45 protein-coding genes and 1 other RNA gene are annotated in these 45,587 nt (G+C 68.6%); 33 read left to right on the plus strand and 13 right to left on the minus strand.

The annotated features are described in order from the left end of the window. Nucleotides 1-276 precede the first annotated feature (276 nt). The 7 genes from rimP to pnp all read left to right on the plus strand — a co-directional run bounded on the left by rimP (nucleotide 277) and on the right by pnp (nucleotide 8,932). Nucleotides 277-723, plus strand: a complete 447-nt coding sequence (gene rimP / locus KAH28_RS15865) for a ribosome maturation factor RimP (RefSeq protein WP_290578388.1) — start codon at nucleotides 277-279, stop codon at nucleotides 721-723. Nucleotides 724-747: 24 nt separating this feature from the next. Further along, nucleotides 748-2,232, plus strand: coding sequence for a transcription termination factor NusA (gene nusA, locus KAH28_RS15870; RefSeq protein ID WP_290578304.1), 1,485 nt, complete (start codon nucleotides 748-750; stop codon nucleotides 2,230-2,232). A 65-nt stretch (nucleotides 2,233-2,297) separates the two neighbouring features. Beyond that, nucleotides 2,298-5,090 carry a translation initiation factor IF-2 gene (infB, locus tag KAH28_RS15875; protein ID WP_290578305.1) on the plus strand — a complete coding sequence of 931 codons (2,793 nt, stop codon included), beginning with the start codon at nucleotides 2,298-2,300 and terminating at the stop codon, nucleotides 5,088-5,090. Between the two features lie 27 nt (nucleotides 5,091-5,117). After that, complete coding sequence (rbfA, locus tag KAH28_RS15880; RefSeq protein WP_290578307.1) at nucleotides 5,118-5,489, plus strand: 30S ribosome-binding factor RbfA; 372 nt, start codon at nucleotides 5,118-5,120, stop codon at nucleotides 5,487-5,489. Then, the gene (gene truB / locus KAH28_RS15885; protein ID WP_290578309.1) at nucleotides 5,486-6,409 is read left to right on the plus strand and encodes a tRNA pseudouridine(55) synthase TruB; all 924 of its coding nucleotides are present in this window, start codon (nucleotides 5,486-5,488) and stop codon (nucleotides 6,407-6,409) included. The genes rbfA and truB overlap by 4 nt, the downstream gene beginning before the upstream one ends. Before the next feature lie 108 nt (nucleotides 6,410-6,517). Next, nucleotides 6,518-6,787: a 30S ribosomal protein S15 gene (gene rpsO / locus KAH28_RS15890; RefSeq protein WP_290578311.1), complete on the plus strand. Its 270-nt coding sequence runs from the start codon at nucleotides 6,518-6,520 to the stop codon at nucleotides 6,785-6,787. Nucleotides 6,788-6,829: 42 nt separating this feature from the next. Beyond that, nucleotides 6,830-8,932 (plus strand): polyribonucleotide nucleotidyltransferase, encoded by a 2,103-nt coding sequence (gene pnp / locus KAH28_RS15895; protein WP_290578313.1) that lies wholly within the window; start codon nucleotides 6,830-6,832, stop codon nucleotides 8,930-8,932. 539 nt (nucleotides 8,933-9,471) lie between these two features. Here pnp and KAH28_RS15900 read toward each other — a convergent pair. Then, a complete protein-coding gene (locus KAH28_RS15900; RefSeq protein WP_290578315.1) occupies nucleotides 9,472-9,744 on the minus strand; it encodes a hypothetical protein in 273 nt (90 codons plus the stop codon). Nucleotides 9,745-9,767: 23 nt separating this feature from the next. After that, nucleotides 9,768-13,112, minus strand: a complete 3,345-nt coding sequence (locus KAH28_RS15905; protein WP_290578317.1) for an Rne/Rng family ribonuclease — start codon at nucleotides 13,110-13,112, stop codon at nucleotides 9,768-9,770. Between the two features lie 428 nt (nucleotides 13,113-13,540). Here KAH28_RS15905 and KAH28_RS15910 point away from each other — a divergent pair, with 428 nt between their 5' ends. Genes KAH28_RS15910 through KAH28_RS15920 form a run of 3 tightly spaced genes read left to right on the plus strand, consistent with a single transcriptional unit; the run spans nucleotide 13,541 to nucleotide 16,170 of the window. Then, nucleotides 13,541-14,485, plus strand: a complete 945-nt coding sequence (locus KAH28_RS15910) for an RluA family pseudouridine synthase (protein ID WP_290578319.1) — start codon at nucleotides 13,541-13,543, stop codon at nucleotides 14,483-14,485. Then, entirely contained in the window at nucleotides 14,482-15,159 is a 678-nt protein-coding gene (locus tag KAH28_RS15915) for an HAD-IIIA family hydrolase (protein WP_290578321.1), read from the plus strand. Before KAH28_RS15910 ends, KAH28_RS15915 begins: the two co-directional genes overlap by 4 nt. 3 nt (nucleotides 15,160-15,162) lie before the next feature. Further along, nucleotides 15,163-16,170, plus strand: coding sequence for a YhdH/YhfP family quinone oxidoreductase (locus tag KAH28_RS15920; RefSeq protein ID WP_290578323.1), 1,008 nt, complete (start codon nucleotides 15,163-15,165; stop codon nucleotides 16,168-16,170). Nucleotides 16,171-16,173: 3 nt separating this feature from the next. Here the strand turns inward: KAH28_RS15920 and KAH28_RS15925 are convergent, their stop codons facing one another. After that, on the minus strand, nucleotides 16,174-16,776 hold the full coding sequence (locus KAH28_RS15925; RefSeq protein ID WP_366918218.1) for a nucleoside triphosphate pyrophosphatase: 603 nt from the start codon (nucleotides 16,774-16,776) through the stop codon (nucleotides 16,174-16,176). Between the two features lie 51 nt (nucleotides 16,777-16,827). On the opposite strand from KAH28_RS15925, the gene KAH28_RS15930 reads away from it, so the two are divergent. Genes KAH28_RS15930 through radA form a run of 4 tightly spaced genes read left to right on the plus strand, consistent with a single transcriptional unit; the run spans nucleotide 16,828 to nucleotide 20,010 of the window. Beyond that, on the plus strand, nucleotides 16,828-17,334 hold the full coding sequence (locus tag KAH28_RS15930; RefSeq protein ID WP_290578327.1) for a DUF177 domain-containing protein: 507 nt from the start codon (nucleotides 16,828-16,830) through the stop codon (nucleotides 17,332-17,334). A gap of 3 nt (nucleotides 17,335-17,337) precedes the next feature. After that, nucleotides 17,338-17,523, plus strand: coding sequence for a 50S ribosomal protein L32 (rpmF, locus tag KAH28_RS15935; RefSeq protein WP_290578329.1), 186 nt, complete (start codon nucleotides 17,338-17,340; stop codon nucleotides 17,521-17,523). 25 nt (nucleotides 17,524-17,548) lie between these two features. After that, nucleotides 17,549-18,610 (plus strand): phosphate acyltransferase PlsX, encoded by a 1,062-nt coding sequence (gene plsX / locus KAH28_RS15940; RefSeq protein WP_290578331.1) that lies wholly within the window; start codon nucleotides 17,549-17,551, stop codon nucleotides 18,608-18,610. Between the two features lie 26 nt (nucleotides 18,611-18,636). Then, entirely contained in the window at nucleotides 18,637-20,010 is a 1,374-nt protein-coding gene (gene radA, locus KAH28_RS15945; RefSeq protein WP_290578333.1) for a DNA repair protein RadA, read from the plus strand. Nucleotides 20,011-20,016: 6 nt separating this feature from the next. On the opposite strand, the gene KAH28_RS15950 is transcribed toward radA, so the two are convergent. Continuing rightward, nucleotides 20,017-21,279, minus strand: coding sequence for an HlyC/CorC family transporter (locus KAH28_RS15950; RefSeq protein WP_290578335.1), 1,263 nt, complete (start codon nucleotides 21,277-21,279; stop codon nucleotides 20,017-20,019). A 71-nt stretch (nucleotides 21,280-21,350) separates the two neighbouring features. Further along, nucleotides 21,351-22,130 carry a cytochrome c biogenesis protein CcsA gene (gene ccsA, locus KAH28_RS15955; RefSeq protein ID WP_290578337.1) on the minus strand — a complete coding sequence of 260 codons (780 nt, stop codon included), beginning with the start codon at nucleotides 22,128-22,130 and terminating at the stop codon, nucleotides 21,351-21,353. A 96-nt stretch (nucleotides 22,131-22,226) separates the two neighbouring features. Between ccsA and KAH28_RS15960 the strand changes: the two genes are divergently transcribed. From KAH28_RS15960 to KAH28_RS15990, 7 genes are all read left to right on the plus strand, one after another. After that, nucleotides 22,227-22,991 (plus strand): 3',5'-cyclic-nucleotide phosphodiesterase, encoded by a 765-nt coding sequence (locus KAH28_RS15960; RefSeq protein ID WP_290578339.1) that lies wholly within the window; start codon nucleotides 22,227-22,229, stop codon nucleotides 22,989-22,991. Nucleotides 22,992-23,075: 84 nt separating this feature from the next. After that, a complete protein-coding gene (gene ffh / locus KAH28_RS15965; RefSeq protein WP_290578341.1) occupies nucleotides 23,076-24,533 on the plus strand; it encodes a signal recognition particle protein in 1,458 nt (485 codons plus the stop codon). Nucleotides 24,534-24,671: 138 nt separating this feature from the next. Further along, complete coding sequence (rpsP, locus tag KAH28_RS15970) at nucleotides 24,672-24,941, plus strand: 30S ribosomal protein S16 (RefSeq protein WP_290578343.1); 270 nt, start codon at nucleotides 24,672-24,674, stop codon at nucleotides 24,939-24,941. A gap of 25 nt (nucleotides 24,942-24,966) precedes the next feature. Then, nucleotides 24,967-25,488: a ribosome maturation factor RimM gene (rimM, locus tag KAH28_RS15975; protein WP_366918216.1), complete on the plus strand. Its 522-nt coding sequence runs from the start codon at nucleotides 24,967-24,969 to the stop codon at nucleotides 25,486-25,488. 103 nt (nucleotides 25,489-25,591) lie between these two features. Beyond that, on the plus strand, nucleotides 25,592-26,350 hold the full coding sequence (gene trmD / locus KAH28_RS15980) for a tRNA (guanosine(37)-N1)-methyltransferase TrmD (RefSeq protein WP_290578347.1): 759 nt from the start codon (nucleotides 25,592-25,594) through the stop codon (nucleotides 26,348-26,350). Next, nucleotides 26,347-26,697, plus strand: coding sequence for a 50S ribosomal protein L19 (gene rplS / locus KAH28_RS15985; protein WP_290578349.1), 351 nt, complete (start codon nucleotides 26,347-26,349; stop codon nucleotides 26,695-26,697). The genes trmD and rplS overlap by 4 nt, the downstream gene beginning before the upstream one ends. 124 nt (nucleotides 26,698-26,821) lie before the next feature. Then, nucleotides 26,822-27,112 (plus strand): hypothetical protein, encoded by a 291-nt coding sequence (locus tag KAH28_RS15990; RefSeq protein WP_290578351.1) that lies wholly within the window; start codon nucleotides 26,822-26,824, stop codon nucleotides 27,110-27,112. Between the two features lie 21 nt (nucleotides 27,113-27,133). On the opposite strand, the gene KAH28_RS15995 is transcribed toward KAH28_RS15990, so the two are convergent. The 4 genes from KAH28_RS15995 to KAH28_RS16010 all read right to left on the minus strand — a co-directional run bounded on the left by KAH28_RS15995 (nucleotide 27,134) and on the right by KAH28_RS16010 (nucleotide 30,553). Beyond that, a complete protein-coding gene (locus KAH28_RS15995; protein WP_290578353.1) occupies nucleotides 27,134-28,012 on the minus strand; it encodes a hypothetical protein in 879 nt (292 codons plus the stop codon). Nucleotides 28,013-28,022: 10 nt separating this feature from the next. Further along, a complete protein-coding gene (gene nadC, locus KAH28_RS16000; RefSeq protein ID WP_290578355.1) occupies nucleotides 28,023-28,934 on the minus strand; it encodes a carboxylating nicotinate-nucleotide diphosphorylase in 912 nt (303 codons plus the stop codon). Between the two features lie 37 nt (nucleotides 28,935-28,971). Next, complete coding sequence (gene argF, locus KAH28_RS16005; protein WP_290578357.1) at nucleotides 28,972-29,907, minus strand: ornithine carbamoyltransferase; 936 nt, start codon at nucleotides 29,905-29,907, stop codon at nucleotides 28,972-28,974. Nucleotides 29,908-29,977: 70 nt separating this feature from the next. Next, a complete protein-coding gene (locus tag KAH28_RS16010; RefSeq protein ID WP_290578359.1) occupies nucleotides 29,978-30,553 on the minus strand; it encodes a Fe-Mn family superoxide dismutase in 576 nt (191 codons plus the stop codon). Nucleotides 30,554-30,759: 206 nt separating this feature from the next. Between KAH28_RS16010 and grxD the strand changes: the two genes are divergently transcribed. The 3 genes from grxD to KAH28_RS16030 all read left to right on the plus strand — a co-directional run bounded on the left by grxD (nucleotide 30,760) and on the right by KAH28_RS16030 (nucleotide 33,726). Then, complete coding sequence (grxD, locus tag KAH28_RS16015; RefSeq protein ID WP_290578361.1) at nucleotides 30,760-31,086, plus strand: Grx4 family monothiol glutaredoxin; 327 nt, start codon at nucleotides 30,760-30,762, stop codon at nucleotides 31,084-31,086. 85 nt (nucleotides 31,087-31,171) lie between these two features. Further along, a complete protein-coding gene (icd, locus tag KAH28_RS16020) occupies nucleotides 31,172-32,932 on the plus strand; it encodes an isocitrate dehydrogenase (NADP(+)) (RefSeq protein ID WP_366918217.1) in 1,761 nt (586 codons plus the stop codon). An 8-nt stretch (nucleotides 32,933-32,940) separates the two neighbouring features. Continuing rightward, nucleotides 32,941-33,726: a molybdopterin-binding protein gene (locus tag KAH28_RS16030; RefSeq protein ID WP_290578363.1), complete on the plus strand. Its 786-nt coding sequence runs from the start codon at nucleotides 32,941-32,943 to the stop codon at nucleotides 33,724-33,726. 10 nt (nucleotides 33,727-33,736) lie between these two features. Here KAH28_RS16030 and KAH28_RS16035 read toward each other — a convergent pair whose 3' ends face one another. Together KAH28_RS16035 and ppsA are read right to left on the minus strand one after the other, a co-directional pair. Beyond that, nucleotides 33,737-34,633, minus strand: a complete 897-nt coding sequence (locus tag KAH28_RS16035) for a DMT family transporter (RefSeq protein WP_290578365.1) — start codon at nucleotides 34,631-34,633, stop codon at nucleotides 33,737-33,739. A gap of 209 nt (nucleotides 34,634-34,842) precedes the next feature. Next, nucleotides 34,843-37,221: a phosphoenolpyruvate synthase gene (gene ppsA, locus KAH28_RS16040; RefSeq protein ID WP_290578366.1), complete on the minus strand. Its 2,379-nt coding sequence runs from the start codon at nucleotides 37,219-37,221 to the stop codon at nucleotides 34,843-34,845. A gap of 76 nt (nucleotides 37,222-37,297) precedes the next feature. Between ppsA and KAH28_RS16045 the strand changes: the two genes are divergently transcribed. Next, nucleotides 37,298-38,119, plus strand: a complete 822-nt coding sequence (locus KAH28_RS16045) for a pyruvate, water dikinase regulatory protein (RefSeq protein ID WP_290578368.1) — start codon at nucleotides 37,298-37,300, stop codon at nucleotides 38,117-38,119. 97 nt (nucleotides 38,120-38,216) lie between these two features. Then, on the plus strand, nucleotides 38,217-38,495 hold the full coding sequence (locus KAH28_RS16050; RefSeq protein WP_290578370.1) for a hypothetical protein: 279 nt from the start codon (nucleotides 38,217-38,219) through the stop codon (nucleotides 38,493-38,495). A 33-nt stretch (nucleotides 38,496-38,528) separates the two neighbouring features. Here the strand turns inward: KAH28_RS16050 and KAH28_RS16055 are convergent, their stop codons facing one another. Further along, entirely contained in the window at nucleotides 38,529-40,148 is a 1,620-nt protein-coding gene (locus tag KAH28_RS16055) for an alpha-D-glucose phosphate-specific phosphoglucomutase (protein ID WP_290578372.1), read from the minus strand. Between KAH28_RS16055 and KAH28_RS16060 the strand changes: the two genes are divergently transcribed. The 6 genes from KAH28_RS16060 (at nucleotide 40,141) to KAH28_RS16085 (ending at nucleotide 44,111) form a co-directional block, all read left to right on the plus strand. Continuing rightward, entirely contained in the window at nucleotides 40,141-40,650 is a 510-nt protein-coding gene (locus KAH28_RS16060; RefSeq protein WP_290578374.1) for a DUF1249 domain-containing protein, read from the plus strand. The two genes, KAH28_RS16055 and KAH28_RS16060, sit on opposite strands and share 8 nt — an antisense overlap. Nucleotides 40,651-40,692: 42 nt before the next feature. After that, nucleotides 40,693-40,789: signal recognition particle sRNA small type (gene ffs / locus KAH28_RS16065), an RNA gene on the plus strand. A 260-nt stretch (nucleotides 40,790-41,049) separates the two neighbouring features. Continuing rightward, complete coding sequence (gene dnaX, locus KAH28_RS16070) at nucleotides 41,050-42,663, plus strand: DNA polymerase III subunit gamma/tau (protein WP_290578376.1); 1,614 nt, start codon at nucleotides 41,050-41,052, stop codon at nucleotides 42,661-42,663. Between the two features lie 190 nt (nucleotides 42,664-42,853). Next, on the plus strand, nucleotides 42,854-43,177 hold the full coding sequence (locus KAH28_RS16075) for a YbaB/EbfC family nucleoid-associated protein (protein WP_290578378.1): 324 nt from the start codon (nucleotides 42,854-42,856) through the stop codon (nucleotides 43,175-43,177). Nucleotides 43,178-43,180: 3 nt separating this feature from the next. Then, complete coding sequence (recR, locus tag KAH28_RS16080) at nucleotides 43,181-43,789, plus strand: recombination mediator RecR (RefSeq protein WP_290578380.1); 609 nt, start codon at nucleotides 43,181-43,183, stop codon at nucleotides 43,787-43,789. A gap of 10 nt (nucleotides 43,790-43,799) precedes the next feature. Further along, entirely contained in the window at nucleotides 43,800-44,111 is a 312-nt protein-coding gene (locus KAH28_RS16085; protein ID WP_290578382.1) for a hypothetical protein, read from the plus strand. A 102-nt stretch (nucleotides 44,112-44,213) separates the two neighbouring features. On the opposite strand, the gene KAH28_RS16090 is transcribed toward KAH28_RS16085, so the two are convergent. Next, on the minus strand, nucleotides 44,214-45,239 hold the full coding sequence (locus KAH28_RS16090) for an AraC family transcriptional regulator (RefSeq protein ID WP_290578384.1): 1,026 nt from the start codon (nucleotides 45,237-45,239) through the stop codon (nucleotides 44,214-44,216). Between the two features lie 138 nt (nucleotides 45,240-45,377). On the opposite strand from KAH28_RS16090, the gene KAH28_RS16095 reads away from it, so the two are divergent. Next, nucleotides 45,378-45,587 (plus strand): hypothetical protein (locus KAH28_RS16095; protein ID WP_290578386.1); only part of this gene is annotated, 210 nt, incomplete at its 3' end.

The following is a 45,587-nucleotide window of genomic DNA, read 5'->3' on the forward strand; positions in this document are numbered from 1 at the left end:
CCCGGGGAATGGGGTGGTGGGCTGACCCCCTATCCACGGTTCCCACTATACGCCTACATTATCTGTAGGTCAAGCGCCGCAACTACCGTTCGTCGGGTGGGCGGGGCTTCACGCGCCCGTCATCCGTCGCTATAATCCGCGCCTCCGTGGTGTGGGGATCGGTATGCGGATCGGTGCAGTGAGAAATTGACCGTAGCCCGCCCCCGCTACCAACTTTCGGTTTTGCGAAAGGCCCCGGTTATCGGGGCCTTTTTGTTCCTGACGATCATGCCCGTGATGGAATCCAAGCTCGTCGATCTGCTCGAGCCGGTGGTCGAAGCCGCCGGCTTCGAGCTCGTGCATGTCGAGTTCGTCACGGGCAATAACGCGGTTCTGCGGCTCTACATCGATGCGCCCGGCGGCATACAGGTCGAGGATTGCGAGGCGGTCAGTCGCGAGGTCTCGGCACTGCTGGATGTGGAGGACCCGCTGCCCGGGGCATACCATCTCGAGGTCTCGTCGCCCGGACTCGACCGGCCCCTGACCAAGCCGGCGCATTTCGACCGCTTCCTCGGCGAGAAGGTGCGGGTCTGGCTCAGTGAAGCGCGCGAGGGCCGGCGCAAGTACACCGGCGTGCTGTCGGCGCATGCCGACGGCGGTATCAGCGTCGACTGCGGGGACGGCGTCCTGCAGGTTCCGCTGGACGAGATCGAACTGGTGCGGCTGGTGCCGCGTTATTCATAGGTTGCTGACTGGATCGCTGCTGGCATGAACAAGAACGGCAAGAATGTCCTGACCGTCGTCGACGTGGTCTCCAACGAGAAGAGCGTCGAGCGGGAGATCATCTTCGAGGCGATCGAAGCGGCGCTGGCCTCCGCGACCAAGAAGCGTTATCACGAGGACATCGACGTTCGCGTCACGATCGACCGCGAAAGTGGCGAGTACGAGACCTATCGGCGCTGGCTGGTGGTCGATGACGAGGACCCCGAGTTCGAGTCGCCGGTGCGCCAGAAGCTCTTCTCGCGCGCCGAGACCGAGCAGCCCGGTGTCCAGGTTGGCGAGTACATCGAGGAGCAGCTCGAGAACGAGGAGTTCGGTCGCATCGCGGCGCAGGCCGCGAAGCAGGTCATCGTGCAGAAGGTGCGCGAGGCCGAGCGTGCGCAGGTGGTCGAGGCCTACGAGGATCGCGTGGGCGAGCTCATCACCGGCATCGTGAAGCGCATGGAGCGGGGCGCGGTGATCGTCGATCTCGGCGGCATCACCGAAGCGATCATCCCGCGCGACCATCTCATCCCGCGCGAGCCGCTGCGCATCGGCGACCGCGTGCGTGGTTATCTGTACGAGGTCAGCCCGCAGCCGCGCGGACCGCAGCTGTTCCTGTCGCGGACGCTGCCGGAGTTCCTCATCGAGCTGTTCAAGCTCGAGGTGCCCGAGATCGCGCAGGGGCTCATCGAGCTGCGTGGCGCCGCGCGCGATCCGGGGCTGCGCGCCAAGATTGCGGTGCAGGCCAAGGATCGGCGCATCGATCCGGTCGGCGCCTGCGTCGGCATGCGCGGTTCGCGCGTGCAGAGCGTGTCGAACGAGCTCGCCGGCGAGCGCATCGACATCGTGCCGTGGGACGAGAACGTTGCGCAGTTCGTCATCAACGCGATGGCGCCGGCCGAAGTGGAATCCATCGTCGTGGACGAGGATGCCCACTCCATGGTCATCGCGGTCGACGAGGAGCGTCTCGCCCAGGCCATCGGCCGGGGCGGCCAGAACGTGCGGCTGGCCTCGGAGCTCACCGGCTGGACGCTCAACGTCATGACAGGCGAGCAGGCCGCCGCCAAGACCGAGGAAGAGAACACCGCGATCCGCAATCTCTTCATGGAATCGCTCGGCGTCGACGAAGAGGTGGCGGAGATTCTGGTGCAGGAAGGCTTCACCAATCTGGAGGAGGTTGCCTACGTTCCCGATCAGGAACTGCTGGCGATCGAGGAGTTCGACGAATCCATCGTCGAGGAGCTGCGCACGCGTGCGCGCGACGCGTTGCTGGCCAGTGCCATCACCGGTGGCGAGGGTCCCGCCGACGACCTGTTCGAGGTCGACGGCATGACCGACGAGTTGGCGCGCGCGCTTGCCGACAAGGGCGTGAGCACGCGGGACGACCTCGCCGATCTCGGCAGCGACGAACTCGCCGAACTCATCGGCATCGAAGAGGATGCCGCCGGAGAAATCATCATGGCCGCGCGCGCTCACTGGTTTGCTGAGTGACGCCGGCGCGCCGCGCTGAGACGCGACGACTGCGCCCCATTTGCATCAGGACACGCTGACACGACATGCCTTCGGTAACGGTTCGAGATTTCGCCACGGAAGTGAAGATTCCCGTCGATGCGCTGCTTACGCAGCTGCGGGAAGCCGGCGTCAGCGTGGAAAACGAGGATTCCACGCTGTCGGATGCCGACAAGACCGCTCTCCTGCAGCACATCCGGTCCAAGCGCAGCACCGCTGCCGCGGCCGGTGGCGGCGGGCGCGTCAGTCTGAAGCGCAAGACCACCACCGAGCTCAAGCTCGGTGGTGGTCGCGGCGCCGCCTCCCGGACGGTCAGCGTCGAGGTGCGCAAGCGGCGCAGCTACGAGAAGCCGCCGTCCCAGGCGGAGCTGGACGCTGCCGAGCAGGCCAAGGCGCGGCAGGCCGAGGAAGAGGCCGCCGAAGCCGAGCGTCAGCGCAAGGCCGAGGACGAGGCCGAAGCCGCCGAGCGCGAGCGTGCGGCCGCCGAAGCGGCTGCCGAGCCCGAGATGGCGCCCGAGCCGCCCGAGGCGCAGGACGCGCCGACCGAGCCGGCCGACGAGCCCGAGGCGGAAGCGGTCGCTGAGGACGAGGCCGCTCCCGAGACCGAGTCGGCGGCCGAAACGGACGACGAGGCGGAGGCGCCGGCACCGGACGCGGCTGCGGATGCAGCCGCCGCCCCCGCTGCCGAGGACGCCGCGGCGGAACCCGATGCGGATGCCGGCGTCGAGGACGCCGCCGAGCCTGCACCCGCTCCGGCGCCTGCCGCCGATCCCGAAGCCGCCATGGATCCCGCGCGTCGCGCGGCCATGGCGTCGCGCTCGCGTGCGGCCGAGAACCTGCGCCGCGCGGCCGAGATGAAGCGCGAGCAGCCCGCCGAAGCGCCGCCCGCGCCGGCGCGTCCGGCCGGACGTGCCGATCGCGATCGCGCGGCCCGCAAGGAGCTGCACGTCAAGGCCGGCAAGTCCGGTCGTCGCGAGAAGAAGAGCGGGCGCCGGGCGCGCGTGCAGGTCGAGACCCGTCACGGCTTCGAGCGTCCGACCGCGCCGGTCGTGCGCGACGTCGACATTCCCGAGATGATTGCGGTCGGCGACCTGGCTGCGGCCATGGCCGTCAAGACCGGCGATCTCATCAAGGTCCTCATGAAGATGGGCGTGATGGCGACCATCAACCAGACCCTCGATCAGGACACCGCTGTCCTGGTGGTCGAGGAAATGGGACATCGGCCGCGGCCGGTGTCCGAGGGCGCCGAGGAGGACGCGCTGCTCGCCGCCGCCACGGCCGGCTCGGACGAGGCCAGCGAAGCGCAGTCGCGGGCGCCGATCGTGACCGTCATGGGTCACGTCGACCACGGCAAGACCTCGCTGCTGGACTACATCCGCAAGTCGCGCGTCGCATCCGGCGAGGCCGGTGGCATCACGCAGCACATCGGCGCGTACAACGTGGCGACCGCGCGCGGCAGCATCACCTTCCTCGACACCCCGGGACACGCCGCCTTCACGCGCATGCGTGCCCGCGGCGCCCAGGTCACCGACATCGTGATCCTCATCATCGCCGCCGATGACGGCGTCATGCCGCAGACGCGCGAGGCGATCCAGCACGCGCGCGCCGCCGGCGTGCCGATGGTGGTGGCGATCACCAAGGTCGACAAGGAGGATGCCGACCCCGACCGCATCAAGTCCGAGCTCACCAAGGAAGAGGTGGTCGTCGAGGACTGGGGCGGCGACATCCAGTGCGTGGCCGTGTCCTCCCAGTCGGGCGAGGGCATCGAGGAACTGCTCGACTCGGTGGTGCTGCAGGCGGAGCTGCTGGAGCTCAAGGCGGTGGTCGACGATGTCGCGCGCGGCGCCATCATCGAGTCCAGCGTCGAGAAGGGCCGCGGCCCCACCGCCACCGTGCTGGTGCGCAGCGGCACCCTGCGTCAGGGCGATGTCGTGCTTGCGGGGCCCTATTTCGGCCGCGTGCGCGCGATGTTCGACGACGCCGGCAAGCCCTGCAAGGCCGCCGGACCCAGCACGCCGGTGCAGATCCTCGGCCTGTCCGGTGCGCCCGATGCGGGCGAAGAGGTCATCTCGGTCACCGACGAGCGCAAGGCCCGCGAGCTCGCCGACCTGCGCGAGAAGAAGCTCCGCGAGCAGAAGCTCGCGCAGTCGCAGGCGGTGCGCCTGGATCAGGCCTTCGAGCAGATGGGCAGCGGCGAGCAGAAGACGCTGAACATCATGATCCGCGGCGATGTGCAGGGGTCCATCGAGGCGCTCTCGGAAGCGCTGACCAAGATTCCCTCCGAGGAGGTCAAGGTCAACATCGTGGCGTCCGCGGTCGGTGGCATCTCGGAGTCCGACGTCGATCTCGCCGTGGCGTCCGAGGCCATCATCATCGGCTTCAACACGCGTGCCGACGGCAAGGCGCGGCAGCGCATCCAGACCACGGGTGTGGATGTGCGCTACTACTCGATCATCTATGACGTGATCGACGACGTCTCCGACGCCATCTCCGGCCTGCTCGGAACCGAGCTGCGCGAGAAGATCGTCGGAACCGCCGAGGTTCGCGAGGTCTTCCGCAGTTCCGCCTTCGGCGCCGTCGCCGGCTGCCTCGTGGTCGACGGCGAGGTCCGCCGCGGCCTGCCCATTCGCGTCCTGCGCGATCAGGTCGTCATCTACGAGGGCGAGCTCGAATCGCTGCGCCGCCACAAGGACGACGCCCAGAAGGTCGAGGCCGGCACCGAGTGCGGCATCGCGGTCAAGAACTACAACGACGTCAAGGTCGGCGACCAGATCGAGTGCTACGACCGCGAAGAGGTGCGGCGCCAGATCAAGACCGAAGAGAGTGGTGGCCGTCGTTGATGCACCCGGTCTGACGGAGGCCGCGTCATGTCCTCCCATCGCGAGTATCCCCGCGCCACGCGGGTATCGGCGCAGCTTCAGCGCGAGCTCGATGAGCTGATCCGTGAGCACTTCTCGGATCCGTGCTTCGAGGGGGTCTCGATCACCTCGGTCGATGTCTCGCCCGATCTGCGCAATGCGCGGGTCTACGTCGGGCGGCTCGGCAAGCCGCTCGATGAGGCCTGCGGCGAGCTGACGCGTCGTGCCGGTCGTCTCCGAGGCTGGCTCGGCAAGCGTCTCAAGATCCGCCGTGTGCCGGAGCTGCAGTTCATCGCCGATACGCTGCCCGATGATGCCGACGCCATGAGCCAGCTCATCCGGCAGGCCCGGGCGCGGGACAGCGACGGGGAGGGCGCGTGAGCCGACGCCGCAAGGCCTGGATGCGCGACGTCAACGGCATCCTGCTGCTCGACAAGCCCGAAGGCCTCAGTTCCAACCATGCCCTGCAGCGCGTGCGCCGGCTGTACAGCGCAGCCAAGGCCGGGCACACCGGGAGTCTCGACCCGCTGGCGACCGGCATGCTGCCGGTCTGCTTCGGGCCCAGCACGAAGCTGAGCCACTACCTGCTCGATGCCGACAAGCAGTACACCGTCGGCGTGGCGGTGGGGCAGCGCACCAGTACCGGTGACGCCGAAGGCGGGGTCGTCGCGCATTCCGATGCGCGTCCGCCCCGCGAGCGGATGGAATCGGCCCTCGCGGACTTCATCGGCCCCATTCAGCAGATTCCGCCGATGCATTCGGCCGTGCATCACCAGGGACGCCGGCTCTACGAGATCGCGCGCGAGGGGGGCGAGGTCGAACGGGCCGCGCGCACCGTCACCATCCATGCCCTGGAGATCCTTGATTGGTCACCCGAGCGTTTCACGCTGCGCGTCCGGTGCTCGAAGGGCACCTACGTGCGTACGCTGGTCGAGGATCTGGCCGCCAGTGTCGGCACCGAGGCGCATGTTGCGCGACTGCACCGGGACGCGGTGTCGCCGTTCCCCGGTGATGCGCTGCGTACCATGGCCGAGATCGAGGCCGCTGCCGAGCAGGGCGCGGAGGCGCTCGACGCGCTGCTCCTGCCACCGTCCGCGGCGCTCGCCGACTGGCCCGGAGTGGCGCTCGATGCCGCCCGGGCGTTCTATCTCTCGCGCGGCGAGGCGGTGCGGGTGGCGTCGGCGCCGTCGGCCGGCCGGGTCGCCATCTACGGACCCGGCGATGTGCTGCTGGCGCTTGGCGAGATCAATGCCGACGGCATGGTAGCGCCGCGCCGCATGATGCAGACCGCTGCACCGTAGTGGCCCTCTCGCTGCACGGAATGGGCGCAGGCGCTTGTGCGCGCGCCAAATGGCCCGCTACAATGTCGGGCTTGATGATGACGAATACTGACAATCTCGGAGTAGTATATGGCTCTTGATCCTGAAGCGAAGCGTGCTGTCGTCGAGAAGTTCCAGCGCGAGCCCAACGACACCGGTTCGCCCGAGGTGCAGGTAGCCCTGCTGTCCGAGCGCATCAAGACGCTCGGCCCGCACTTCGAGAAGAACAAGAAGGACCATCATTCGCGTCGCGGGCTGCTGAAGATGGTCAATCAGCGCCGCAAGCTGCTGGACTACCTGAAGCGCAAGGACGTCGGTCGCTACCAGAAGCTGATCACCGAGCTGGGCCTGCGCCGCTAAGCCGGTCACCCGCTTCCTTGCCCCTTCAGACCGAGGTACGCCATGGCGCCCGATAGCACGCGCGTTAGCACTTCCTTTTCGTTCGGCGGTCGCACCGTCACCCTAGAGACCGGCGCGATGGCCCGCCAGGCGAGCGGCGCGGTCAAGGTGACCATGGACGAGACCGTCGTCCTCGTGACCGTGGTCGCGCGCAAGGATGCGCGCCCCGACCAGGCCTTCTTCCCGCTCACCGTCGACTACCAGGAGCGTTCCTACGCCGGCGGCCGCATCCCCGGCAGCTTCTTCCGCCGCGAGGGGCGCCCGACCGAGAAGGAGACGCTGACCAGCCGCCTGATCGACCGGCCACTGCGTCCGCTGTTCCCGGACGGCTTCATGAACGAGGTGCAGATCATCGCCACGGTGCTCTCCCTCAACCCTGACGTCGACGGCGACATTCCCGCCATGATCGGCGCCTCCGCCGCCGTCGCCCTGTGCGGCGTGCCCTTCGAGGGGCCCATCGGCGCGGTACGCGTGGGTTATGCCGACGGTGCCTACAAGCTGAACCCCTCCGCGACCGAGCTCGAGGGTTCGGAGCTCGATCTCGTCATAGCCGGCACCAAGGAAGCCGTGCTGATGGTGGAGTCGGAGGCCAAGGGTCTTTCCGAGGAGGTCATGCTGGGCGCCGTGCTGTTCGGGCACGAGCAGATGCAGGCCGCCATCGACGCCATCAACGAGCTCGTCTCCAAGGCCGGCCAGCCGCGCTGGGACTGGCAGCCGGCGGCGGACGGCGAGGCTATTCTCGCCAAGGTTCGCGAAGTCGCGGGCAGCGGCGTTGCCGAAGCCTTCTCGATCACCGACAAGATCGAGCGCCGCGATCAGCTCGACGTCGTCCGCGCGAGCGCCCGCGAGGCGCTGTGCAGCGGCGAAGCACCGGCCTTCAGCGAGCGCCAGGTCAACGAGGCGCTGCACGATCTCGAGGCCGAGGTCGTGCGCAACCGCATCCTCGACGGCAACCCGCGCATCGACGGGCGCGACACGCGCACCGTCCGCCCGATCTCGATCGAGGCCAAGGCGCTGCCGCGCACGCACGGCTCCGCCGTGTTCACGCGCGGCGAGACCCAGGTCGTGGCCATCACCACGCTGGGCACCGCGCGTGATGCCCAGTTGATCGATGCCATCGACCAGACCTACAAGGAACCCTTCCTGCTGCACTACAACTTCCCGCCGTACTGCGTCGGGGAGACCGGCCGTCTCGTCACCAAGCGGCGCGAGGTCGGCCACGGCCGGCTCGCCAAGCGCGCTCTGGCGGCGGTCATGCCGGACCTGGAGAAGGAGTTTCCCTACGTCGTGCGCATCGTCTCGGAAGTCACCGAGTCGAACGGCTCCTCGTCGATGGCGACCGTCTGTGGCGGCTGCCTTTCGCTGATGGACGCCGGCGTGCCCATCAAGGCGCCGGTCGCCGGTGTCGCGATGGGGCTGATCAAGGAAGGCGAGCGCCACGCGGTGCTCACCGATATCCTCGGCGACGAGGATCACCTGGGCGACATGGACTTCAAGGTGGCCGGTACCGCCGAGGGCGTGACCGCGCTGCAGATGGACATCAAGATCAACGGCATCACCGGCGAGATCATGCGTCAGGCGCTGGAGCAGGCGCACGAGGCACGCATGCACATTCTCGGCGAGATGAACAAGGTGCTGGCGTCGCCGCGCGACGAGATGAGCGAGTGGGCGCCGCGCATCACCACCCTCAAGATCCATCCCGACAAGATCCGCGAGGTCATCGGCAAGGGTGGGGCGACCATCCAGGCGCTGACCAAGGAAACCGGCGCGACCATCGATATCGATGACGATGGCGTGGTGCGGATCTCGGCCGTGGACAAGAAGGCCACCGACGACGCCATCTCGCGCATCCAGGCACTGACGCGCGACGTCGAGGCCGGTGACATCTACGAGGGCAAGGTGGCGCGCATCATGGACTTCGGTGCCTTCGTCACGATCCTGCCCGGAAAGGACGGCCTGGTGCACATCTCGCAGATCGCCGAAGAGCGGGTCGAGAATGTCGCGGACGTGCTCAAGGAGGGCGAGGTCGTACGCGTGAAGGTGCTCGAGGTCGACAAGCAGGGGCGTATCCGACTGTCCATGAAGGCACTCGCCACCGAGGCCTGACCGGTTGCTGTAGCGGGGCGCATCAGTGCCCCGCTACAGTGCATTCAGCACCACAAGTACTTGCGCTGAACGCTGCAGTAAGGCATAAATAGCGCACAAAAAAAGCCCCCTGCGAGCAGGGGGCCAAGTGCGAGAAAGACACAGAGGTCTTTCTGGAGGAGACCTGGTTAAAAACGTTTCAGAAAATTGGCCCGCCCCGAGCGGGCTTTTTTTCATCTCCGTTTTGCTGCGTTGCAGTATACGGGGCGCCGGCCGGACTGTCAATGTCGCACCGCACAAAATAAGTCGAATTTAAACAGCAACTTACATGTGGTCGGCGAATAAAATGACGAAACCGTCATAGTCCGCGCACATCGCGCCGATAGACAGTGACGCATGCGTCATTATTTTCCTGCAGTTGTCGGAAATTTGCGGCCGCAGATCGCGCGGTGCGTCGCGCACGGCGCGTGCAGCCGGGGCTGGCGGCGGCGAGGCGGCCGCCCGGCCGTCATTCGGTGCGATGGAAGAGGGGCCGGGCCCTGTGGAGCCGCCCGCTGACGTCAGCCGCCTGATGTCAGCGCTGGCTGAGCCAGGATGCGCGCGGCGATTTCGGCGGGCTCGTTGCTGCCCCTGTCTCCGGCGTACACGGGCTCCTCGCGGAGAACGGGGGCAAGGCGCCGCGGGTCGCCGTGCTGGTCGGCTTGCAGCGCGCGGTGATCGGAAGCGGTAGCGCGCAGCACGAGACGCGCTTCGCGCGTCAGAACGTCGTGCAGTACCCAGTCACGCCCGTCCACGCGGAGGCGCGCGCCGATGCGCGCGCGCAGCCGCGTCAACGGGTCGGAGGCTGCGTCGGCCGTCAGTAGCCGCCTCCGCTCTGGCCCGCCTGTCGAGTGCCGTCGCCTGCGCCCGCGTCATCGTCGTCGACAGTGGCGTCCGTGTCGCTTTCGTCAGCCTCGTCGGCCCCGGCGCTTGTCGCTTCCAGCGCCGCGGCCGCGTCGTCGCCCTCCGGTTCCGTATCGGTTGTGTCCTCGGCGGCCGCGATGAGGCGCGGGACGAAATCGCTGTCGCCGGAGGGTGATGGCGCCGGATCGGTCGGTGCCGCGGCGTGCGGCGAGGCCTCCACGGTTGGTGAATCCGCTCCGGTGTCGTTTCCGGGCTGGATCAGCCGGGGCAGGAATGCGTCGGCGTCGGCGTCGGCGCTCGCGTCCGCGGGCTCGGAAGCGTCATCCTGGTCGGCTTCGGCTTCGGCTTCGGCTTCGGCTTCGGCTTCGGCTTCGGCGTCAGCTTCGGCCAGAAGCTCAACCTCAGCTTCCGCAGCGGTTTCGGTTGTCGCATCCTCCGCCCGGGCGTCGGTCGGCTCCGGCTCCGCATCCGCAGCTTCGCTTGCCTCATCGGCGATCTCGGCTGCGGGATCGGCCGGCGCGGCGGGCTCGTCATCCACTACCGCGCTCACCGTGTCGTCCGCGGCGTCGGACTGGACATCGTCGTCGGGGGCGTCAGCGGGTTGAGCGGCAACGAGGGCTGGAACGGCCACCGGCGCGGGCGGTGCAGGGATGCGATCGGCAGGAATGCTCCGCGCGGTCGGTGCGGCCGCGGCATCCTGATCGTCTTCGGCCGCGGTAGCGCTTGCCGCGGTCGCGACGGCGTCCGATGCAGCGGGGCTGTCGCCGGAAGCGGTGGTGGTGTGATCCAAGGCCTCGATGTCGGCTTCGGCGTCAGCGGTGCTCGCCGCGGTGCGTGCCTCGCTCACCGCATCGGTCACGGTCGACGAGTCTTCGGGACCGGCGGCAACCGGGGGCGCGGCTGCATCATCGCCGGTCTTGTCGCGCGGGACATCGTGGGCCGGATTCGAGGCGCTGCTGTCGTCGTCACTGCTGTCGGACGCGGTTGCAGCCGCCCCGGCATTCCCGGCGGCATTCTCGTTGCCATTCGCGCTGGTGGCATTGCCGGAACGGCGACGGTTGCGGCCGCCGCGGCGACGGCGGCGACGGCGACCGGTGCCTTCGGCCGATTCGCCGGCGCCACCGCTGGCCGAAGCACTGGTGCTCTCGGCGGCGGGGGCGGCGCTCTCGGGGGCTGGCTCGGCGCTCGGCGCGGGCGCGGAGGCTGCAGCCTTGGGGCTGTCGTTCCCGGCGCTGTCGTTGCGACGCTTCTGCGCGTTGCTGCCCGAAGCCTCGTCACTGCGCGGCCTGGACTCGTCGGCAGACTGCTGTTGCTGCTTGGCAGCGGACTTCTGCGCGTTGCCTTCGTTGGAACGCTGCTGCTTGTTGTTGCGCTGGCGATTGCCGCCCGCGTTCTTGCGCGTCGCCTGGCCGCCGCGGCGGTTGCGCTCTCCACTGCCACCGTTCGACTGACGTCCCGCGCGCTGGTCGCGACGGCGGCCGCCGCCCTGGGCCTGATCGCCGTCGCTCCCGGAGGTTTCGGACGCGTTCTTGCTCGCGGGGGTCTCCGCGGCGGGCTGCGGCGACGAGAACCATGCCTTGATGCGCTGCCACAGGCCCGGGCCGGCCGCCACTGCAGCGGCGGCTTCCGGGGTGGCGGCGGGTGCTTCCGTGGTCGCGTCCTCGGCATCCGTGCTGGCCGCCGGTGGTGGTGTCGACGGCCGCATCATGCCGACGGCGGGTTGCTCGGGGGTTCCGCCCTTGTCCTTGCGCGCGAGCTGCTGCGCGTATTCCGATGCCGCGAAATCCTCGCTCAGGCGGTAGCTGGCGGCCTGCTCCGTTTTCTGCTGCTTGCCGTCGGCCTTCTCGCGCGTGATCTCGAAGCGGGGCGTCAGCAGCGACGAGTTGGGCACGATGAGCACGTCGGCCTGGTTGCGGGCCTCGATCTCGTGTACCACCGCGCGCTTCTCGTTGAGCAGGAAGGCGGCGACATCCACCGGCACCTGTGCGATGACGCGCCCGGTCTTCTCCTTCATGCACTCCTCTTCGATGAGGCGCAGCAGGGAGAGCGCCAGGGACTCGACGCTGCGGATATGCCCGTGTCCGTCGCAGCGCGGGCAGGTCTGGTGCGTGTGCTCGCCGAGCGCGGGGCGCATGCGCTGCCGCGACATCTCCATGAGGCCGAAGCGGGAGATCCGTCCGGTCTGGATGCGCGCGCGGTCGCGCTCGGCGGCCTTGCGCAGCTTTTCCTCGACCTGCCGCTGATTGCGGTTGGCGCTCATGTCGATGAAGTCGATGACCACCAGGCCGCCGACGTCGCGCAGACGGAGCTGGCGCGCGATCTCCTCGGCCGCCTCGAGGTTGGTCTGCAGCGCCGTCTCCTCGATGTCCTTGCCGCCGGTGGCGCGTGCACTGTTGATGTCGATCGACGTCAACGCCTCGGTGCGGTCGATGACGATGGAGCCGCCCGAAGGCAGGTTGACCAACCGCTGATGCGCGGTCTCGATCTGCGATTCGACCTGGAAGCGCGAGAACAGCGGAATGCTGTCGGAGTAGAGCTTCAGGCGCGGCAGCGTCGATGGCATGACGTGGGCGAGATGGGCCTGCGCCTGCTCGTAGAGCTCGACGTTGTCGATGATGACCTCGCCGATGTCCGGGCGCAGGTAGTCGCGCAGCGCGCGCAGGATGATGTTGGACTCCTGGTAGATCAGGAACGGCGCCTTGCGCTCGCTGGCCGCGGTGCTGATGGCGCTCCAGATCTCGACCAGGTAGTCGAGATCCCACTGCACTTCCTCGGCGGTGCGGCCGATGCCGTTGGTGCGCACGATGACGCCCATGCCGTCGGGGCAGCTGACCTGACTGAGCGTCTCGCGCAGCTCGTCGCGCTCCTCACCTTCCACGCGCCGCGATATGCCGCCGGCGCGGGGGTTGTTCGGCATCAGGACGAGGAAGCGGCCGGCCAGGGAAACGAAGGTGGAGAGCGCCGCGCCCTTGGTGCCGCGCTGCTCCTTCTCGACCTGGACGATGATCTCCTGGCCCTCGGAGATCTGCTCGGCAACCTTCGCGGCGTTGCCCGGCTGGCCCTTGAGGTACTCCGGCGCGATCTCCTTGAGCGGGAGGAAGCCGTGGCGCTCGGCGCCGTAGTCGACGAAGCAGGCCTCCAGCGATGGCTCGACACGCGTGATCCGGCCCTTGTAGATGTTGGCCTTCTTCTGCTCGCGCGCGGCGGTTTCGATGTCTAGATCAAGGAGCTTCTGGCCGTCGACGATGGCAACGCGCAGCTCTTCCTGCTGCGTCGCGTTGATCAGGATGCGTTTCATGGTGCGGGTTCGCTCGCCTCTGGTGAGCGCAACCGCGGACGGCGGAGCGATTCAGGATGACCGTCGCGCAGGCCGTGGCGGCGGCGCGTTGCGCGCAGCCGTAACGGGCGCGGCCGACTGTCCGGCGACGCCGGATCAGCGACGGAACGCGGGCTGCGGGCAAGGCGGGCATCGGTTCGGATTGGCTGTCAATTGACGGGACGCGCGCTTGCGCGCCTGAATCGTTATTCTCTCGTCCAGCCGCGGTATGCGGTGGTAACTGCCGCGCGCGAGCGCGGCAACGATAATTTCGATGGCAATGCCTCTCGGCATCCAGCAACCGCAGCCGGCGCATCGTTCGATACGGTGCATGCAGCAAACTGGCGCGATCTTGCGGGCAGATGCGATAGCTGACCGGGAATCGCGTGCAATCAACCGATAGTGTGCCTGTGTCCACGCGCGTTTCACAAGTCCGCCACATCGTCGTGGATCACCAGCACGACGGGCAGCGTATCGACAACTTCCTGCTGGGGGTCCTGGACGGCGTGCCGCGATCGCACGTCTATCGCTTGCTGCGCTCGGGTCAGGTCCGGGTGGACGGCGGTCGTGTCAAGCCGCACCGGCGCCTGCGCGGCGGCGAGACAGTCCGCGTGCCCCCGGTCAAGTCCGAGGAGCGGGTCGTGCGGCGGCCGCCCGACGATCTGCTGCGCCGCCTGCGCGACGCGATCATCTCCGAGGACGCGGACTACCTGATCATCGACAAGCCCGCGGGTCTGCCCGCCCATTCCGGCAGTGGCGCGGATTTCGGCGTCATCGAGGTGGTGCGCGCCTGGGAGCGCCACGACTACGTCGAGCTCGCGCATCGGCTGGATCGCGATACCAGCGGGATCATGCTGCTGGCCAAGTCGAGGCAGGCCCTTCTGCGCGCGCAGGACGCCTTTGCCAGCGGTGAGGCCGGGAAGCGCTATCTCGCGCTCTGCTGCGGCGCCTGGCGGGGCGGTTCCCGCGAGGTTCGCGACAGTCTCGTGATCGAGCGCGAGGATGGCGAGCGCCGCGTGCGCACCGGTGACGACGGCAAGACCGCGGTGTCGGAGTTCGTGCCGCTCACCACGACACGCTGGGCGACGCTGTGCGAGGTCCGCATCGGCACCGGCCGCATGCACCAGATACGGGCGCACGCCGAATCGATCGGCCATCCGGTGGCCGGCGATCGCAAGTACGGCGATCGTCAGCTCCAGCGCGCCGTGCGCGAACGCGGCCAGCTCAGGCGCCTCTTCCTGCACGCGCACCGGCTGGCGCTGCCGGCGACCGGCACCTTCCCGCCGGTGCTGGCGGAGAGTCCGCTTCCCGACGAGCTGCGCGCCGTCATGACCCGGCTCGAGGCGGCGCGATGAGCGCCGCGTTCGAGCTCATCGTCTTCGACTGGGATGGGACGCTTGCCGATTCGACGGGCCCCATCGTCGCCGGCATGCAGCGCGCCATCGCGGCGCTGGGACTGCCGCCGCGCGACGATGACGCCATCCGAGCGCTGATCGGACTCGGATTCCGTGACGGTCTGCAGCTGCTGTATCCCGACCGCGATCCCGCCCGGCTCGAGGCCGAGCTGCTCGCGCATCGGCGCGGCGTCGTGGACGGGACGCACGAGGAGGCGCCGCTCTATCCCGGTGTCCCCGAGCTGCTGACCGCGCTCGGGCAGGGGGGGTACCGGTTGGCGGTGGCCACCGGCAAATCCCGCGTCGGGCTCGACCGGGCGCTGATGCACCACCGCTTCGCGGACGCGGCGTTCATCGCCACCCGGACCGCCGACGAGACCGCGGCCAAGCCGCATCCGCGCATGCTGCACGAGCTGCTCGAGCACACCGGGGTTGCGCCCGAGCGCGCACTGATGGTCGGTGACACCGACTACGATATGGTGATGGCCGAGGCGGCCGGCGTGCCGGCCATCGCTGTCGACGGTGGCGCGCATTCGGCCGACCGCCTGCGGGCCAGCCCGGCATTGACCGTGCTCGCGAGCATCGTCGAGCTGCCGGGCTGGCTGGCTGCATCCACCCATCGACGAGGAGCATGACCCATGAGCAGCTTCCGCGCCCTGCGCGTTCACGACGCCGGCGACAAGAAGACACGCTGCCAGGCCGAGGACCTGACCACCGATCAGCTCAACGAGGGCGATGTGGTCATCGATGTGCACTGGTCCTCGGTCAACTACAAGGATGCCCTGGCGGTGAGCGGCAAGGGCCGCATCATGCGGCGGCTTCCGTGCGTGCCGGGCATCGATCTCTCCGGCGTGGTCGCCGAATCGGACGACCCCACCCTGAGGCCGGGCCAGAAGGTGCTGGTCACCGGCTGCAACATCGGCGAGGCGCTCGACGGGGGCTACGCCCAGCGCGCGCGTCTGCCGGCCGAGGCCGTCATCCCGCTGCCCGACGGGCTCGACCTGCGCGAGGCCATGATGCTCGGCACCGCCGGCTTCACGGCCGCCCTGGCGGTGGTGCGCATGCAGGACAACCGGCAGATTCCCGATCTCGGCCCGGTCCTGGTCAACGGTGCGACCGGCGGCGTCGGCAGCGTCGCCATCCAGATCCTCTCCGGACTGGGCTACGAGGTGGCCGCGGTCACCGGCAAGGCCGACGCCGCCGAGCGGCTGCGCGCGCTGGGTGCCGCCGAGGTGCTCGATCCGGAAGGCGTCAGGACCGGAGGCAAGCCGCTGGAATCGGCGCGCTGGGGCGGGGCGGTCGACAATCTCGGCGGTGACGCCCTGGCCGACATGACGCGCAGCGTGCGCCCCTTCGGCAATATCGCCTCGATCGGTCTGGCGGCCGGCGTCGAGCTCAAGACTACGGTCATGCCCTTCATCCTGCGCGGCGTCTCGCTGCTCGGCATCCACTCGGTGGAAACGCCGCGGCCGCTGCGCGAGCAGGTGTGGCAGCACCTGGCTGGCGAGTGGAAGCCGCGCGCGCTCGCCGACATCGTCACCCGGACCATCGGGCTCGACGAGGTGCCGGCGTACTGTGACGAGCTGGTCGCCGGAACGATCACCGGGCGGGCGCTGGTCAAGCTGCGCGACGACGCCGCGCTGTAGCGCTCAGGGCACTGCCAGGCCGGCCGCGCGCAGCAGGCGCGCGGTGGCCATGAGCGGCAGTCCTTCCAGCGCGGTCGGGTCGCTGCCGCGGACGGCGTCGAACAGCGCGATGCCGAGCCCCTCGCACCGGAAGCCGCCGCAGCAGTCGACGGCCGGCTCTGCATCCGCGTAGCGCGCGATGGTGCCGTCGTCGAGGGTGCGGAAGCGCACGCGGGTCAGCACGGTGGCGTGGCGCGCGCGAGCGCGGGCACCGGGCCGGAGCGGCGGCACCACCAGCGCGACGGCGGTGTGGAAGCGCGCCTCGCGCCCGGACAAGCGGTGCAGCTGCGCTATCTGGGCCGTGCGGCTGCCGGGCTTGTGCAGGATATCGCCCTCGCACGCCGCGACCTGGTCCGAACCGATGGTCCAGTGCCCGGGGTGGCGGGCGGCGCCGGCGCGCGCCTTGGCCAGCGCCAGCCGGCGCGCGCGTGTTGCCGGGTCGAGAGCGGGCTCGGCGGCTTCATCGACGTCCGGGTCGCAGCGTTCGAAGGTCAGACCCAGCCGCTCCAGCAGACGGCTGCGGTAGGGCGACGTCGATGCGAGCAGCAGCGGCGGAGAAGACGGCATGGCGGGGCGGTGACGGTACGCGGGCACGCCGGCATTTTGACGAAATCGGCCGTGCTGTCTATCATCGCGCCCGCAATGGGCACCCAAGGCTTGCCGCGGACGGTCGACATAGTGCGCTTCTGCGGTGGCCGCGGGCATGCCGAGGCCACGCTGGTGGCCGAGCAGCTTCCCCGTCTGTCAGCAGCGCTCGCGGACTCCGGCTGGTCGATCACCGTTCGGCTCAGCGGGGAAAGCCCCGGTACGGCGATCTATCGCATTGCCGGTAGCGCGGAAGGGGAGCTGCCGGTGACATGCCGGCGGTGCCTGGCAGTCGTGCAGTGGCCCCTTGCGCTGCGCTTTTCGGTGGTGGTGGTGCAGGGGGACGAGGAAGAGGCGCGCTGGATCGCGGAAAGCGACACCTGGCGCGGCGAGAATGACAGGCTGCCGCTGGCGGAGCGGGTCGAGGACGAGCTGCTGCTCGCGGTGCCCGATTTGCCAGAATGCAGTGACGGCGCGTGCGAGGCACGCGCGCAGGCCTTACACGGAGCCGGTGGATCGCCGGGCCCGCACGGAGAGTAGAGAATGGCTGTTCAGCAGAGAAAGAAGTCCCGTTCGCGTCGCGGTCATCGTCGCGCGCACGACGCCCTTCAGGCGCCGGCCCTGTCGACCGATCCGACCTCGGGCGAGACGCACCTGCGGCATCACATCACGGCCGACGGTTACTACCGCGGTCGCAAGGTCATCGATACGCCGGTCAACGACGAGTAGCTCCGCTGCGGCGGACCCGACGTCCGTGACCGACAGCCCGGCCACGCCACCGGTGCGGGTGGCGATCGATGCGATGAGCGGCGACAACGGTCTGGAAGCCGTCGTCGCCGCGGTGTCGTTGTGCCTGCAGCGTCACGATGACGTCACGCTGACGCTGGTGGGCGACCAGGCGCAGCTGCGCCAGCAGCTCGACGCCGCCGGCCTCGGCACCGAGGCGCGCCTCTCGATCACGCACAGCTCCGAGGTCGTGCTCATGGACGAGCTGCCTTCGCGCGCGCTGCGCGCCAAGAAGGACAGCTCGATGCGCGTCGCCATCAACCTCGTCCATCGCGGCGATGCCGACGCCGCCGTCAGTGCCGGCAACACCGGCGCGCTGATGGCCATCGCCCGTTTCGTCCTGAAGACGCTGCCCGGGATCGACCGACCGGCGATCGTGTCGGCGCTGCCCGCGAAGCAGGGGCATACCTATCTCCTCGACCTCGGCGCCAACGCCGCCTGCACGCCCGAGCACCTCTTCGAGTTCGCGGTGATGGGGTCGGTGCTGGCGCGTGCGGTCGACGGCAGGGAGTCGCCCCGCGTCGCACTGCTGAACATCGGCGAGGAGGAGATGAAGGGCGTAGACGCCATCCACCGCGCCCAGGAGCTGCTGCGCGCCTCGCGACTGAACTATGTCGGCTACGTCGAGGCCAACGACATCTTCGGCGACGCGGCGGATGTGGTGGTGAGCGACGGTTTCGTCGGCAACGTCGCGCTGAAGAGCGCGGAGGGCGTCGCCGGCTTCATCAAGGACATCATGGTCCGCACCTTCTCCGAGCGCTGGTGGAGCCGCCTCGCGGGCGCCGCCGCCTGGCCGGTTCTCAAGCGGCTGGGTGCGCGCATCGATCCGCGTCGCTACAACGGTGCCAGTCTGCTGGGGCTGCGCGGCGTGGTCATCAAGTCGCACGGCAGCGCCGATGCCATGGCCTTCGCCAATGCGATCGATGTCGCGATCATCGAGGCGCGCAAGGGGCTTCCGGCGCGCATCGGCGAGGACATCGCCCGCGAGCTCGCCGCAAGTCCGGATCTGAGCCCGGCGGACAGTGCCTGACGCGGCCGGCACGGCGCGCGACTGACATGGCCCGCGGGCGGAAGCAGTTCGTCTGCCAGCAGTGCGCCGCCACCTCGCCGCAGTGGGCGGGGCAGTGCCCCGAATGCGGCGCCTGGAACAGCATGGCCGAGCAGACCGCGCCGGCCCGGTCGGCGGCGCGCGGCGCTGCCGCCGCCGGTCGCGCACCGGCGGCCGGTGTGCAGATCCTGTCCGAGGTCGCCGAGGATGCGCTGCCGCGTTCGGGCACCGGCATGCAGGAGTTCGACCGCGTGCTGGGCGGCGGTTTCGTCGCCGGCGGCGTCGTGCTCATCGGCGGCGATCCCGGCATAGGCAAGTCGACCCTGCTGCTGCAGGTACTGGCGCGCATGCAGGAGGGCGGAGCCACGCTGTACGTCACCGGCGAGGAATCGCCCTCGCAGGTCGCGCTGCGGGCGCGCCGGCTCGGTCTGCCGCGTCTCGACCTGCCGGTGCTGTCGGAGACCGGCGTCGAGGACATCGTCGCCGCGGCCGAGCAGGCGCGGCCGGGGCTGCTGGTGGTCGATTCGATCCAGACGCTGCATAGCGAGCGCGTGGAATCGGCAGCGGGGTCGGTATCGCAGCTGCGCGAGACGGCTTCCCAGCTGGTGGCCTATGCCAAGCGCAGCGGCTGCACCATCGTCCTGGTCGGTCACGTCACCAAGGAGGGCGCCATCGCCGGCCCGCGCGTGCTCGAGCACATGGTCGATACCGTGCTCTACTTCGAGCACGATGCCGGCAGCCGCTTCCGGGTGGTGCGCGCGGTCAAGAACCGCTTCGGCGCGGTCAACGAACTCGGCGTGTTCGCGATGGAGGAGTCGGGCCTGCGCGAGGTCCCCAATCCGTCGGCCATCTTCCTCTCCCGCCACGCCGAGCCGGTGCCGGGCAGCGCCGTCACCGTGGCGCTTCAGGGCAGCCGGCCGCTGCTGGTCGAGGTGCAGGCACTGGTCGACGCCGCGCAGAGCGGCCATCCGCGCCGCGTCACCCAGGGCACCGACGCCGGCCGGCTGGCCATGCTGATCGCCGTGCTGCATCGCCACGGCGGCATCGCGCTGGCCGATCAGGACGTGTTCGCGAATGTTGTCGGCGGCATGCGCATCGGCGAGACCGCGGCCGACCTGCCGGTGCTGCTGGCTGCGGTGTCCTCCCTGCGCGGCCGCGCCCTGGCCCCCGGCACCGTGGTCTTCGGCGAAGTCGGCCTTGCCGGCGAGATCCGGCCCGTCCAGCAGGGCGAGGAGCGCCTGCGCGAGGCCGCCAAGCAGGGCTTCAGGCGCGCGATCGTCCCGGCGGCCAACAAGCCGCGGCGGGCCGTGAAGCTGGATATCGAGGTGCGGGCGGTGGCGCGGCTGCAGGAAGCGCTCGAGGCGGCAGCGGACGCGGACTGAGCTCGACTATTCGGTGCCCGGGCGCACGCGCGCGGTGCGTACCGCGTTGCCGCGCGTCTCCGTGATCTCGACCGAGTAGTTCTTGAGCATGATGCGATCCCCGGGCTTGGGGATGGTCTCCATCGATTCGAGGATCAGTCCGTTGACGGTGCGCGGTCCGGCCGTGGGCAGCTTCCAGCCGAAGGAGCGATTGAGGCTGCGTACGCTCACCGTGCCGTGCACCAGGTAGCTGCCGTCGCTGTCGCGGTAGACGTTGCGGATGCGCGTTGCGGGGTCGGAGGTGAACTCGCCGACGATCTCCTCGAGGATGTCGGCGAGCGTCACCAGACCCTGGATGTCCCCGTACTCGTCGACGACGAAGCCGATGCGGCGCTTCTGGTTCTGGAAGTTGAGCAGCTGCTGGTTGAGCGGGGTGCCTTCCAGCACGAAGTAGGGCTCGACCGCGGTGCGTGCCAGTGCGGCGCCGCTCAGGTCGCCGCTGGACGAGGCGAGCTTGAGCACGTTGCGGACATGAATGACGCCGACGAGGTCGTCGATCGAGCCGCGGTAGAGCGGCAGGCGCGTGTGTTCGCTGCCCGTGATCTGCTCGGCGATGCGGGCATCGTCCTGTTCGAGGTCGATGCCGACGATCTCGTTGCGCGGGATCATGATGTCCTCGACGGTCGATTTCTCGAGATCGAGTATGGACAGCAGCATCGCCTGGTGGCGGTTCGGGATCATCGCGCCGGCCTCCGCCACCACCGAGCGCAGTTCCTCCGACGACAGCGAGTGCTGGGCGGCATCCTCCGGAGTGACACCGAGCAGGCGCAGCAGGCCGTTGCCGATGACGTTGACCAGCCACACCAGTGGCCACAGCAGGCGCATCAGCACCCAGTAGACGTAGGAGGCGGGCAGCGCCACGCGCTCCGGATAGAGCGCTGCCAGTGTCTTGGGGGCGACCTCGCCGAACAGGAGGATCACCAGCGTGAGCGCGCCCGACGCAATGGCGATGCCCGCCTCGCCGAACAGGCGCAGGCCGATGATGGTGGCGATGGAGGCCGCCAGGATGTTGACGAGATTGTTGCCCAGCAGGATCAGGCCGATGAGCCGATCGGGCCGCTGCAGGAGATGCTGGGCAAGCCTGGAACCGCGGTCGCCCTGGTTCGCACGGTGCGCCAGACGGTACCGATTGATGGTCATCAGCCCCGTCTCCGATCCGGAGAAGAAGCCCGACAACACGATCAGCACTGCCAGCAAGCTGAACAGGGCCGATAAGGGAATCTCGTTCAAAAGCGGCGTCGTCGCGGTACAGGCCGATCATTGTAGCCGGACGCCGCCGGCCATCGTCCAGCGCGTCGGCTTCAGCCCCAGTGCTGGCCCAGCAGGGCCTCCAGCACGAACTTGCTGCCGAAGTAGGCAGTGAGCAGCACCGCGTAGCCGGTCCAGGTCCACCGCAGCGCGGTGCGTCCCCGCCAGCCGTAGCGCCAGTGGCCCCACAGCAGCATCAGGAAGACTGCCCAGGACACCACCGACAGCACCGTCTTGTGGACCAGGTGCTGGGCCAGCAGGTCGTCCACGAAGAGGATGCCGGTCAGCAGCGATGCGCTGAGCATGCCCCAGGCCAGCCACAGGGCGCCGAACAGGGCGCTCTCCATGCTCTGCAGCGGGGGCAGGTTGCGCAGTCCACCCGGATCGGCGCCGCTGTGCAGATAGCGACTCTGGAATGCCAGCAGGATCGATTGCAGCGCCGCCAGCGTGAACAGGCCCGCCGCGAACACGGAGAGCCCGACATGAAGCTGCAGCGGCCAGCCCTCCACCGAGGCGCCGGTCTGCGTCGCGGTCGGCCAGGCGGCGATGATGGCCATCGCGCCGGACAGCGGGAAGGTGATCATCGCCAGCAGCACCACCGGCATGAAGCGCCAGGACAGCAGCAGCAGGAGCGAGGCCTGCCACAGGACCAGCGAGACCGCCTCGAGCAGGCCGATGTGGAGAACGCCGTCGTGGAACACGTCGCCCAGCAGCGCGACGGCGTGCAGCAGCACCGCGGCACTGCCGGCGCCGAACAGCAGCGCGCGCCGGGCGCGGTGGGCCGCGAAGGCCGCCACGCCGTAGGCAACCACGCACAGGCCTGCGAAGATCATCGACAGTACTCGCGTACACTCGGACAACGGGAATGGTAACTAGTCGCGACGCGCTTTGGCGCGCCCGCGTCGGGGGCCCGGAGGAACGGCGTCGTTATGGAGTTTCGCGTACTCGGATGCAGTGGGGGGCTGGGCAGCGGCGGGCACACCACGGCCTTCCTGCTCGGCGATCACACGCTGATCGATGCCGGCACCGGCGTCGGGCGTCTGTCGCTCGATGCCATGACGCGCCTGCGCAATGTCTTCCTCACGCACGCCCATCTCGACCACATCGCGGGATTGGCCTTCCTCGCCGATACGCGCTTCTCGCAGGCCGCGCCCACACTCCAGGTGCATGCCCGGGCATCGGTGATCCGCACCCTGCGCGCGCACATCTTCAACTGGCAGATATGGCCCGATTTCGCCAAGCTCGGCCACTATCAGGACGCAACCCTGGCGATGCATCGCGTGCGCATCGGGCAGGCGGTCGACGTGGACGGCGCGCGCATCACGCCGGTGCCGGCGCGACACACGGTGCCCGCCTGCGGGTATGCCGTGGAGACCGCCACCGGCACGCTGGTCTATTCCGGGGATACCACCGCCTGCACGCCGTTCTGGCGGGCGCTCAACCGACTGGAACGGCTCGATCATCTGGTCATCGAGGTGGCCTACAGTGACGAGCAGGCCGGCCTGGGCCGCGCGTCGCGGCACTACACCCCGCGGTTGCTGGGCGAGCAGCTCGCGCGTCTGCGGCACCGGCCGACGGTGCACATCACGCACCACAAGCCCGGCAGGGGCGAACGCATCGAGGCGCAGTGCGCCGGGGCGCTGGCGGGATGGGACTACCACCACCTCGCGATCGGCGACGTGCTGGAGGTCTAGCGGCCCTGCCCGTGGTCATCGCGATGGCGCCCGGGCCGGCCCGTTTGTCGTAGGCTACGCGACCCACATCCGACCGACCGCACCATGTTCGAGAGTCTGAGCGACCGCCTGTCGGCATCCCTGAAGGCCATCACCGGCGCCGGCCGGCTGAGCGAGGACGATGTCGCCCGCGCGGCGCGCGATCTGCGCATGGCGCTGCTCGAGGCGGATGTGGCGCTGCCGGTCGTGCGCGGCTTCATCGAGCGGGTGCGCGAGCGCGCGATCGGGGCCGAGGTCGCCAAGAGCCTGACGCCCGGCCAGCAGTTCCTGCGCATCGTGCAGGAAGAGCTCACCACCACGCTCGGCCGCGAGGCAGTACCGCTCAACCTGCGGGCCCAGCCGCCGGTGGTGATCCTCATGGCCGGTCTGCAGGGCTCGGGCAAGACCACGACGACCGGAAAGCTCGCGCGCCATCTGCGCGAAGTGCAGAAAAAGCAGGTTGCGGTAGTGTCGTGCGACGTCTATCGACCGGCCGCCATCGAGCAGCTGCGCGTGGTCGCGGGCCAGGCCGACGTGCGCTTCCTCGAGAGCGAGGCCGGCGAATCGCCCACCGTCATCGCGCGGCGGGCGCTCGAACAGGCGCGACACGATGTGCTCGATGTGCTGATCGTCGACAGCGCCGGCCGCACCGGCATCGACGAAGCCATGATGCGGGAGATCGGCGAGCTCCACGGCGCGCTGGAGCCCGCCGAGACGCTGTTCGTGGTGGACAGCATGACCGGTCAGGATGCTGCCAACACGGCGCGCGCCTTTGCCGACCGTCTGCCGCTGACCGGTGTGGTCCTCACCAAGGTCGACGGCGATGCGCGCGGCGGCGCTGCGCTGTCGGTCCGCGAGGTTACCGGCGCGCCCATCAAGTTTCTCGGCGCCGGCGAGAAGCTGGACAAGCTGGAGGCGTTCCACCCGGACCGGATCGCCGCACGCATTCTCGGGCAGGGCGACATGCTGTCGCTCATCGAGGAGACGGTCGACAAGGTCGATCGCGATCAGGCGGAGAAGCTCGCGCAGAAGCTGCGCGGCAAGGGCGGCTTCGATCTCGCCGATTTCCGCGAGCAGATGCTCCAGATGGAGAAGATGGGCGGCGTCGCCAGCCTGCTCGAGAAGATGCCCGGCGGCGCGCAGATGCAGGCCAAGCTCGCGCAGCAGAACCCCGAGAAGGAAATCGGTCGCTCGGTTGCCATCATCAATTCGATGACCCCGCTGGAGCGCCGTTTCCCCGACCGCATCCGGGCCTCGCACCGTCGGCGCATCGCCGCCGGCAGCGGCACGCAGGTCCAGGATGTCAATCGCCTGCTCCGTCAGTTCGAGCAGTCGCGCGACATGATGAAGAAGGTCGCCGGTGGCGGCATGGCGCGCATGCTCCGCGGGATGCAGGGCGGCATGGGTGGCATGAGCGGTATGCCCGGCGCCGGCGCGGGCGGCGGGCTGCCCCAGCTCGGGTCCGGTGGGCGCGGGGGGGGCGGAAAGCCCAAGAGCCGGAACAAGCGGAAGAAGCGGCGCTGACCGGAATCGCCGCATCGCCCGCCGCGCGGGCGCCCGGCGACCTCGCCCGGCCTCAGCTCGAGGCGGAGGGGTTTAATTTTCGGGCGGAACGACTACAATATCCGACTGAGCAGCACCCCTCATCGGATATATTACTCAATGGTCAAGATTCGTCTCGCGCGCGCCGGCTCCAAGAAGCGCCCGTTCTATCACATCGTTGCCACCGACAGCCGCAGCCGTCGTGACGGCCGCTTCATCGAGCGGCTGGGCTACTTCAATCCGTCCGCCACCGGTGGCGAGAAGGAGCTGGAGCTTGATGGGCAGAAGCTCGATGCCTGGCGCCAGAAGGGCGCGCAGGTCTCCGAGCGTGTGAAGTCGCTGGCGCGCTCGGCTCCCGAAGCCGTGCCGGCGGAGACGGCAGCAGCCTGATTTTGCCGCGGAAGCGGAGCTGACATTGGACGGGTTCGGTAAGCCTGTTACGGAGCGCTGGGTGACGCTCGGCCGCATCACCGGCGTGCACGGCGTGCGCGGCTGGGTGCGTGTGCAGTCCTTCACCCGGCCGGCCGAGAACATCTTCAGCTACGGGCCGTGGCTGATCCGCGGCGTCGAGCTCGCACGGCTCGACTACCGGGCCAGCGGGCGCGGATTCATCGTCCAGCTCAAGGGCATCGAGGATCGCGAGATCGCCGAGGAGCTGGTCGGCGAAGAGGTGCAGATCGAGCGGAGCTCGCTTCCCGAGCCCGCAGAGGGCGAATACTACTGGGCCGATTTGCTCGGCATGCAGGTAGTGACCACCGAGGAGATCGTGCTCGGGCAGGTGGATCGCCTTCTCGAGACCGGCGCCCAGGACGTGCTGGTGGTCAAGGCCGGCTCACGCGAGCATCTCCTGCCGTTCGTGCAGGGCCCGATCGTGAAGAGCGTGGACCTGCCGGCGCGCCGCATCGAAGTCGACTGGGAACTCGAGGAAGAGGGCTAGCACGGTCGCGCGCGGGCCGGGATGCATCCGCGTTCCGCCTCGCTTCCCGTGCCGCCCCGACCGGGCCGGCGCCACCGCTGCCGAGTTCCGGGAGGCATTCCACGTGCACATCGATGTCATAACGCTCTTTCCGGAGATGATCGAGCAGGCCCTCGGCCACGGCATCCCGAGGATCGCGCGCCACAGCGGGGCGCTCTCGCTGGCGACCCGCAATCCGCGCGATCACGCCGACAATGCGCATCGCACGGTGGACGATCGTCCCTTCGGCGGCGGGCCCGGGATGGTGATGCAGGCACCTCCGGTCATCGCGGCCGTGGAAGCCGCACGCGCCGCGCAGCCTGACACGCTGGTGGTCGCGATGAGTCCCCAGGGCGAGCGCCTCGATCAGCACTGGCTGCAACGACTGGCCGAGCGACCGGCGCTGACCCTGCTCTGCGGTCGTTACGAAGGGCTCGACGAGCGCATCGTGCGCGCGGTCGACCTCGAACTGAGTCTCGGGGACTTCGTGCTCTCCGGCGGCGAACTGGCGGCGATGGCCGTCATCGACGGCGTTGCCAGGCTGCTGCCGGGCGTGCTCGGGCACCAGTCGTCGGCCCGGGAGGACTCATTTGTTGAAGATTTGCTCGATTGCCCGCACTATACGCGCCCCGCGACGTGGCGCGGGGAGTCGGTCCCCGAGGTTCTGCTTTCCGGCGATCACGCGCGTATCGCGCGCTGGCGGCTGCAGCAGGCGCTCGGAGCGACATGGCTGAAGCGCCCCGACCTGCTCGAGGGCGTCGAATTGAACGCGGAATCCAGGGCGCTGCTCAGTGAATTCATAGCGCAGTGCCAGAACAAGACGGTCAGGAACGAAGAAGCATGACGAACATCATCCAGGAGCTCGAAGCCGAGCAGATGCAGCGCGAGATCCCGGCTTTCCGGGCGGGCGACACGGTCGAGGTCAAGGTCAAGGTGAAGGAGGGCGATCGCGAGCGCCTGCAGGCCTTCGAGGGCGTCGTCATCGCGATTCGCAACCGCGGCCTGAACTCCGCCTTCACCGTGCGCAAGATCTCGCATGGCGAGGGCGTCGAGCGCGTCTTCCAGACCTACAGCCCGCAGCTGGCCGAGATCAAGGTCAAGCGCCACGGCGATGTGGCGCGCTCCAAGCTCTACTATCTCCGCGAGCTGCGCGGCAAGGCCGCTCGCATCAAGGAGCGCGTGCGCAAGTAGCGCCGCACCCCGGCTCCGTTCCCACGGGCCGGCATCACGCCTCGACATCGCGCCGGCGCGTACCACTTTGGTGCGCGCCGGCGTAAACTGTCTGTCATCCGGCACACGGATACAGGAGACCGTCATGGCGGGGGGGAGACTCGCACTGGCGCTGATGCTGATTGCCGCGCTCGGCGCGTGCAGTGCTGAGGATCAGTGCCGCGAAGGGGTAGGAGAGATCAGCCGCGAGTTCCGCGCGCTGCACAGCGCGGACGACGGGCGGCTCAGCCGCGACGACGATCTTGTCGAGGGCGGCATGCACGTCAACAATGCGGAGTCGCAGCTTGCCACGCGCAACTTCGAGGGTTGCGTGGAGAGTCTGCGCCAGGCGCGGGACTATCTCGCGCGTGCGCGCGACAAGCTGGAGGCGGACTGAGTCAGGCCGCCGCTGCGGGCATCAGAGCAGCCCCTCATCATGCAGCCAGGCCAGCGTCTCGCCCAGGATGCGCCGGATCATCGCGTCGGCGCTCGAATGAAGATGTCCGCCCTCGAGATCGCGTCGCGCCGCTGTCGCCCGTGAATCGGTCATGGCCGTCCAGAGGGCGTTCGTGGCCCGCTCCGGAATGATGCGATCGTCGCGCGCCGTAACCAGCAGGGCCCGCTGGTCGGGACCCAGCTGTCGCGCATGCTCCTCAGGTGAGGGCAGCCGCGCATAGGCGGTGATGAACCAGCTGAGCGCATCGGCGAGAAGACGTCCGGCGCGGCCGAAGCGCGGCTCGAAACGCAGCGCGAGTTGATGCGCGATGACCGTGTCCAGATTGCCGTAGCCCTGTACGGCGACCATGCCCGGAATATCGTGCCGTGCCGCGGTCACCACCGCGAAGGGAGCGCCCAGGCTGGCACCGACGACCGTGATGCGCTCGCCGTCGATGGCGGGGTGGGCAACAAGCGCGTCGAACAGGGCGCCGATGCCCTCCAGCGTGTCGAATATCGCGGCTCGCGCCGCCGGAAGATGCCGGATGCTGCCGGGAAAGGTGAAGCTCCGGGGCGGGTCGTAGGGATAGTCGAAGCTCGCCATGGCCATGGGGGCATCGACATCCGGCAGCAGATCGAGCGTACGGTCTGCGCTCTGCAGGCCGCCGAAGAGCATGACCGCCGGTACCGGCGTGTCGCCGGAGTCGTTCGGCAGCCGCAGCTCGGCCGCGATGCGGCGGCCGTTGTCGAGCGTGAGGGTGACGGTTTCCCGGCGATGGTCGGCGAGGGCGCTGCCGACGGGGAGCGCGAGCAGCGCCGCCAGCGCGATGGCGCGCAGCCGGATCGGCGGGCGCGGGCGCATGACGCGGGGCTCAGCGCATCTTGACGCTGAGTGCGTGCACCGGTCCGGGATTCTCGGTCTCGCGGGCCTCGTTGAGGCGCATCGAGATGTCCACTGCCTGCACGTTCTTGGTGAGGCCGCCGATGGAGATGCGGTCCACGCCGGTGTCGGCGATGTCGCGCACATTGCTGATGGTGATGCCGCCGGAGGCCTCGATGATGGTCTGTGCCCGGTTGAAGCGGCGGTACTCGCGGGTCATCGCGACCGCCTTGGTCAGCAGGTGCGTGGCGAAGTCGTCGCACAGCAGCAGGTCGACGGCGCCGTCGAGGGCGGCCTGTACTTCGTTGAGGTTCTCGGCCTCGCACATCACGGGCACACCCGCATCCAGTGCCCGCGCCGCGTCGATGGCTTCCTTGATGCCGCCGGCGGCCGCGATGTGATTCTCCTTGATGAGGATGGCGTCGAACAGGCCCATGCGGTGATTGCGGCCGCCACCGCAGCGCACCGCGTACTTCTGCGCGCTGCGCAGGCCGGGAATGGTCTTGCGGGTGTCGACGATCTCGGCGTCGGTGCCGCGCACGCGCTCGACGAAGCGGCGCGTCACGGTCGCGGTACCGGACAGCGTCTGCAGAAAGTTGAGCGCGGTCCGCTCCGCGGTCAGCAGGCTCGGGGCCGGGCCGTGCCAGTCGCAGATGGCATCACCGGCCTTGACGTTGTCGCCCTCGGCGGCCTGCCACTCGATGCGGATGGCCGGATCGACACGGCGGCAGACCGCCTCGACCCACGGGATCCCGCACAGCACCAGTGGCTCGCGCGCCAGCAGACGGGCGCTCGATTCGCGATCGGGGACCAGACGCGCCGTATGGTCGCCGTCGCCGAGATCCTCGGCCACGGCGTGGGCCACGACGGTTTCGATGTCTTCGGGCAGGGCGGTCTCGGACATGGTGACAATCGGCTCGGTGGCGCGCGTTCGGACGCGGTCAGTCCACGAGTGTAACCGCACCGGGTGTGCCCGGCGGCGCTAGCAGGGCCTCGACCAGGGCCTTCTGCGCGTGCAGGCGGTTCTCGGCCTCCATCCACACCCGGCTCTGCGGGCCGTCGATGACCGATGCCGCGACTTCCTCACCACGGTGTGCCGGCAGGCAATGCAGGAAGATGGCTTCGCGCGCCGCGGAAGCCATCATCGCGTCGTCGACACAGTATCCGGAGAAAGCGCGGCAGCGCGCCTGATGCTCCTCCTCCTGCCCCATGCTCGCCCAGACATCGGTCACCACGACGTCGGCGTTCTCCACTGCTGCCAGGGGGTCGTTGCCGATGGCGGCGTTGCCGCGCGCCAGCGCCTGCCATTCCGCGTCCGGTTCGAAGCCGCGGGGCGTGGCCACGCGCATCTCGAATCCGAACAGGCCGGCAGCCTCGAGCCACGAGTGGCAGACATTGTTGCCGTCGCCGACCCAGGCCACGCGCGCGCCGGTGATCTCGCCGCGGCATTCGACGATGGTCTGTATGTCGGCGAGCAGCTGGCAGGGGTGGCAGGCCTCGGAGAGTCCGTTGATGATGGGGACGGTCGATACCGCGGCCATCGCTTCCTGCTGCGCCTGGGCGTCGTTGCGCACCATGATGGCGTCGCACATCGATGACAGGACGCGCGCGGTATCACCGACCGGTTCGCCGCGGCCGAGCTGGGTGTCGCGCGGCGACAGGAAGATGGCGTGGCCGCCGAGCTGCGCCATGGCTGCCTCGAAGCTGACGCGCGTGCGCGTGGAACTCTTCGAGAACACCATCGCCAGCACCTTCCCCAGCAGCGGCCGGTGCGCCGGGTCGGAGGCGCGCTTGAGCGCGATGGCGCGCGTGACCAGCGCGCGCAGCGCTTCGGCGGGCAGGTCCGACAGGCGGAGAAAGTGGCGGGGCGAGGGCATGTTGGGGGACCGGAATGGAAAGGCCGCGCAATGCGCGGCCTGTTGCGGATCGGAACTCTGCGGAGACGCTTCAGGCGAGATTCTGCTCCACGAACTCCCAGTTGACCAGAGACCAGAAGGCCTCGAGGTACTTCGGGCGGGCGTTGCGGTAGTCGATGTAGTAGGCGTGCTCCCAGACATCGCAGGTCAGCAGTGCGCGGTCACCGCTGGTCAGGGGCGTGCCGGCGTTGGAGGTCGAGGTCACGGCCAGCGAGCCGTCGGCCTTGCGCACCAGCCACGCCCAGCCCGAGCCGAAGGTACCCACGGCGGTCTCGGTGAACTGCTTCTTGAAGTCCTCGATGCCGCCGAACTCGCGCACCAGCGCATCGGTGATCTTCTTGCCCGGCGGCTTCTGCTCGGGCGTCAGGCAGTGCCAGAAGAAGCTGTGATTCCAGATCTGGGCGGTCTGGTTGAAGAGCTTCCCCGAGGACTTGGTGATGATCTCCTCGAGCGGCATCTGTTCGTACTCGGTACCGTTGATCAGCTTGTTGGCCGTGTCGACGTAGGTCTTGTGATGCTTGCCGTGGTGGAAGTCGAGGGTTTCGGCCGACATGTGGGGCTCGAGCGCGTCGCGCGCGTACGGCAGTTCGGGCAGCGTCAACGCCATCTTGGCTCTCCTGGAGGTCTGGTCTGGGGAACATTCGCTGGCCGGGCTTGTCCTGCCCGGTGATCGGATCGCAAAGTCCGCTCACAGTGTAAACCGAGTCGTTCGATTACCTGCAAGCGCCCGCATCGGGGCTTGCGGCGGTGCCGTTCGACCGGTCGGCATTTCCCTATACTGTCGCCCCCGCCGCAACGCGAGGAAGGAATTCCATGGACGCACTCGAACGCATCACCAAGCAGGTCACCGAGAATCCGGTGCTCATCTACATGAAGGGGTCGCCCGATTTCCCGCAGTGCGGCTTCTCGGCGCGCGCCGTGCAGGCACTCAAGGCATGCGGGGTCCCGTTCGCGTTCGTCAACATCTACGAGAACGAGGACATCTACCGCGCGCTGCCGGGCTACGCCAACTGGCCGACCTTTCCGCAGCTCTACGTGAAGGGCGAGTTGGTGGGCGGCTGCGACATCACGCTCGACCTCTACGAGCAGGGCGAGCTCGAGCGCATGCTGCGCGAAGCCGTGCAGGAGGGGGACGCCTAGTCGGAGAGCGGGGCGTGGGCGTTCGGGCGCGAGTGCTAAACTCGCCCGATAACGCCCAACCACCCTGCTTTCAAGGAGACCCTTCATGCCCCGTCACGTCAAGGTCCCGGAAACCGGCGAGAAGATCCGAGTCGAGAACGATCGGCTCGTCGTACCGGATCAGCCCATCCTCGGGTATGTGGAGGGGGACGGAATCGGGCCGGACATCACCCGCGCCTGTCTCCGCATCTGGGACGCCGCCGTGGAGAAGGCCTACGGCGGGAAGCGCAGGATCCACTGGTGCGAGGTGTTCCTCGGCGAGAAGGCTGCGGGTCTCTACGACGGGGACTACTTCCCGCAGGAGTCCCTCGAGGCCTTCCAGGATCTCATCGTATCCATCAAGGGGCCGCTGACGACGCCGGTGGGCGGCGGTTTCCGCAGCCTCAACGTGGCGCTGCGCCAGGATCTCGATCTCTACGCCTGCGTGCGACCGGTACGGCACTACTCGGGCGTGCCGAGCCCGCTCAAGCATCCCGGCAAGGTCGATGTCGTGATCTTCCGCGAGAACACCGAGGACGTTTACTGCGGCATCGAGTTCAAGTCGGGCACCGAGGAGAACGAGCGGCTCGCCAAGTTCCTGCGCGAGGAGATGGGCGCCGAGTTCTTCGATGCCGCCGGTCTCGGCGTCAAGCCGGTTTCGGAGTTCGGCAGCAAACGCCTGGTGCGCAAGGCCATCCAGTACGCCATCGATCACGGGCGCGAGTCGGTGACCCTGGTGCACAAGGGCAACATCATGAAGTTCACCGAGGGCGCCTTCCGCAGCTGGGGCTACGAGGTCGCCCGCGACGAGTTCGGTGACGTCACCATCACCGAGGAGCAGCTCTACAACGAGCACAAGGGCAAGGTTCCCGAAGGCAAGATCGTCATCAAGGATCGCATCGCCGACATCATGTTCCAGATGATGCTGCTGCGGCCCGAGGAGTTCGACGTGCTCGCCACCATGAACCTCAACGGCGACTACCTCTCCGACGCCATCGCGGCCGAGGTCGGCGGCGTCGGCATCGCGCCGGGCGCCAACATGTCCGATCACGTCGCGGTGTTCGAGGCGACGCACGGCACCGCGCCGAAGTACGCCAACCTCGACAAGGTCAACCCGGGCTCACTGCTGTTCTCGGGCGTCATGATGCTCGAGTACATGGGCTGGCAGGAGGCCGCCGACCTGATCACGCTGGCCTACCCCGAGGTCATCACCGACGGCGTCGTCACCTATGACTTCGCACGCCAGATTCCGGGTGCCACCGAGGTCAAGACGTCGGAGTTCGCCACCGCGCTGATCGAGCGCATGCAGGGCTCCATCGATCTCGAGTCCAAGCGCCAGCAGCAGCAGGAGTTGCTCGCCAAGGAGCGCCGCCAGCGCGAGATCCGTCGCCTGCTCGAGCCGATGGAGGAGATGCTCGCCACCGGCAAGGTGCCGACCGCGGTTGCCGATCTCATGACCCGCTCGCTGATCACGGTGCGCGACGAGGAGACGGTGGAGTCCGCCATGCACGTGATGGCGGACAACGATGTCAATGCGCTCGTGGTCGAGCCGGACGGCGACGGCCAGTGGGGCATCCTCACCAAGCGCGACATCATCACCAAGATCGTCAACGGCAGCCGCAATCCGGCGGCGACGCGCGTGTCCGAGATCGCCACCCGTCCGCTGGTGTCGGTTCCGGCCGAGACCACCATCCGAGAGGCCGCCAACATCCTCTCGGAGAAGCAGTTCTCGCGCCTGACCATCGAGCAGGGCGGGCGCGTCATCGGCATCGTCAGCGAGGACGACATCTTCGAGACGGTCGAGAAGTTCGGCTGGACGACCGACTAGCGGGCGGCATGCGCGCGCAGCAACGCGTCGGCCTGCTGGTCATCGGCGACGAGATCCTCTCCGGCAAGCGGCAGGACCGGCACTTCGCCGCGGTCGTCGCGATGCTCGCGGAGCGCGGCATCGAGCTGGCCTGGGCGCAGGTGCTCGGCGACGACGAGGCCCGGATCGCCACCTCGCTCGCGCGCGCCGGCGAGGATGGCGATGCCGTGCTCAGTTGCGGCGGCATAGGCGCCACACCGGACGATGTCACGCGGCAGGCCGCTGCACGCGCCGGTGGGCGCGCGCTGGCGCTGCACGAAGCGGGTGCGGCCATCCTGCGCGACAAGTTCGGCGACCGTGCGACGCCGCAGCGTCTGCGCATGGCGGAGTTCCCGGAAGGCGCCGAACTGATTCCGAACCCGGTCAACGGCGTGGCCGGTTTCTCGCTGGGGAGCTGGTACTTCGTTCCGGGCTTCCCGGACATGGCGTGGCCGATGCTGGAGTGGGTGCTGGACCAGCGTCTTCGCCATCTGCACAACGCCGAGCCGGCCGAGGAGTATCGGCTGCGCGTCATAGGTACCACCGGCGAGAGCGATCTGCTCGACCTCATGGAAGGGTTGCTGGCGGCGCATCCCGCGATTCGTCTGTCGAGCCTGCCCGCGCGCCACCGTGACCAGGAGGAGCGCCATATCGAACTGGGTGTGCGCGGGGCAGCGGCCGATGCCGCGCGCGCCTATCGGGAGCTGCGCGATGGGCTATCCGTCCGCGAGGGGCTGCGCATCGAGGAACTTCGGCCGCCCGACGCCGCCGGCTGACGCGCCGTCGTCACGCCCGTGCGGGCGTCGCGCGCTTCTGCTGCCAGCTCGCCAGGATGCACGCTGCCACCACCAGCACGGCGCCGCCCATGGCCTGCACGCCGGGTGTCTCGCCCCACAGCGCCCACCCCAGAAGTGCCGCGAACACCACCGAGCTGTAGGTAATGGCGCCGACCCGCGCCGCGGGCGCCACCGAGTAGGCGCGCGTCAGGCAGAGCTGGCCCACCAGGGCCAGCACGCCGGCGCCGACCATCACCCAGAATGCGCTCGTTTCCGGTCGCTCCCAGGCCCAGAGCAGCGGCACCCCCGAAATGAGCGTGCTGAGCAGCGAGAAGTAGAAGACGATGCGCGGAGTGGTCTCGGTGCGCGAGACGCGGCGTATGGACACCATCGCGGCGGCGGCCAGCACGCCGGAAAGCGCGCCGATCAGCGCCGGCCAGCGCAGCAGGCCGGCGGACGCGGGGTCGACGATCAGTGCGATGCCGCAGAAGCCGAAGACGCTCACCGGCAGGATGACCAGCGGCGGCACCTCGCGCAGCCACAGCCAGGCGATCACCGGAATGAACAGCGGTGCGCTGTAGTTGAGCAGTACCGCCTCCGCGAGGTGGAGATGGTGCAGCGCGTGGAAGAAGCAGTACATCGCCGCCAGTCCGAAGCCGGCGCGCAGCAGATGGCCGCCGAGGTGGCGCGTCGCCAGGCCGCGCACGCGCACGCGCAGGATCCACGGCAGCAGTGCGACCAGTGCCACCGCGTTGCGCATGAACACCACCATCTCGTTCGGCATGGTTGCGCTGGCGGTCTTGATGCAGGCCCCCACCATCGCGAACGAGGCCGCCGCGCCCAGCGCGTACAGGGCGCCCAGCCGGAGATCGTCGGGGGGTAGGGCGGTTTGCGGAGGGTGCGCCACGTCAGGGCCGAGGGCTGAGAGCCGCAGATTGCGCAGATCTCCGCAGATCCGGAAGAAGCATAGAACCACAGATTGCACGGATTTCCACAGATTTCTTCCAGCGCGGGTGAGCGCTGACTTCGTCAGCGCCACCGGCGAATAATCCCTTTAATCTGCGTAATCTGTGGTTCTAAGCTCTTGAATCTGGGCCAATCTGCGGTTCCGGGCCGCTACTGCGACTTGCCCGCGAGGAACAGCCAGGTTTCGACCACCGTATCCGGGTTGAGCGACATCGACTCGATGCCCTGGTCGAGCAGCCAGCGCGACAGCTCGGGATAGTCGGACGGGCCCTGGCCGCAGATGCCGACGTACTTGCCCTGCTCGCGACAGGCCTTGATGGCCATGCCCAACATGCGCTTGACGGCCTCGTCGCGCTCGTCGAAGAGATGCGCGATCAGGCCGGAGTCGCGGTCCAGGCCCAGGGTGAGCTGGGTCATGTCGTTGGAGCCGATCGAGAAACCGTCGAAGTACTGCAGGAACTGGTCGGCGAGCACCGCATTGGACGGCAGCTCGCACATCATGATCACCTTGAGCCCGTTCATGCCGCGCTCCAGGCCGTTCTCGCCCAGGATGCGCGTCACCGCCTCGGCTTCGCCCAGGGTGCGTACGAAGGGGATCATCAGCTGGACGTTGTCCAGCCCCATCTCGTCGCGCACGTAGCGCATGGCGCGGCACTCGAGATCGAAGCAGGGCCGGAACTCGTCCGAGATGTAGCGCGAGGCGCCGCGGAAGCCCAGCATCGGGTTCTCCTCGTGCGGCTCGTACTGCTGACCACCGAGCAGGTTGGCGTACTCGTTGGTCTTGAAGTCCGACATGCGCACGATGACCGGCTCCGGCGCGAAGGCCGCTGCGATGGTGGCCACGCCCTCGGCGAGACGCTGCACGAAGTACTCGACCGGGTCCTCGTAGGCCGCGATGATGGGCGCGATCTGGCGCTTGATCTCGTCGGGCTGGCTGTCGTAGGCGAGCAGGGCCTGCGGGTGGATGCCGATCTGCTTGTTGATGATGAACTCGAGCCGAGCCAGCCCGACGCCCTTGTTGGGCAGCGCCGAGAAGTCGAAGGCCTGGTCGGGGTTGCCGACGTTCATCATGATCTTGACCGGCAGTTCCGGCATGTCGTCGAGCGGGATCTCGTCGACCGCGAAATCGACATGGCCCTCGTAGATGTTGCCGGTGTCGCCCTCGGCGCAGCTCACCGTCGCGGAGTCGACGTTGAGCAGCGCCTTGGTGGCGTCGCCGCAGCCGACCACCGCCGGAATGCCGAGCTCGCGCGCGATGATGGCGGCGTGGCAGGTGCGGCCGCCGCGGTTGGTGACGATGGCCGCGGCACGCTTCATGACCGGCTCCCAGTCCGGATCGGTCATGTCGGTGACCAGCACGTCGCCCTTGTCGACCTTGTCCATCTGGTCGATGGAGCTGAGGATCTTGACCTTGCCGGCGCCGATCTTCTGGCCGATAGCGCGCCCGGTGGTCACGACCTTGCCGCGCGACTTCAGCTTGTAGCGGCGCAGCACGCTGGTCTGGGCGCGCGACTGCACGGTCTCGGGCCGCGCCTGGAGGATGTAGAGGCCGCCGTCGAAGCCGTCCTTGCCCCATTCGATGTCCATGGGGCGCCCGTAGTGCTCCTCGATGATCACCGCGAAACGCGCCAGCTGCTCGGCGTCGGCATCGGTGAGGCAGAAGCGCTGGCGGTCGGCGGCGTCGACATCGACGAACTCGACCGTCTTGCCCACGTCCTGCGAGCCGGCGTAGATCATCTTCTTCGCCTTGGTGCCGAGCCCGCGGCGCAGCACCGCGGGCCGGCCGGCCGCCAGGCCCGGCTTGTAGACGTAGAACTCGTCGGGGTTCACCGCACCCTGGACCACGGCCTCGCCGAGGCCGTAGCTGGCGGTGATGAACACTGCATCGCGGAAGCCGGACTCGGTGTCCATCGTGAACATGACGCCGGAGGCACCGGTGTCCGAACGCACCATGCGCTGCACGCCGGCCGACAGCGCCACCTGGTCGTGGGCGAAGCCGTGGTGCACGCGGTAGGAGATGGCGCGGTCGTTGAACAGGCTGGCGAAGACTTCCTTGATCGCCAGAAGAACGTTGTCTATGCCGTTGATATTGAGGAAGGTTTCCTGCTGGCCCGCGAAGGAGGCATCGGGCAGGTCCTCGGCGGTGGCCGACGAGCGTACCGCCACCGTGATGGGCGCGCCGGCGGCCTCCATCATCTTGTCGTAGCTGGTGCGGATGTCCGCTTCCAGAGCGGGCGGGAAGGGCGCGGCGATGACGTCCTCGCGGATCGCCTTGCCGACGCGCGCCAGCTCGGTGACGTCGTCGACATCGAGCGCGCCGAGCTGCGCATTGATGCGATCCGCCAGCCCCTCGTGCGACAGGAACTCGCGGTAGGCATTGGCGGTGGTCGCGAAACCGCCCGGCACGTTGACGCCGGCTGCCGCCAGGTGCTGGGTCATCTCGCCGAGTGAGGCATTCTTGCCACCCACTCGATCGACATCACCCATGCCGAGGTTCTCGAACCAGACCACATTCTCGTCGCTGCTCATCCCGCATTCCCCGCTATAGTGCGCAGCGGCGCCGCGCCGCGCGCTTCAGATAAGTTTCCGCGCAAGGCAGATCGCGATGTCCACCCTGCACGTCTTTTTCGTCTCCGATCGCACCGGCATCACGGCCGAAACCCTGGGTAACGGCCTGCTGACGCAGTTCGATCAGTTCCAGTTCCGCCGGCAGACGCTGCCCTTCGTGAACAGCATCGAGAAGGCCAAAGCGACCGTGGAGTATATCGATCACGTGGCCGAGGGCAGCGAGCGCCTTCCGGTCATCTTCTCGACCACCGTCACCGACGACGTGCGCGCCATTCTAAGGGGCGCGAACGCGCTTTTCTTCGATCTCTTCGAAACCTTCATTCCGGCGCTGGAGAAAGCGCTCGACACCAAGTCTACGCACGCGGCCGGCCGCGCGCACGGCCTTTCCGATGCCGCGCGCTACCGGATGCGCATGGATGCGATCAATTTCGCCCTCGAGCACGACGATGGCGTGTCCACCCGGAAGCTGGAGCAGGCCGACATCGTCATCATCGCGCCGTCGCGCTGCGGCAAGACGCCGACGAGCCTCTATCTGGCCATGCAGCACGGCCTCTACGCCACCAACTACCCGCTGATCGAGGAGGATCTCGAGGCCCTGCGCCTGCCGCGCGTGCTGCAGCCGCACGAGGGCAAGCTCTTCGGCCTGACCTCAGACCCCGAGCGGCTGGCGCAGGTGCGCAGCGAGCGGCGGCCGAACAGCCCCTACGCCAGCGTGCAGCAGTGCGCGTACGAGCTGCGGCAGGCCGAGGGGCTGTACAAGCGGCGCGGGATCCCCTTCGTCAACTCGGCCAACATGTCGGTCGAGGAGATCGCCAGCGTCGCCATGCAGGAGAAGAAGCTGCGGCGCCAGTCGTTCTGAGCGATCACGCGCGGCCGGCGGGGCGCAGCCGCACCGCGACTTGCGCCGACCGGGTCCGCGCGCGACACTCGTGCGCCCGTCGTTCCCGGAGCCCGTCATGAGCCGCATCTACACGCTGAAGGACATCGTGCACCAGGCCGTCGACGAGGGCGCCAACACGGTGGAGGACGTCCACCAGCGGGTGGCGGCGCTGCCCTTCGACCAGCTCGAGCGCATCGCCGCCATCGAGGGGCTGGTGCGCCGCGCGCGGGGTTTCCACGATCAGGTCGCGGGCACCGTCTACGACACCGTCCGCGCGGTCAATGCGCGCGTCGACGAGCTCGCCGAGGACGCGCTGGCGCGTTCGGGCGTCCAGCGCGACGAAGCGGGCGACTAGAGCAACCAGGGCGGCGGCCGGCGCCGGGCGCGCTCAGGTCACCACATCGGGCTGCGCGCGACCGCTCTCGGCGCGCAGCCCGGTGATGGTCTCCGCGATCTCGGCCACCGCGTCGAGACAGGCGGCATCGTCGATGACATCGCGCCGGTAGCGCTCCAGGTACAGACGCAGCGTCGCGTCGCCGGTGCCCGTGCCGGACTTGCGCAGGACAATGCGCGCGGCGTCACCGAAGACCACCCGCAGCCCCTGGTGCTCGGCGCGGCTGCCGTCAACCGGATCGGTGTAGGCGAAGTCGTCCGCGGCGGTCACGCGCAGGCCGGCGAACTCGCAGCCCGGCAGCGACGCCACGCGATCGCGCAATGCATCGGTGATGCGGTCGGCGGTGGCCTCGGGCAGGCCCTCGTAGTCGTGCCGCTGGTAGTAGTGGCGCCCGTAGTGCGCCCAGTGCGCCCGCGCCAGCTCCGGCAGCGACCGGCCGGTGACCGCCAGCACGTTCATCCAGGCCAGCGCGGCCCAGAGGCCGTCCTTCTCGCGCACATGCGACGAGGAGGTGCCGAAGCTCTCCTCGCCGCAGAGCGTGAGCCGGCCCGCGTCGAGCAGATTGCAGAAGTACTTCCAGCCGGTGGGGGTCTCGTGGCAGGGCAGGCCGCGTTCGGCGGCGACCACGTCCAGCGCCCGGCTGGTGGGCATCGATCGTGCGACGCCCCGCAGCCCGTCACGGTAGCCCGGCAGCCGGTCCAGATGCGCGGCGAGCATCGCCAGCGAGTCGCCCGGACTCAGGAACAGTCCGGGCCCCAGGATCATGTTGCGGTCGCCATCGCCGTCGCTCGCCGCGGCGAGATCCGGCGCTCCGTTCCCCATCATCTCGTCGACCAGCGCGCCTGCATGGATCAGGTTCGGGTCGGGATGGCCACCATTGAAGTCGGGCAGGGGGGTGGCGTTGCGCACGGCCGATTCGGGCGCGCCCAGCTGCTCGATCAGAATGCGGCGCGCATAGGGGCCGGTGATGGCGTGCATGGCATCGAACACCATGCGATGGCCGCTGCGCAGCCAGTCGCGCACGGCGTCGAAGTCGAACAGCGTCGTCATCAGGTCGGCGTAGTCGCTGACACCGTCGATCACCGCCACCCGGCAGCCCTCGACATCGCGCTCACCCGTCGTGCCGATATCCAGCGGCGCCAGATCGGCGATCCGGTACCGATCCAGCGACAACGTCGTGCGGTGGATGGCATCGGTGAGTGACTGGGGCGCCTGACCCCCGCCGCGGATATTGAACTTGATGCCGAAGTCGCCCTCCACTCCGGCCGGGTTGTGGCTGGCGGTGAGAACGAAACCGCCGTCGGCGTCGAGGTGGCGCACCAGATGGGAGGCCGCCGGCGTCGACAGCCAGCCGTTGCGGCCGACGATGATCCGCGTCACGCCGTGCGCGATGGCCATCGCGATGATGGTCTGGACCGCGACGTCGTTGTGGTGGCGGCCGTCGCCGCCAACCACCAGCGTGCCACCGCGCAGCTCCGGCACGTTGCGGAATACCGCCTCGACGAAGTTCTCCAGATAGTGTGGCTGCGCAACCGTGGCCACCTTCTTGCGCAGTCCGGCAGTGCCGGGCTTCTGGTCGGGGAAGGGGGTGGTGGGGATTTCGCGGATGGACATGAAGACGGTGGCGCGTGAAGGCGTCCCGATATCTTATAGTCGCCTCATGGCATCACGCGTCATCACCCCCGCGACCAGTCTCGGCGCGCTGCACGTGCTCTACGAGCGCGGGTTCCAGCTCGCGCAGCAGCTCGTGCCGGAACTGGACCTGCCCTTCGTGTCCGCGGTCTCCGAGGTCGAGGGCGAGCCGCCGCTTTATCTGTCGACGATCGCGCGCGACCGCTACACATCGTGCTTCCGGCTCACCTACGAGATCGACGGCATCTATACGCCCGATCTGCACATCAAGGTCTACCGCGATGCGCGCGTGGCCGAGGCACTGCAGTGCACCAACCGCCCGCCCTGGCTGGCCGCGGACGAGGCCGACCCCGAAGCGTTACACTTTCTCAGCGCGCAGTGGCGGCGCAACGCGATGATGGTCAAGTGGTTGGCCTACCTGCTTGAGCGCGGTCACGGGTTCGTGCACGCCGCCCGCCCTCGCGAGAAGCTTCCGCGGTCCTGATCCGCGCTTCGCAGCAATGAATGCATCGAGTCCATGGTGGCCTGCGTTGGCCCCCGCAACGACGACCCGCGAACCCCGCCAGGCCCGGAAGGGAGCAACGGTAGCGGCGAAGTCGGGTGCCGGGACCGCTGGCGCAGGCCGCCACCAACAAGGTGTGCCTACGGCCGAAGGCCGTCGACCACAGCCCCGCTCCCGCTCCGCGGGAGAGGGGGAGGCCGTGTGCGGAGCGCACGGTGGGGGGAGGGCGCCTCAAGCAGGCAGTCGCGCCCCGGGCCACGAAGCCGGGACGCAACCGGCAGCAGCCGAGGGCCGTCGATCAAAGCGCCGCTGCAGCACGGCGGGAGAAGCCGGAACCGCCCGGACGGCCCGTTCCATAGCACGTCACGAGATCCGCACCGCATGAGCTACATGGCCCTGGCGCGCCGTTACCGGCCGAGGCGCTTCGACGACGTGCTCGGCCAGCCGAGCGTGGTGCGGGCGCTGCGCAATGCGCTGGACAGCGACAGCCTGCACCACGCGCTGCTGCTCACCGGCACCCGCGGCGTCGGCAAGACCACGCTGGCGCGCATTCTCGCCAAGTCGCTGAACTGCGAGCGCGGCGTGACCAGCGAGCCGTGCGGCGAGTGCGGCGCCTGCCGCGAGATCGACGAGGGCCGCTTCGTCGACCTGCTGGAGATCGACGCCGCCAGCCGAACCAAGGTCGATGACACCCGCGCCATGCTCGACAACGTGCAGTACGCGCCGGTGCGGGGGCGCTACAAGATCTACCTCATCGACGAGGTTCACATGCTGTCCGGGCATTCCTTCAATGCGTTGCTGAAGACGCTGGAGGAGCCGCCCGATCACGTGAAGTTCGTGCTCGCCACCACCGATCCGCAGAAGCTGCCCGTGACGGTACTGTCGCGCTGCCTGCAGCTGCATCTGCGGGCGCTGCCGGAAGGCACCATCCGCACGCTGCTCGACCAGGTTCTGGCTGCCGAAAGCCGTGAGGCCGAGGCCGCTGCGGTGGCCCTGCTCGCCGAGGCCGCGGACGGTTCCATGCGGGACGCACTGTCGCTGCTCGACCAGGCGCTGGCCCACGCCGGCGGCGGCACGCTGGCCGCCGAGTCGGTGGGCGAGATGCTCGGTCTCGGCGGGCAGAATGCGCTGGCCCGGTGCATCCGCGCGATCGCCGAGAGCGATGCCGCGACCCTGCAGTCGACCCTGCGCGAGCTGGCGGAGATGGCGGTGGATCACGGCGGTCTGCTGGACGACCTGGCTTCGTTGCTGCAGGCCACCGCTTTCGCGCAGGCGTTCACCGGAGCGGCCGCCGACAGTGCGCGCGGGCAGGAAGCCGAGACGCTGGCCGGACTGCTCCCCGAAGGCGACGTGCACGTGTTCTACGACATGGCGGTGCACGCACGCCGCGATCTCGCCTGGGCGCCGTCGGCCCGCATCGGCTTCGAGATGGCGCTGCTTCGCATGTGGTGCTTCCGGCAGGAGGCCGTCGAGGACGGTGGCGATACCGGCGGCAGTCCGCAAGGCGGCCAAGCGGAAACCGGCAGCGCTCCGGCTTCCGGCGCCGGGAGCGCGCCGATCGGAGCCGTCGCACGGGACACGCCGACCGCCGCCGATGCGAGACCTGCGCCGGATGACACGCCGACCGCAGCCGCCGGACACTGGCAGCAGCGGGTCGAAGCCGCGTCGCTGGAGGCCTACGCACGCGAGCTGGTGCGCAACTGCGTGCTCGAATCCGAAACCGAGGATCACATCGAACTGCTGCTCGCCGCCGAGATGCGCCATCTGCTGCGCGACGAGCACAGCACCCGGCTGCGCGAGGCCTTCGGCAAGACCGTGCACATCCGCTGCGTCGAAGCGCTGCCGGACTGGAGTCCGGCGCGCATCATGCGCACCGCCCGCGAGCAGGCGCTCGCCGACGCGGCGTCCCGGCTGGAGGCCTCGCCGGTCTACCGGCTGCTGTCGAGCCGGCTCGGCGCCGAGCTGCAGCGCGACGAGATCCGGCTGCTCCACTAGCGCGGGCGCGTGGACGCCGGGTATCGGGTGCGGGATCGCGTCGTGCGCGCAGCTAGCGGATGATGCCCCTCGACCGGTTCCACACGGTCGGAGGGCGGTTGAACCGCGCGGCGCCGCGGAACCACCGGCACGGCATTAGGATCGCATTCAGACCAGCGCGCGCCAGGCGCGCCATGCAACAGGAGCGAACATGAAAGGTGCACTCGGTCAGATGATGCAGCAGGCGCAGAAGATGCAGGAGGACATGCGTCGCGCCCAGGAGGAAGTCGCCCAGATGGAGGTGACCGGCGAATCCGGCGCGGGGCTGGTCAAGGTCACGCTCAACGGCAAGTACCAGGCGCGCAAGGTCGAGATCGACCCTTCCGCCCTGGAGGAAGACAAGGATTTCCTCGAGGACCTGGTGGCGGCCGCCATCAACCATGCCGCCGAGAAGGTCGAGAAGGCAGTGCAGGAGAAGATGGCGGGCGTGACCGGCGGGATGCAGCTGCCGCCGGGCTTCCAGATGCCGATGTAGCGCGTGAGCGACGCATTCCCGCCACCGCTCGCGCGACTCGTCGAGGCACTCAAGCGCCTGCCCGGCGTGGGCGCCAAGTCGGCGCAGCGCATGGCGCTCCACCTGCTGGATCGCGATCGGGAGGGGGCACGCTTCCTGGTCGAGAGCATCGGCGGAGCGCTCGACGATCTGACGCGCTGCCCCACATGCCGCATGTACCGCGCGGCCGAGCACTGTCGCTACTGCAGCGACGAGCGAAGCCGCGCCGGACAGTTGTGCGTGATCGAGTCGCCGGCCGACCTGCTCGCCATCGAGCAGCACACCGACTACCGCGGGCGCTACTTCGTCCTGCTCGGCCGCCTCTCGCCGCTGGAGGGCACGGGGCCGGACGAGCTCGGCCTCGATCAGTTCGCCGAGCTGCTGCGCTCGGACTGGGTGCGCGAGGTCATCCTCGCCACCAACCCCACCGTCGAGGGCGAGACCACTGCCTACTACCTGAGCGAAATGGCCCGTGCCGCGGGCATTCCGATCACGCGGCTGGCGCACGGACTGCCGGTGGGCGGCGAGCTCGAGTACCAGGACCGTGGCACGCTGTCGCACGCGTTCTCGGGGCGCCGGGCCTTCGAGGAATGATGCGCGCCGCGTGACACTCGACGGCCTGCTCATCGGCGCCGCCGCCATGGCGTGGACCACCGTGCTGTGGTTCTACGGCCGTGCCGAATACCGCGAGCCGCGCTGGATCCACCTGCTGGGCACCACCGCGGTCTGCTTCGCCTGCTTCTGGATTCCGTGGGTCGGCTGGCTGGCGGCCGTCGTCGTCCAGCACATGGCCCTGCGGCGCCTGTTCGACCTGCCGGCGCCGGCGGCACGCATCATGAGCCTGTCGCTGCTGGCCCTCTACCTGGCGGTGCGTCTGCTGTTCGCCTTCGCGGGGCCACCGCCGCCGCCGCTTTGAAGTGCGCAAGAGGGGCGCTTCTTCCGGGATACTCCGGCGCACAACCCTGGCGTCGCCGGACCATCCCGCCTCGCCGCTTCGCTGCCTCTCGACGAGCCACGATCAGCCGTGTGTTGCGTTTCCATCCGTCGCAAGGCTGCGGCGGATCTGCAATGGGCTCCTGCCGAACCATCGACGACAGGCGTGGGTCAGTGTGCTCTGTTCCTGGTATCCGATCAGAGCGGCCACCTGAGCGAGAGGGATTCTCCGGTCCGCCAGGAGTTCGCTGGCTCGCGTCTTGCGGCAGTCCTCGACGAGGAGGTGGAAGCTGTGCCCGGAGCGTTCGAGCTGTCGCTGAATAGTACGGGGGTGCATGGAGAGCTGGGTAGCAATGCGTGCCAGGTTGCACTGCCCGGTCGGGAGCAGACGGGCAATGAGATGCTCCACCTGCGTATGAACATCGAGCGCATCCTGGCCGATCAGTGGTGCCAGATACGCCTCTATGGCGTCCTTCAAGTGTTCATCCGCCAGATCGAGAGGACGGTCGAGCCAGTGATTGTCGATGATCAGTGCATTGACTTCTTGTCCGAATCGGGCGCGTACGCCGAACGCGGGGATGTAGTCACGGGGATTGGCCGACGAGTGATGCCGGAACAGCACTGCCCTGGGCTTGAACTCCAGCCCTGCAAACAAGCGGAAGCCGTTGACCGCAAAGGCTAGCGAGAACTCCGTCATCTGCGGACGCGCGGGCGCGCGCCCGGCTTGAAACGTCAAGTTGTAGTGCAGGGTAGAGGTGTGCTCGTCATGCCGTACCAGGTCCATGAGAATGGCCGGACTGTAGGTGTGCAGGTGGGATGTGACCGTGACGGCGGCCTCGCGCACTGAGCGCGAACGCACCGCCAGCAGCGCCAGTGGACCGAGCTTGTCGAGGCTCTGGTAGCCCGTGAGCTGCAGGCCCAGGGTGGGGCACCGTAGCTCGGTCGCGGTCTGCTCGAAGAGGCGCACAACGGTTGCGTAGGGCACGAAGGCAGTCACCGACTCCGCGTTGGTCTGATCCATATGGAACGCCTTCAGCAGCGTTGCGGGGTCGCCCCCGAGGTGCGTGACGAGGCTCCGATAACCGGACAGGACGGTGGCGCGGATCAGCATCCTGTCATCTAGAAGCAAAAATATGTCGGGTGCAAGCAATTAATGCGCACCGAGGCGCGCCACGATGATCGTCGTCCGAGTGCCTTCGCGGATGCCCCGCGAACGGACGAGGACCGACAATCAGGAGGAGGTCACGTCATGTCCTACGCTGAATCCAATGCGGTGTTCGGTACGGAATCGTCCACAACCGACGGGCACGCGGATGCTCCGGCTGCATTTCCGCGATGGCTCCTTTGGGCCGTATGGGCGGCGCTCGCGGTTCCGTCCTACTTCATCGGCATGTATGCCCTGCGCTACCTGTACACGGGGCCGGAAGGCGTGGAATGTAGTTGCCCCTATATCCCCGGA

This window comes from Algiphilus sp. (assembly GCF_023145115.1).
In the GTDB taxonomy this organism is placed as follows: domain Bacteria; phylum Pseudomonadota; class Gammaproteobacteria; order Nevskiales; family Nevskiaceae; genus Algiphilus.

Excerpts from the sequence above, each read along its gene's own strand:
- rpsO (WP_290578311.1), top strand. The coding sequence starts at position 6,518 with ATGGCTCTTGATCCTGAAGCGAAGCGTGCTGTCGTCGAGAAGTTCCAG.
- infB (WP_290578305.1), top strand. The coding sequence starts at position 2,298 with ATGCCTTCGGTAACGGTTCGAGATTTCGCCACGGAAGTGAAGATTCCC.
- KAH28_RS15990 (WP_290578351.1), top strand. The coding sequence starts at position 26,822 with ATGGCGGGGGGGAGACTCGCACTGGCGCTGATGCTGATTGCCGCGCTC.
- ppsA (WP_290578366.1), bottom strand. The coding sequence starts at position 37,221 with ATGAGCAGCGACGAGAATGTGGTCTGGTTCGAGAACCTCGGCATGGGT.
- KAH28_RS16010 (WP_290578359.1), bottom strand. The coding sequence starts at position 30,553 with ATGGCGTTGACGCTGCCCGAACTGCCGTACGCGCGCGACGCGCTCGAG.
- rpmF (WP_290578329.1), top strand. The coding sequence starts at position 17,338 with ATGGCTGTTCAGCAGAGAAAGAAGTCCCGTTCGCGTCGCGGTCATCGT.
- grxD (WP_290578361.1), top strand. The coding sequence starts at position 30,760 with ATGGACGCACTCGAACGCATCACCAAGCAGGTCACCGAGAATCCGGTG.
- dnaX (WP_290578376.1), top strand. The coding sequence starts at position 41,050 with ATGAGCTACATGGCCCTGGCGCGCCGTTACCGGCCGAGGCGCTTCGAC.
- KAH28_RS15995 (WP_290578353.1), bottom strand. The coding sequence starts at position 28,012 with ATGCGCCCGCGCCCGCCGATCCGGCTGCGCGCCATCGCGCTGGCGGCG.
- rplS (WP_290578349.1), top strand. The coding sequence starts at position 26,347 with ATGACGAACATCATCCAGGAGCTCGAAGCCGAGCAGATGCAGCGCGAG.
- KAH28_RS15905 (WP_290578317.1), bottom strand. The coding sequence starts at position 13,112 with ATGAAACGCATCCTGATCAACGCGACGCAGCAGGAAGAGCTGCGCGTT.
- icd (WP_366918217.1), top strand. The coding sequence starts at position 31,172 with ATGCCCCGTCACGTCAAGGTCCCGGAAACCGGCGAGAAGATCCGAGTC.
- KAH28_RS15915 (WP_290578321.1), top strand. The coding sequence starts at position 14,482 with ATGAGCGCCGCGTTCGAGCTCATCGTCTTCGACTGGGATGGGACGCTT.
- KAH28_RS16060 (WP_290578374.1), top strand. The coding sequence starts at position 40,141 with ATGGACATGAAGACGGTGGCGCGTGAAGGCGTCCCGATATCTTATAGT.
- KAH28_RS15925 (WP_366918218.1), bottom strand. The coding sequence starts at position 16,776 with ATGCCGTCTTCTCCGCCGCTGCTGCTCGCATCGACGTCGCCCTACCGC.
- rbfA (WP_290578307.1), top strand. The coding sequence starts at position 5,118 with ATGTCCTCCCATCGCGAGTATCCCCGCGCCACGCGGGTATCGGCGCAG.
- KAH28_RS16050 (WP_290578370.1), top strand. The coding sequence starts at position 38,217 with ATGAGCCGCATCTACACGCTGAAGGACATCGTGCACCAGGCCGTCGAC.
- nadC (WP_290578355.1), bottom strand. The coding sequence starts at position 28,934 with ATGTCCGAGACCGCCCTGCCCGAAGACATCGAAACCGTCGTGGCCCAC.
- ccsA (WP_290578337.1), bottom strand. The coding sequence starts at position 22,130 with ATGATCTTCGCAGGCCTGTGCGTGGTTGCCTACGGCGTGGCGGCCTTC.
- KAH28_RS15920 (WP_290578323.1), top strand. The coding sequence starts at position 15,163 with ATGAGCAGCTTCCGCGCCCTGCGCGTTCACGACGCCGGCGACAAGAAG.
- ffh (WP_290578341.1), top strand. The coding sequence starts at position 23,076 with ATGTTCGAGAGTCTGAGCGACCGCCTGTCGGCATCCCTGAAGGCCATC.
- KAH28_RS16075 (WP_290578378.1), top strand. The coding sequence starts at position 42,854 with ATGAAAGGTGCACTCGGTCAGATGATGCAGCAGGCGCAGAAGATGCAG.
- KAH28_RS15960 (WP_290578339.1), top strand. The coding sequence starts at position 22,227 with ATGGAGTTTCGCGTACTCGGATGCAGTGGGGGGCTGGGCAGCGGCGGG.
- radA (WP_290578333.1), top strand. The coding sequence starts at position 18,637 with ATGGCCCGCGGGCGGAAGCAGTTCGTCTGCCAGCAGTGCGCCGCCACC.
- rimP (WP_290578388.1), top strand. The coding sequence starts at position 277 with ATGGAATCCAAGCTCGTCGATCTGCTCGAGCCGGTGGTCGAAGCCGCC.
- argF (WP_290578357.1), bottom strand. The coding sequence starts at position 29,907 with ATGCCCTCGCCCCGCCACTTTCTCCGCCTGTCGGACCTGCCCGCCGAA.
- KAH28_RS16090 (WP_290578384.1), bottom strand. The coding sequence starts at position 45,239 with ATGCTGATCCGCGCCACCGTCCTGTCCGGTTATCGGAGCCTCGTCACG.
- nusA (WP_290578304.1), top strand. The coding sequence starts at position 748 with ATGAACAAGAACGGCAAGAATGTCCTGACCGTCGTCGACGTGGTCTCC.
- pnp (WP_290578313.1), top strand. The coding sequence starts at position 6,830 with ATGGCGCCCGATAGCACGCGCGTTAGCACTTCCTTTTCGTTCGGCGGT.
- rpsP (WP_290578343.1), top strand. The coding sequence starts at position 24,672 with ATGGTCAAGATTCGTCTCGCGCGCGCCGGCTCCAAGAAGCGCCCGTTC.
- KAH28_RS16045 (WP_290578368.1), top strand. The coding sequence starts at position 37,298 with ATGTCCACCCTGCACGTCTTTTTCGTCTCCGATCGCACCGGCATCACG.
- KAH28_RS16055 (WP_290578372.1), bottom strand. The coding sequence starts at position 40,148 with ATGTCCATCCGCGAAATCCCCACCACCCCCTTCCCCGACCAGAAGCCC.
- KAH28_RS16030 (WP_290578363.1), top strand. The coding sequence starts at position 32,941 with ATGCGCGCGCAGCAACGCGTCGGCCTGCTGGTCATCGGCGACGAGATC.